This is a genomic window from Candidatus Photobacterium acropomis (assembly GCF_030685555.1).
GTDB lineage: Bacteria > Pseudomonadota > Gammaproteobacteria > Enterobacterales > Vibrionaceae > Photobacterium > Photobacterium lucens.
On sequence record NZ_CP131609.1, the window covers coordinates 2304356 to 2362026 of the forward strand.

47 protein-coding genes and 14 tRNA genes (2 of these 61 running past the window's edge) are annotated in these 57671 nt (G+C 40.4%); 26 read left to right on the top strand and 35 right to left on the bottom strand.

The genetic code is table 11. The annotated features are described in order from the left end of the window. The 8 genes from gltS to tusE form a co-directional block, all read left to right on the top strand. A protein-coding gene (gltS, locus tag Q7657_RS17510; RefSeq protein ID WP_107166562.1) for a sodium/glutamate symporter crosses the window boundary here: on the top strand, window positions 1–110 show its 3' end. 1117 nt of this gene lie to the left of the window's left edge; 110 of the gene's 1227 nt are visible here — the last part of the coding sequence; its start codon lies beyond the left edge, outside the window; the stop codon is at window positions 108–110. A 310-nt stretch (window positions 111–420) separates the two neighbouring features. Then, window positions 421–1650, top strand: a complete 1230-nt coding sequence (locus tag Q7657_RS17515; RefSeq protein ID WP_053989549.1) for an L-lactate MFS transporter — start codon at window positions 421–423, stop codon at window positions 1648–1650. A 588-nt stretch (window positions 1651–2238) separates the two neighbouring features. After that, entirely contained in the window at window positions 2239–3267 is a 1029-nt protein-coding gene (locus Q7657_RS17520; protein ID WP_107166563.1) for an amino acid ABC transporter substrate-binding protein, read from the top strand. Between the two features lie 126 nt (window positions 3268–3393). Next, window positions 3394–4593, top strand: coding sequence for an amino acid ABC transporter permease (locus Q7657_RS17525; protein ID WP_107166564.1), 1200 nt, complete (start codon window positions 3394–3396; stop codon window positions 4591–4593). Between the two features lie 4 nt (window positions 4594–4597). After that, window positions 4598–5695: an amino acid ABC transporter permease gene (locus tag Q7657_RS17530; protein WP_107166565.1), complete on the top strand. Its 1098-nt coding sequence runs from the start codon at window positions 4598–4600 to the stop codon at window positions 5693–5695. A 13-nt stretch (window positions 5696–5708) separates the two neighbouring features. Beyond that, window positions 5709–6485, top strand: a complete 777-nt coding sequence (locus tag Q7657_RS17535) for an amino acid ABC transporter ATP-binding protein (RefSeq protein WP_081001739.1) — start codon at window positions 5709–5711, stop codon at window positions 6483–6485. A gap of 246 nt (window positions 6486–6731) precedes the next feature. Then, window positions 6732–7400, top strand: a complete 669-nt coding sequence (locus tag Q7657_RS17540; protein WP_053989545.1) for a Bax inhibitor-1/YccA family protein — start codon at window positions 6732–6734, stop codon at window positions 7398–7400. A 147-nt stretch (window positions 7401–7547) separates the two neighbouring features. Next, entirely contained in the window at window positions 7548–7877 is a 330-nt protein-coding gene (tusE, locus tag Q7657_RS17545) for a sulfurtransferase TusE (protein ID WP_107166566.1), read from the top strand. Window positions 7878–7969: 92 nt separating this feature from the next. Here tusE and yccX read toward each other — a convergent pair whose 3' ends face one another. Then, window positions 7970–8242 (bottom strand): acylphosphatase, encoded by a 273-nt coding sequence (yccX, locus tag Q7657_RS17550; protein WP_107166567.1) that lies wholly within the window; start codon window positions 8240–8242, stop codon window positions 7970–7972. 97 nt (window positions 8243–8339) lie between these two features. On the opposite strand from yccX, the gene Q7657_RS17555 reads away from it, so the two are divergent. From Q7657_RS17555 to Q7657_RS17580, 6 genes are all read left to right on the top strand, one after another. Continuing rightward, window positions 8340–9749 carry a methyl-accepting chemotaxis protein gene (locus Q7657_RS17555; protein WP_107166568.1) on the top strand — a complete coding sequence of 470 codons (1410 nt, stop codon included), beginning with the start codon at window positions 8340–8342 and terminating at the stop codon, window positions 9747–9749. A gap of 140 nt (window positions 9750–9889) precedes the next feature. Further along, window positions 9890–11080, top strand: coding sequence for a class I SAM-dependent methyltransferase (locus tag Q7657_RS17560; RefSeq protein ID WP_053989542.1), 1191 nt, complete (start codon window positions 9890–9892; stop codon window positions 11078–11080). A 238-nt stretch (window positions 11081–11318) separates the two neighbouring features. Next, window positions 11319–11942 (top strand): YccT family protein, encoded by a 624-nt coding sequence (locus Q7657_RS17565; RefSeq protein WP_053989541.1) that lies wholly within the window; start codon window positions 11319–11321, stop codon window positions 11940–11942. A 345-nt stretch (window positions 11943–12287) separates the two neighbouring features. Next, window positions 12288–15464 (top strand): chitinase C-terminal domain-containing protein, encoded by a 3177-nt coding sequence (locus Q7657_RS17570; protein WP_107166569.1) that lies wholly within the window; start codon window positions 12288–12290, stop codon window positions 15462–15464. A gap of 461 nt (window positions 15465–15925) precedes the next feature. Next, window positions 15926–16561 (top strand): murein L,D-transpeptidase catalytic domain family protein, encoded by a 636-nt coding sequence (locus Q7657_RS17575; protein ID WP_392397388.1) that lies wholly within the window; start codon window positions 15926–15928, stop codon window positions 16559–16561. A gap of 166 nt (window positions 16562–16727) precedes the next feature. Continuing rightward, complete coding sequence (locus Q7657_RS17580) at window positions 16728–17297, top strand: cysteine hydrolase family protein (protein ID WP_107166571.1); 570 nt, start codon at window positions 16728–16730, stop codon at window positions 17295–17297. 81 nt (window positions 17298–17378) lie between these two features. Here the strand turns inward: Q7657_RS17580 and Q7657_RS17585 are convergent, their stop codons facing one another. The 7 genes from Q7657_RS17585 to Q7657_RS17615 all read right to left on the bottom strand — a co-directional run bounded on the left by Q7657_RS17585 (window position 17379) and on the right by Q7657_RS17615 (window position 23936). Further along, window positions 17379–17645, bottom strand: a complete 267-nt coding sequence (locus Q7657_RS17585; protein ID WP_081001744.1) for a hypothetical protein — start codon at window positions 17643–17645, stop codon at window positions 17379–17381. A 97-nt stretch (window positions 17646–17742) separates the two neighbouring features. Next, entirely contained in the window at window positions 17743–18396 is a 654-nt protein-coding gene (locus tag Q7657_RS17590; RefSeq protein ID WP_107166572.1) for an HAD family hydrolase, read from the bottom strand. 72 nt (window positions 18397–18468) lie between these two features. Then, on the bottom strand, window positions 18469–21423 hold the full coding sequence (locus tag Q7657_RS17595; protein WP_107166573.1) for a bifunctional diguanylate cyclase/phosphodiesterase: 2955 nt from the start codon (window positions 21421–21423) through the stop codon (window positions 18469–18471). A gap of 432 nt (window positions 21424–21855) precedes the next feature. Next, window positions 21856–22464, bottom strand: coding sequence for a 2OG-Fe(II) oxygenase (locus Q7657_RS17600; RefSeq protein ID WP_053989535.1), 609 nt, complete (start codon window positions 22462–22464; stop codon window positions 21856–21858). Between the two features lie 137 nt (window positions 22465–22601). After that, window positions 22602–22931: a hypothetical protein gene (locus tag Q7657_RS17605; protein WP_107166574.1), complete on the bottom strand. Its 330-nt coding sequence runs from the start codon at window positions 22929–22931 to the stop codon at window positions 22602–22604. Window positions 22932–22939: 8 nt separating this feature from the next. Continuing rightward, window positions 22940–23260 (bottom strand): hypothetical protein, encoded by a 321-nt coding sequence (locus tag Q7657_RS17610; RefSeq protein ID WP_107166575.1) that lies wholly within the window; start codon window positions 23258–23260, stop codon window positions 22940–22942. A gap of 163 nt (window positions 23261–23423) precedes the next feature. Continuing rightward, window positions 23424–23936 (bottom strand): RNA methyltransferase, encoded by a 513-nt coding sequence (locus tag Q7657_RS17615; RefSeq protein ID WP_008987298.1) that lies wholly within the window; start codon window positions 23934–23936, stop codon window positions 23424–23426. A 293-nt stretch (window positions 23937–24229) separates the two neighbouring features. On the opposite strand from Q7657_RS17615, the gene Q7657_RS17620 reads away from it, so the two are divergent. Further along, window positions 24230–27067, top strand: a complete 2838-nt coding sequence (locus tag Q7657_RS17620; RefSeq protein WP_107166576.1) for a right-handed parallel beta-helix repeat-containing protein — start codon at window positions 24230–24232, stop codon at window positions 27065–27067. Window positions 27068–27108: 41 nt separating this feature from the next. Here Q7657_RS17620 and Q7657_RS17625 read toward each other — a convergent pair. The 17 genes from Q7657_RS17625 to Q7657_RS17705 all read right to left on the bottom strand — a co-directional run bounded on the left by Q7657_RS17625 (window position 27109) and on the right by Q7657_RS17705 (window position 34268). After that, window positions 27109–27193 (bottom strand) — tRNA-Leu (locus Q7657_RS17625). A gap of 16 nt (window positions 27194–27209) precedes the next feature. After that, window positions 27210–27283: transfer RNA gene (locus tag Q7657_RS17630), tRNA-Cys, on the bottom strand. A 24-nt stretch (window positions 27284–27307) separates the two neighbouring features. Further along, a tRNA-Leu gene (locus Q7657_RS17635) sits at window positions 27308–27394 on the bottom strand. Window positions 27395–27457: 63 nt separating this feature from the next. Beyond that, window positions 27458–27533: transfer RNA gene (locus tag Q7657_RS17640), tRNA-Gly, on the bottom strand. 20 nt (window positions 27534–27553) lie between these two features. After that, window positions 27554–27627: transfer RNA gene (locus tag Q7657_RS17645), tRNA-Cys, on the bottom strand. Window positions 27628–27650: 23 nt separating this feature from the next. Next, window positions 27651–27737: transfer RNA gene (locus Q7657_RS17650), tRNA-Leu, on the bottom strand. A 63-nt stretch (window positions 27738–27800) separates the two neighbouring features. Next, window positions 27801–27876: transfer RNA gene (locus Q7657_RS17655), tRNA-Gly, on the bottom strand. Between the two features lie 19 nt (window positions 27877–27895). Then, window positions 27896–27969: transfer RNA gene (locus Q7657_RS17660), tRNA-Cys, on the bottom strand. A gap of 25 nt (window positions 27970–27994) precedes the next feature. Continuing rightward, a tRNA-Leu gene (locus Q7657_RS17665) sits at window positions 27995–28081 on the bottom strand. A 63-nt stretch (window positions 28082–28144) separates the two neighbouring features. Beyond that, a tRNA-Gly gene (locus Q7657_RS17670) sits at window positions 28145–28234 on the bottom strand. A 20-nt stretch (window positions 28235–28254) separates the two neighbouring features. Further along, window positions 28255–28328: transfer RNA gene (locus Q7657_RS17675), tRNA-Cys, on the bottom strand. Window positions 28329–28352: 24 nt separating this feature from the next. Next, a tRNA-Leu gene (locus Q7657_RS17680) sits at window positions 28353–28439 on the bottom strand. Window positions 28440–28502: 63 nt separating this feature from the next. Beyond that, window positions 28503–28578: transfer RNA gene (locus Q7657_RS17685), tRNA-Gly, on the bottom strand. 20 nt (window positions 28579–28598) lie between these two features. Continuing rightward, a tRNA-Cys gene (locus Q7657_RS17690) sits at window positions 28599–28672 on the bottom strand. A 205-nt stretch (window positions 28673–28877) separates the two neighbouring features. After that, window positions 28878–30023, bottom strand: a complete 1146-nt coding sequence (gene nspC / locus Q7657_RS17695) for a carboxynorspermidine decarboxylase (RefSeq protein WP_498827403.1) — start codon at window positions 30021–30023, stop codon at window positions 28878–28880. Between the two features lie 55 nt (window positions 30024–30078). Next, window positions 30079–31323 carry a carboxynorspermidine synthase gene (locus Q7657_RS17700; RefSeq protein ID WP_107165215.1) on the bottom strand — a complete coding sequence of 415 codons (1245 nt, stop codon included), beginning with the start codon at window positions 31321–31323 and terminating at the stop codon, window positions 30079–30081. A 38-nt stretch (window positions 31324–31361) separates the two neighbouring features. After that, window positions 31362–34268, bottom strand: coding sequence for a pyridoxal phosphate-dependent class III aminotransferase (locus tag Q7657_RS17705; RefSeq protein ID WP_107165216.1), 2907 nt, complete (start codon window positions 34266–34268; stop codon window positions 31362–31364). Between the two features lie 799 nt (window positions 34269–35067). Between Q7657_RS17705 and nirB the strand changes: the two genes are divergently transcribed. The 4 genes from nirB to cobA all read left to right on the top strand — a co-directional run bounded on the left by nirB (window position 35068) and on the right by cobA (window position 39762). Further along, the gene (nirB, locus tag Q7657_RS17710) at window positions 35068–37617 is read left to right on the top strand and encodes a nitrite reductase large subunit NirB (RefSeq protein ID WP_107165217.1); all 2550 of its coding nucleotides are present in this window, start codon (window positions 35068–35070) and stop codon (window positions 37615–37617) included. Beyond that, the gene (gene nirD / locus Q7657_RS17715; protein ID WP_107165218.1) at window positions 37614–37940 is read left to right on the top strand and encodes a nitrite reductase small subunit NirD; all 327 of its coding nucleotides are present in this window, start codon (window positions 37614–37616) and stop codon (window positions 37938–37940) included. Before nirB ends, nirD begins: the two co-directional genes overlap by 4 nt. 111 nt (window positions 37941–38051) lie before the next feature. Further along, on the top strand, window positions 38052–38864 hold the full coding sequence (gene nirC, locus Q7657_RS17720) for a nitrite transporter NirC (RefSeq protein WP_053986733.1): 813 nt from the start codon (window positions 38052–38054) through the stop codon (window positions 38862–38864). Between the two features lie 40 nt (window positions 38865–38904). Then, the gene (gene cobA, locus Q7657_RS17725) at window positions 38905–39762 is read left to right on the top strand and encodes a uroporphyrinogen-III C-methyltransferase (RefSeq protein WP_107165219.1); all 858 of its coding nucleotides are present in this window, start codon (window positions 38905–38907) and stop codon (window positions 39760–39762) included. A gap of 121 nt (window positions 39763–39883) precedes the next feature. On the opposite strand, the gene Q7657_RS17730 is transcribed toward cobA, so the two are convergent. The 8 genes from Q7657_RS17730 to uvrY all read right to left on the bottom strand — a co-directional run bounded on the left by Q7657_RS17730 (window position 39884) and on the right by uvrY (window position 46047). Further along, window positions 39884–40288 (bottom strand): MAPEG family protein, encoded by a 405-nt coding sequence (locus Q7657_RS17730; RefSeq protein WP_107165220.1) that lies wholly within the window; start codon window positions 40286–40288, stop codon window positions 39884–39886. 22 nt (window positions 40289–40310) lie between these two features. Next, window positions 40311–40598 (bottom strand): putative quinol monooxygenase, encoded by a 288-nt coding sequence (locus Q7657_RS17735; protein WP_107165221.1) that lies wholly within the window; start codon window positions 40596–40598, stop codon window positions 40311–40313. 30 nt (window positions 40599–40628) lie between these two features. Continuing rightward, on the bottom strand, window positions 40629–41081 hold the full coding sequence (locus Q7657_RS17740; protein ID WP_107165222.1) for an NUDIX hydrolase: 453 nt from the start codon (window positions 41079–41081) through the stop codon (window positions 40629–40631). A gap of 89 nt (window positions 41082–41170) precedes the next feature. Continuing rightward, window positions 41171–41674 carry a permease gene (locus tag Q7657_RS17745; protein ID WP_107165223.1) on the bottom strand — a complete coding sequence of 168 codons (504 nt, stop codon included), beginning with the start codon at window positions 41672–41674 and terminating at the stop codon, window positions 41171–41173. 59 nt (window positions 41675–41733) lie between these two features. After that, window positions 41734–42525 carry an SDR family NAD(P)-dependent oxidoreductase gene (locus tag Q7657_RS17750; protein ID WP_107165224.1) on the bottom strand — a complete coding sequence of 264 codons (792 nt, stop codon included), beginning with the start codon at window positions 42523–42525 and terminating at the stop codon, window positions 41734–41736. A gap of 360 nt (window positions 42526–42885) precedes the next feature. Further along, a complete protein-coding gene (gene pgsA, locus Q7657_RS17755) occupies window positions 42886–43443 on the bottom strand; it encodes a CDP-diacylglycerol--glycerol-3-phosphate 3-phosphatidyltransferase (RefSeq protein ID WP_053986740.1) in 558 nt (185 codons plus the stop codon). 109 nt (window positions 43444–43552) lie between these two features. Further along, window positions 43553–45403: an excinuclease ABC subunit UvrC gene (gene uvrC, locus Q7657_RS17760; protein ID WP_107165225.1), complete on the bottom strand. Its 1851-nt coding sequence runs from the start codon at window positions 45401–45403 to the stop codon at window positions 43553–43555. Then, entirely contained in the window at window positions 45403–46047 is a 645-nt protein-coding gene (gene uvrY, locus Q7657_RS17765; protein ID WP_008987315.1) for a UvrY/SirA/GacA family response regulator transcription factor, read from the bottom strand. Before uvrY ends, uvrC begins: the two co-directional genes overlap by 1 nt. Window positions 46048–46966: 919 nt before the next feature. Between uvrY and Q7657_RS17770 the strand changes: the two genes are divergently transcribed. The 3 genes from Q7657_RS17770 to Q7657_RS17780 are packed head-to-tail and all read left to right on the top strand — an operon-like array spanning window position 46967 to window position 50060. After that, the gene (locus tag Q7657_RS17770; RefSeq protein WP_107165226.1) at window positions 46967–47518 is read left to right on the top strand and encodes an ECF-type riboflavin transporter substrate-binding protein; all 552 of its coding nucleotides are present in this window, start codon (window positions 46967–46969) and stop codon (window positions 47516–47518) included. Between the two features lie 2 nt (window positions 47519–47520). Beyond that, window positions 47521–49215 carry an ABC transporter ATP-binding protein gene (locus tag Q7657_RS17775; protein ID WP_107165227.1) on the top strand — a complete coding sequence of 565 codons (1695 nt, stop codon included), beginning with the start codon at window positions 47521–47523 and terminating at the stop codon, window positions 49213–49215. A 2-nt stretch (window positions 49216–49217) separates the two neighbouring features. Then, window positions 49218–50060, top strand: a complete 843-nt coding sequence (locus tag Q7657_RS17780) for an energy-coupling factor transporter transmembrane component T family protein (protein WP_107165228.1) — start codon at window positions 49218–49220, stop codon at window positions 50058–50060. Between the two features lie 77 nt (window positions 50061–50137). On the opposite strand, the gene lgt is transcribed toward Q7657_RS17780, so the two are convergent. Beyond that, window positions 50138–50938 (bottom strand): prolipoprotein diacylglyceryl transferase, encoded by an 801-nt coding sequence (gene lgt / locus Q7657_RS17785; RefSeq protein ID WP_053986744.1) that lies wholly within the window; start codon window positions 50936–50938, stop codon window positions 50138–50140. 156 nt (window positions 50939–51094) lie between these two features. Then, window positions 51095–52687 (bottom strand): sensor domain-containing diguanylate cyclase, encoded by a 1593-nt coding sequence (locus tag Q7657_RS17790; RefSeq protein ID WP_107165229.1) that lies wholly within the window; start codon window positions 52685–52687, stop codon window positions 51095–51097. 208 nt (window positions 52688–52895) lie between these two features. Here Q7657_RS17790 and Q7657_RS17795 point away from each other — a divergent pair, with 208 nt between their 5' ends. From Q7657_RS17795 to Q7657_RS17810, 4 genes are all read left to right on the top strand, one after another. After that, window positions 52896–53279 carry a hypothetical protein gene (locus Q7657_RS17795; protein ID WP_107165230.1) on the top strand — a complete coding sequence of 128 codons (384 nt, stop codon included), beginning with the start codon at window positions 52896–52898 and terminating at the stop codon, window positions 53277–53279. Between the two features lie 156 nt (window positions 53280–53435). Beyond that, the gene (locus Q7657_RS17800; protein ID WP_107165231.1) at window positions 53436–54785 is read left to right on the top strand and encodes a TolC family protein; all 1350 of its coding nucleotides are present in this window, start codon (window positions 53436–53438) and stop codon (window positions 54783–54785) included. Between the two features lie 9 nt (window positions 54786–54794). Continuing rightward, window positions 54795–56513, top strand: coding sequence for an efflux RND transporter periplasmic adaptor subunit (locus tag Q7657_RS17805; protein ID WP_107165232.1), 1719 nt, complete (start codon window positions 54795–54797; stop codon window positions 56511–56513). Continuing rightward, on the top strand, window positions 56513–57671 hold the 5' end (the start) of the coding sequence (locus Q7657_RS17810) for an efflux RND transporter permease subunit (protein ID WP_107165233.1). The gene runs 1964 nt beyond the window's last position; the window shows 1159 of its 3123 coding nt (coding positions 1–1159); it begins with the start codon at window positions 56513–56515; the stop codon falls past the right edge of the window. The genes Q7657_RS17805 and Q7657_RS17810 overlap by 1 nt, the downstream gene beginning before the upstream one ends.

The window sequence follows — 57671 nt, forward strand, 5'->3', positions numbered from 1 at the left end:
ATGGCCCATCGCCACAAGCCTTTATGGTTGTGCCTATTGTTGGTGCATTCTTTATTGATATTACGAACCTTCTAGTGCTTCAAGGTTATATTAGTTTCCTTGGTCACTAATAATTCGTAATAAGCAAAAATATACCATTAAGGGGAAAGAGAAATCTTTCCCCTTTTTATTTTCTTTAGAAAAACAATCTTAAAAAAATAAAACAATTCATTTACAAATAGTCTTATTAAGACTCTGTTCGAAATTCAAATACATTTAAATTTTCATCATTTCCATTCATTTGTAACAAACAATTTCTATCCAATTTAAAAATTAAAAAATCTTGATAATATTCGCCCACTTTTAAAACCTAAGTTTGAATAAATAACCTAGATTTTGTTGGTGAACACCTTTGCCTACAAAGTGCTAATTGAGATAAGTATGAAAAAATTTGATAGAGCGATGCAGATCCTGCTTGCAGGTTTCTGTATCAACTTGTGTATGGGTATTCTTTACGCGTGGAGTGTTTTCAAAAAAGCACTCGTTGTTGATCTTGGCTGGTCTAATGCCGACGCATCACTACCTTACACAGTAGCGATTATTACGTTCTCATTATCATTACTGGTTGCAGGTATCCTTCAAGACCGTATGGGCCCTCGTCGCGTACTTATCCTAGGTACTGTGATGGTAGGTCTTGGCATGATCGTATCAAGCTTTGCTACATCGCCAGCAATGCTGATCGTAACATTCGGTATTATGACTGGTTGTGGTATCGGTTTTGGTTACGCGTGCTTAAGTCCATCAGCGATGAAGTGGTTCCACCCTTCTAAGAAAGGTTTAGTTAATGGTCTAATCGCAGCAGGCTTTGGTCTTGCAGCTGTTTACCTTGCACCACTAACATCTTTCCTAATCAAAGATTTTGGTATTAACAATAGCTTCATGATCCTAGGTATTGCGATCATTGTTATTGCTGTACCACTAGCATTTACTATTAACAACCCACCAGCAGATTACACGCCAGAAGTGCCTGCTGGTTACGATGCGAAAAACAAATCTGGTAACGCTGCTGATCTAAACTGGCGCGCAATGCTTAAAACGCCACAATTCTACTCACTATGGGTTATGTATGCGTTTGCTTCAGCATCAGGTCTTATGATCATCGGTAACATTACGTCTATCGCAGCAGCGCAGGCAAATATCACAGATGCAGCATACCTTGTTGTTATCCTAGCGATCTTCAACTCAGGTGGTCGTGTAGTTGCAGGTATCCTATCTGATAAGATCGGTGGTATTAAAACGCTAATGATTGCTTTCATTATGCAAGCTGTAAATATGGTGATGTTCGCAACGTTCAAGTCAGACTTTACTCTGATCATCGGTGCGGCAGTCGCGGGTGTAGGCTACGGTACGCTACTTGCGGTATTCCCATCGATCATTGCAGACTTCTACGGTCTAAAGAACTACGGTGCGAACTACGGTGTTCTATACACCGCTTGGGGTGTGAGTGGTTTCATCGGTCCAGTTGTTGCAGCATTCGCTGTTGATACAACAGGTACTTACACCCTAGCTTACACTGTGTGTTCTGTAATGCTTGCTGTTGCTGTTGTGCTTTCTTTTGTAACAAAGAAAGTGGACTCAGAAGCTTTAGCTAAGAAAATAGCTAACGCATAAAACACAAAAAAACGTTCATGAAAGGCTCAGGTTAACTGGGCCTTTCTTTTTTCTGAGACATCTTTTCTCAATTAAATAAAAATAAACAACACTCCATTACCAATCCCATATTTATTAGATACAAGCACTATCTATTTAAGAAAAAACATCTTTTTCATCCAAGATATAACGACAATATCAGTTATTTAATCCAATCCTTTGGTGTTATCTTAATGTGCATATTTAATCATTAAACTGCATATACACTTCAATAAATCCAATACCGCCCCCACGCTTCCCGTAGAAATTCTCATTCCTTTAAACAAGCGTTTAAATCGAGTAAAGACGCAAAAAACACGCCAACAGTAAAGCAATTTAAATATTTCTAAGCTTTATGTTGAGATTATTGACCACTGAATAATTAATCACAAATGGTCACTATTTTTATTTTGTTTGGTTTTTCATCTTGTTAGCGTTCCGTGATCTACATCGACCCAATCACTAGACCTTTTTTGTTCTCTTCCTATAATTAACAACTGTTAATATATTGTTAAATTATTTATTAATACACTTTTAATTTCACATCAGGACCAACAAAGGAAGGTACAAATGGCTAATAAATTATCAGTTGTATTTGCGGCGTTAGCCTCTTCAACTGCCCTTTTTGCTGCAAATGTTAATGCTGAAGCCACGCTCGATAAGGTAATGAAACAAGGTTATGTCCAATGTGGTGTCAGTGCTGGTCTACCTGGTTTTTCTAACCCCAATGCAAAGGGTCAATGGGAAGGACTTGATGTAGAATTTTGTCAAGCTATCGCTGCTGCAACCATTGGCGATAAATCAAAAGTTAAATACATCCCGCTAACAGCAAAAGAACGTTTCACAGCCCTACAGTCTGGTGAAATCGATGTGTTATCACGTAACACAACATGGACATTACATCGTGATACCGCACTGGGTTTGAACTTTACTGGCGTTAACTACTACGACGGTCAAGGCTTCATGGTGAAAAAAGACATGGGCATCAAGAGTGCAAAAGAACTTAACGGTGCTGCCGTTTGTGTACAATCAGGTACAACAACTGAACTCAACCTTGCCGATTACTTCCGTGTAAACGGTATGGAATACAAGCCCGTAGTATTTGATACTGCGCCACAAACGTCTAAAGGTTTCGACTCTGGTCGTTGTGATGTGCTAACTACCGACCAATCTGGTCTGTATGCCCTTCGCTTAAACCTAAAAGATCCAAGTTCTGCGGTTGTCCTACCTGAAATCATTTCAAAAGAGCCATTAGGTCCTGTCGTACGTCAAGGTGATGATCAATGGTTCAACATCGTTCGCTGGACACTATTTACCATGATCAACGCTGAAGAGTTTGGTGTGACATCAGCTAACGTCGACAAGCTAGCGAAAGAATCCAAAGATCCTAACATTCGCCGTCTAATTGGCCTTGATGGACCTAAAGGTAAAGGTATGGGTCTGAAGGATGATTGGGGCTACCAAATCATCAAACAAGTGGGTAACTACGGTGAAAGCTTTGAACGTACCGTCGGTGAAGGTTCACCGCTAAAAATTAAACGTGGTCTAAATGCGCTTTGGACACAAGGCGGTATCCAATACGCTCCACCAATTCGTTAACTTTTATCCCTAGTGACCTCGCGGTACTAGGATATAGCACCATTTAGATAATAAGAAACATCGCAATACATAGGGATCCGGGATCGGATCCCTACTTTACATCTCAATAGGAACTGAGGTTGTTTTATGGCTCCTACATCAAATACATCGGATGTATCAAGTCCAAAATCCAAGCAAAGCATTTTCTATAACCCCACTTTTCGCTCTGTGATTTTCCAAGTGGTGGCTGTAGTTGGACTGGTATTCTTTTTTTACTCTATTGTAAATAATGCGCTAACCAATTTAGAGTCTCGTGGTATTTCTACTGGCTTTGACTTTCTAACCCAAGAAGCAGGTTTCGGGATCGGTTTAACCCTAATCGAATATGATGAAACTTACAGCTATGGGCGAACATTTGTTGTCGGATTACTTAACACTGCATTAGTGGCGGTATTGGGTATTATCCTTGCAACGATCATCGGCTTTATCATGGGTGTTGCTCGCCTATCCTCTAACTGGTTGATCAGTCGATTAGCCGCCGTCTACATTGAAGTATTTCGTAATATCCCACTCTTATTGCAAATCTTTTTTTGGTATTTTGCGGTACTTCAAGCACTGCCTTCTCCACGACAAAGTGTGAGTTTTGGTGAAGCCATCTTTCTTAATGTTCGTGGATTATCGATCCCAAGCCCTATCTACGGTTCGGGTTCAGAAATCATCGGATGGTGTTTAGCCATTGCAGTGGTGTTATCGATTATTTTCTACCGTTACGCTAAAAAGAAACAACAACAAACAGGACAACAACTACCTGTTTTATACACTGTCGCTGGGCTTGTTTTAGGCTTACCTTTAATTGCGTTTTTCGTCACAGGTATGCCGATCACACTAGAATATCCAGAGCTCAAAGGCTTTAACTTTAAAGGTGGTATCACTATCTTGCCTGAGCTTGCAGCCTTGTTACTGGCATTAAGTATCTACACAGCCTCTTTCATCGCAGAGATTGTTCGATCAGGTATCAACGCGGTTAGCCATGGTCAAACAGAAGCAGCCGAAGCTCTTGGTTTATCCAAAGGTAAAACGTTACGTCTTGTCGTGGTGCCACAAGCACTGCGTATCATTATTCCCCCACTCACGAGTCAATATCTAAACCTCACCAAAAACTCATCACTCGCGATGGCAATTGGTTATCCCGATCTTGTCTCAGTCTTTGCTGGCACAACCCTAAATCAAACAGGACAAGCGATTGAAATCATTGCTATGACTATGGCGGTGTACTTAACACTAAGTTTATTAACTTCGTTATTGATGAATATCTATAACAAGAAAGTTGCATTGGTAGAGAGGTAACACGATGAAGAAACATGAATTTCTACCAGACTTGCCGCCACCAGCAAACACTGTAGGTCTAATTGGCTGGCTACGAACTAACTTGTTTTCGTCAGTCACTAATAGCATTGCTACTCTTCTACTGGGCTATTTTGCTGTACTTGGGATCTGGTACATCATTGATTGGGCATTTATTAATGCCGATTGGTCTGGCGACAGCCGTGATGCGTGTACCAGCAGCGGTGCTTGTTGGACATTTATCAACGTTCGCTTTGATCAGTTTATGTATGGCTTCTATCCAACTGATGAGTTATGGCGACCACAATTATTCTACGCCACATTAGCTATTTTCATTGGTTTGTTGGCCTACGAAAAAACGCCATACCGTGGTTGGATTTGGTTATTCTTCGTTAACATCTACCCTTTTATTGCAGGTTTCTTACTTTACGGTGGCGTATTTGGATTACCTGTTGTGGAGACTCACCTTTGGGGCGGATTATTAATCACCTTAATCATTGCCATTGTTGGTATTGTCGTCTCACTTCCTATCGGTGTCGTATTAGCCTTAGGTCGACGCTCTGAAATGCCAATCATCCGCAGTATTTGTACGGTATACATTGAGTTATGGCGTGGAGTGCCACTCATTACGGTACTCTTTATGGCATCAGTGATGTTACCGCTATTCCTATCATCAGAAATGGAAACCAATAAACTGATCCGCGCCTTAATGGGTGTTGTGATGTTCAGTGCCGCTTACATGGCAGAAGTCATACGTGGTGGCTTACAAGCTATTCCAAAAGGGCAATATGAAGCAGCTGACGCACTTGGGCTTACTTATTGGAAGAAGATGTACCTCATTGTTCTACCACAAGCGCTGAAAATTACTATCCCGTCGATTGTGAATACCTTTATTGGCTTGTTTAAAGATACCAGCCTTGTTCTTATCATCGGTATGTTTGATGTACTTGGTATTGGACAAGCAGCAACGACCGATCCTGAATGGCTAGGCTTTGCAACCGAGAGCTATGTATTCGTTGCACTGGTCTTCTGGATCTTCTGCTTTGGTATGTCGCGTTACAGTATTTATTTAGAAAACAAATTGCACACTGGGCACAAACGTTAGCAAGGAAAGCATTATGACGAGTAGTACTTCAAAACCTCAAACTGATAACACCAGCTCAGATCTGATGATCCAGCTAACGGATGTGAATAAATGGTATGGTCAGTTTCATGTTCTTAAGAACATCAATTTAAACGTTAAGAAAGGCGAAAAGATCGTTATCTGTGGCCCTTCTGGATCGGGGAAATCCACCATGATCCGCTGCATTAACAGTTTGGAAGAACATCAGAAAGGACAAATCATTGTTGGCGGCACTGAGCTCACTGACGATCTTAAAAACATCGAGCTAGTACGCAAAGAAGTTGGCATGTGTTTCCAACACTTTAACTTGTTTCCACACTTAACCGTGTTAGAGAACTGTACCCTCGCCCCTATTTGGGTAAAGAAAATGCCAAAGAAAGACGCTGAAGCATTGGCAATGAAATACCTTGAGCGTGTACAAATCACCGATCAAGCCAATAAATACCCTGGTCAACTCTCTGGTGGTCAACAACAACGTGTAGCGATAGCCCGCTCACTGTGTATGAACCCACAGGTCATGTTATTTGACGAACCAACTTCAGCTCTTGACCCTGAAATGGTTAGAGAGGTATTGGATGTCATGGTCGAACTGGCTAACGAAGGCATGACCATGCTTTGTGTTACTCATGAAATGGGCTTTGCACGACAAGTCGCTGATCGGGTTATTTTTATGGATCAGGGCGAAATTATCGAAGAAAACAACCCACAAGATTTCTTTGATAACCCTAAATCTGACCGTACCCAGTTGTTCTTAAGTCAAATATTGCATTAATCACACTTAATGAATGTTTCAAAGAAAACAACGTATTAGTTAAAGGCTTTGTTCCAACTTTGAAACATTCAGTTACACATTAAACTCAATTTCACCACTTCGTTTAAGTAATATACGGGTTAGCAGTGTTAACGTGCTTCAACACAAAGATTTTAATATTGATGGCGTCGTTATACTTGCTTTTATGATAATTTAGCCTCATATATAAATGAATAGTCTCAATATAACTACCCTAAGGGGATTTTTATGAACGATCGTATAGTTAATCGTGACGGCGGTTACGAAGGCTTACTATCTACCAATAAGGTTTTACGTAACACCTACTTCTTACTTTCGTTAACTTTGCTATTTTCTGCTGCTGTAGCAGGAATTGCGATGGCAATGAACGTACCGCCAGTACACTGGATTGTGTTACTCGTTGGCTTCTACGGCCTAATTTTCTTAACTGAACGTAACCGTGACAGCAGCTTAGGTCTGTTCTTTGTCTTTGCACTGACAGGTTTTATGGGCTTTACCCTTGGCCCAATCCTAAATATGTATGTTAGCGCTGGTTTAGGCGATGTGGTTGTAACGGCTCTTGGTGGCACGGCTTTCACTTTCCTTGGCTGTTCAGCTTATGCATTAACAACCAAGCGTGATCTGTCATTCTTGAACGGTATGCTAATGGCTGGCTTTATCGCTATCCTTGTTGCAGTAGTTGCAAACATCTTCTTGAAGATGCCTATGCTATCTCTAGCGATCAGCGGTATGTTTGTACTGTTCTCATCAGCTGCAATCCTATTGACTACTCAGTCAATCGTTCGCGGTGGTGAAACAAACTACATCTCAGCAACAGTGACGTTGTATGTATCTATCTACAACCTATTCTTAAGCCTGTTGCAAATTCTTGGTGTTATCAACAGCGATAATAACTAAGCATTAGCTGCTCGAATTTCAAATGCCCGCTATTTTGCGGGCATTTTTATTTCTATCTTCTTTTCACCCAACATATTAACGACTTTTACTTGCAGCAATGCTGCTCTCTCACTATCCTTTGAGCCGAAATGAATACCGAGGCTCATCATGCTTGAATTTAATAACAAAGAAATCGAAACAGACGCACAAGGTTATCTGAAAAATGTTAACGATTGGTGTGAAGAACTGGTGCCCTTACTTGCAGCAGATGAAGGTATCGAGCTATCTGAAGCGCACTGGGAAGTGATCCATTTTGTGCGTGAATTTTACTTAGAATTTAATACATCACCTGCTATTCGTATGCTAGTAAAAGCGATGGCGAAACAATACGGTGAAGAAAAAGGTAACTCGCGTTATTTATACCGCTTATTCCCTAAAGGTCCAGCAAAGCAAGCAACCAAACTTGCAGGCTTACCTAAGCCGGTAAAATGTATCTAAGAGATAGCGTCTCTATATCCTAATGACGACCACAACGGTTTAATATAAACACCAATTTGTGGTCGTTTTAGTGTTCACTTGTTTTGCCATGTTTATCTAATCGCAAAACCATCCATATGTCGCCATTCCAATCGTTCAGTATTGATCGATTGTACATCAGCAAGTTTTACTCCACTGGCAAGCCACAGTAACAATGAATCAATATCCGATTCCTCACCACAGGCCATGATTTCAACACTGCCATCCGGTAAATTCTTCGCATAGCCTTTCAAACTATACTTCAATCCTTCATGGGCGGTATGAAACCGAAAGCCCACCCCTTGGACGCGACCCGTAACGTTCGCTCTAATACAAAGTTGTGACATCCATCACCTCAAGTTTTACGTAACTTTGTCGATATATTTCAGGTACCTCCCACCGAGTTACTCACCACACTTTATATATGCTAATTAGGACTTAAGTATGAAAGAAGTCGCCTTTCGATGGATCGATAAATACCTTATACACTTAAAGTTAACTGAGAAGTTTTACTTAATTTTTCTTCTTCCGTTTATCGCTATTCTCTTTGTCAGTGCAATTTTAGTTGATGCTGCAGCAACGCAGCGCTCAGAAATAACACAACAACAACTCCAGCTAACGGCAAATATTTTCCAACAGCAAAATATCTCCTCCTCCGATGCAGCCCTTCTACTGCAAAATAGCGCTATAAAAGTATCGAATACTGGTTCTTCTGATGCCGTTTTTGTCAGCGGTCAAAACTATGCATTAGAAGCAATAGCTCAATCTGGGTTACTTAATTACCTATCAACAACACAATGGGTTGTGACGGCTATTTTACTCGTTATTATCCTTGCCGTTGTGTACTACATCATGACTTTCATCGGTGGTGCGATGTTTAATATGCACAAAGCACTTCAAAGTCTAGCTGATGGCGACTTAACACACCGTTTAAATTTTTTCCCTGTTCGTGATGAATTCAGTCGTATCGCTATCACTATTGATAAAGTCGCTGAACGTGAACAACAGTTAGTGTTAGCAACCCAACAAGCAGTCGCACTAATGCAGCAGATCAGTGTTGATTTACGCCAACGTAGTAATAACAGCGGTGATTTATCGCAATCACAACAAAGCCACTTAGACTCACTTGCCAGTGCAACCGAGGAAATGGCAACATCGATTCGTGAAGTCGCAACCCATGCTCATGAAACATCACTTCAAACCCAAGAAGCACAAGCAGTTAGCGAAAACGGTCGCGTAAAAGTTAGTGAAACAAAAAATGCGATTTCTATTCTTTCAAGTGAAATCAATGCCGCAGCACAAGCCGTATCTGCACTTGATAGTAATGCAGCCCAAATTGATGATGTGGTAACAACCATCAATGGTATTTCAGAGCAAACTAACCTGCTGGCGCTCAACGCAGCCATTGAAGCTGCACGTGCTGGTGAACAAGGTCGTGGTTTTGCCGTGGTTGCAGATGAAGTACGTACCCTTGCTGGTCGTACCCAAAGTGCAACCGTTGAAATTCAGCAGATGATTGAATCACTACAACAAAACAGCCAACAACTGATTGCTGTAATGCAAAACACCGTTGATAACGCTGTTAACAGTGAGCAATTGATGGATTCGGTTGATAATGAAATCGGTCAAATTAACGAACGTAATCAAGGGATCTCGGATCGCAGTTCTGAAATTGCAGCAGCCGCTGAGCAGCAAGGTGCAGTAGCAGAGAGTATCGCAAGTAGTGTTGAGCAAGTCCGTACTCAGTCTAATCAAATTGCGACAATGATCAGTGAAGCAAACAGTGAAATTGATCAGCTAAACCAACAAGCCCAAATATTAGAGCAACTGATGAGTGGCTTAAAAGCGTCATAACGACCCCCATCAGCAAAAGTAATCTCGCTTTTTTATGCCGTCATCTTATTTGTATCCGATAAGTTGGCGGCTTTTTCATTTGATTTTATATGGCTAGAGAAAGATAATACGCCCCTTTCAAATTCCATACTGGGCATGTCATGACAGCTTCTATTTATTTGGTAAAAGGCCGCGAAAAATCATTACGTCGTCGCCACCCTTGGGTTTTCTCTCGCGGTATTGATCGCATTGATGGTAAACCTGGCTTAGGCGAAACCGTCGATATCTACGACAACAAAGGCGAATGGTTAGCAAAAGGCGCTTATTCACCACAATCACAAATTCGCGTTCGCGTATGGAGTTTTGATAAAAACGAAAACATCGACGTTAACTTCTTCATTAAGCGCCTTAATCAAGCTCAAGGTTTACGCGATATTCTTGCTGCTCGTGATGGTCTAACTGGCTATCGTTTAATTGCAGCAGAATCTGACGGCCTACCGGGTATTACCATTGACCGTTACCAAAACTTCCTAGTCTGTCAGCTGCTAAGTGCTGGTGCTGAAGCACAACGTGATGTACTAATTGAAGCGCTACAGCATTGTTACCCAGAATGCAGCATTTACGAGCGTTCTGATGTTGCTGTTCGTAAAAAAGAAGGTCTAAAACAGCGTACTGGTGTGCTTCATGGTGATGAGCCACCACAATTTGTTACCATCGAAGAAAACGGCGTAAAAATTAACGTTGATATCGTGGGTGGTCATAAAACAGGTTTCTACCTTGACCAACGTGACAGCCGTGAAGCATCCGTAAAATACGTTAACGGCAAACGTGTACTAAACTGCTTCTGTTACACTGGTGGCTTCGGTCTTTATGCTCTTAAAGGCGGTGCTAAAGAAGTGGTTAACGTGGATGTGTCTCAACACGCACTGGATACCGCGCTGAAGAATGCACAAGACAACGGCTACCCTGTTGAGAATGCACAATTCTTAAATGCTGATGTATTTAAACTGCTACGTGACTACCGTGATCGTGGTGAGCTATTTGATGTAGTAATTATGGATCCACCTAAATTTGCTGAATCTAAATCTCAGCTTGTCGGTGCTTGTCGTGGTTACAAAGATATCAACATGCTAGCAATGCAAATTCTTAAGCCAGGCGGTACGCTACTGACTTACTCTTGCTCTGGTTTAATGGATAACAACCTGTTCCAGAAAATCATTGCTGATGCCGCTCTTGATGCACACCGTGATGTTCAGTTTATTGAACGTTTCAGCCAAGCAGCCGATCACCCACTAGACAGTGCTTACCCTGAAGGTTTCTACCTAAAAGGCTTTGCGTGTTACGTTAAGTAATCACTACTGTTCTTATACTAGATACACGATATTACGAAAGCCCGGTGATTGATCATCGGGCTTTTTTGTTTTCTACAACTCAGCACCAAGTGACACGCCATATACTTTGAAATTATTTAGGCATTGTTGTCTACACGTTAATTACATACAGACACCATTTGTCATCGGTATTAATAAAATAATACAATAAGAAAATACCAATAGCGCATTTTGCTATCGACAAATACAAGGAATTAACATGAAACTACGTACAGCACTTTTAACCCTAGCCGCTTGTGGTGTGAGCTTCTCTTCTTTTGCTAACGTCTCGCTTACCCTACCTGACTCTGCTGATCTTGTTCTTGTAAATGGCACAAAAGCGCAAGGTAATGGCCCTCTTTCATTAAAAGATGGTGATAACCAAATTGCTTTCCGCTACGAAACTAACTACCGCGAAAATGGTGATACTCACCTATTTAAATCTGAAGTTGTGATCGTGACGTTCGATGGCAACAATGCAAATTACACATTAACGCTACCTAAAATTCATAGCCAATATGAAGCAAAAGCGTTTAACAAACAGCCAAACGTAGAAATTACAGATCAACAAAATAATAACGTCGCGATTAAACAAGACGTTTTAATCAAGAATGGCGTTCAAATTGGTCGTGATTTTCAGCAAGAAATTGCAAAATACAATCTAAGTGGCGCACCAGCGGCATTAACATCAGCAATTTCTGTTTCTGTGCCACAGGTACAAAATGTTGCAGTAGAAAAAAGTGGAAAAGTTGATCAAGCCTACGTAACTAAGATGCTTAATTACTGGTACGAAAAAGCAGATAAAGCGACACAAGACCAATTCAAAGCATCAATCAACAAGTAATACATAAACCAATACTCGTTAAATATCATATGGATAGCTATAAATTTTTAGCTATCCATACTTTTTAGTCCTACCTAATACCAAATTTATACCACTTCTCACGTCATCATTTTGACTCTCACTAACTTCCTTTTTGTGTTGAACAGTTGCTTTTAATTCAACTTTGCAATGAATATTTACATTTCTTTTACATACTTCCGAGAGCAGCCTTAAATATCAGAACATCTTGCCGTGCAATATTAGGTATCAGCTTTATAGTTTTTTTACGGCGCTCAAAAAGATTTAAAAAAGAATAATTGCCAGGCTGGGTGCTGATATTTATTAACTGAAACTAAAGGATACCTAATGGATAATGGTAAACATGGAACGATGAGGAAAGGGATTTTCACTCTTAGTACTCTAACTATGTCATGCTTCTTTGCACTCAATGCACAAGCTGCAGTTGATTGTACAGACCTTGCAGAATGGGAAAGTAATAAAGTTTATACTGGCGGCGACCAAGTTCAGCAAAATGGTGTTGCGTATAAAGCGAATTACTGGACTCAGAACAACTCACCAGCAGATTTTAGTGGTGACTACGCTCAATGGATTGAGTTAGGTTTATGTTCTGATTCATCAATTCCTGTTGAAAACGTCGCACCTACAGCAAGCATTACTTCACCTACAGCGACAACCTCGATTACAACCGGTGAAACAGTTCTTATCAAAGCGAATGCAGCAGACACCGATGGCACCATTGCTAAAGTCGACTTCCTTGTTGACGGCACTGTTGTAGGTAGTTCAACAACAGCCCCTTACGAGTTTGCTTGGGTTGCCACTGAAGGCGCACATAGCCTTGCAGCTGTAGCTTACGATGATAAGAACGCTGCAAGTAGCCAAGCTAGTGTGACTGTTGATGTTGCACCTGAAGGCCCTGTTAACCAAGCACCAACGGTATCTGTTGCCGTTTCAGCAGCAACTGTAGAACTTGGTGAAGTTGTAACAATTACTGCTGACGCAGCTGACGCTGATGGCACAGTAGAGAAAGTAGATTTCTACGTAAACGGTGCTCTTGTTGGCACTAAAGCAACCGCGCCTTACGTACTTGAATACACAACGGTACAAGCAGGCTCTGCGAAGATCTTTGCTCGTGCAACAGATGATAAGAACAAAACTTCAGATTCAGCAGTAACAGCTGTCACCGTCAATGGCGCTGTGGTTTCTAATGGTTGTCGTCCTGATGGTTTATACCAAACTGAAGGTGTAAACGTTCCTTACTGTTCTATTTACGACGAAGAAGGTCGTGAGAAGATGGGCGCAGATCACCCTCGCCGTGTGATCGGTTACTTTACTAGCTGGCGTGCAGGCAACGATCCACAAAGCAGCTACCTAGTTAACGATATTCCATGGGAGCAGTTAACACACATTAACTACGCATTCGTAAGTATCGGCTCTGACGGTAAAGTAAACATCGGTGATACAACGGATCCAACCAATGCCGCAGTTGGTATGGAATGGGATGGCGTTGAAATTGATCCAGCACTTGGCTTTAAAGGTCACTTCGGTGCTCTTGCAACAGCGAAAGCAAAACACGATGTGAAGACATTGATCTCTATTGGTGGTTGGGCTGAAACAGGTGGTCACTTCGGTACAGATGGTGATCGTGTTGCTGATGGTGGCTTCTACACCATGACAACGAACTCAGATGGTTCAATTAACCATGCTGGCATCGAGAAATTCGCAGCATCTGCGGTAGAAATGATGCGTAAGTACAAGTTCGATGGTCTAGATATCGACTACGAATACCCAACTTCAATGGCAGGTGCAGGTAACCCATACGATAAGGAATTCATGGAACCACGTCGTCCATACCTATGGGCTTCGTACCAAGAATTAATGAAAGTTCTACGTGAAAAACTAGATGTTGCTTCTGCACAAGATGGCATTCACTACATGCTAACAATTGCAGCACCATCATCAGGTTACCTACTACGTGGTATGGAAACCTTTGATGTAACGAAATACCTCGATTACGTTAATATCATGTCATACGACTTACACGGTGCATGGAATGATCACGTAGGCCACAATGCTGCCCTATTCGACACAGGTAAAGACTCTGAGCTTGCACAGTGGAATGTATACGGTACAGCTGCTTACGGTGGTATTGGTTACCTAAATACTGACTGGGCTTACCACTACTTCCGTGGTTCTATGCCAGCAGGTCGTATCAACATTGGTGTTCCTTACTACACCCGTGGTTGGCAAGGCGTAACAGGTGGTGAAAACGGTCTATGGGGTCGTGCAGCGCTGCCTAACCAGTCTGAGTGTCAAGCAGGTACAGGTGAAGGTGAGAAGAACAACTGTGGTTACGGTGCAACGGGCATCGACAACATGTGGCACGATCTTGACCCACAAGGTAAAGAGATGGGTGCAGGTTCTAACCCAATGTGGCACGCTAAGAACCTTGAGAAAGGTATCTTCGGCTCGTACGCATCAGCTTACGGTCTAGATCCAGCTAATGATCCGGAAGATAAATTAGTCGGTACTTATACTCGTAACTACGATGATGTTGCTGTAGCTCCATGGTTATGGAACGCAGAGAAGAGCGTATTTATCTCAACGGAAGATAAAGCCTCTGTTAGTGTGAAAGCTGACTACGTAATCGATAAAGAAATCGGTGGTATCATGTTCTGGGAGCTTGCGGGCGACTACAACTGTTACCTACTAGATGCAAACGGTAAACGTACTAACACGATTGATGCTACTGAAAAAGCCTGTGCGTCAGGTAATGGTGAGTACCACATGGGTAACTCGATGACTAAAGCTATCTACGATAAGTTTAAGTCAGCAACACCATACGGTAATACCATTGCTACAGGTGCGATTCCAACACAAGCTGTTGACATTGCAGTGAAGATTGATGGATTTAAAGTAGGCGATCAAAACTACCCTATCAATCCAAAAGTCACGTTCACTAACAACACAGGCGTTGACCTACCAGGCGGTACAGAGTTCCAGTTTGATATTCCAGTATCTGCTCCAGATAATGCGAAAGATCAGTCTGGTGGTGGCCTAAAAGTGATTGCTTCTGGTCACACGCGTAGCGATAACATTGGTGGTCTAGACGGTACAATGCACCGTGTAGCCTTCTCACTACCTAAGTGGAAGACACTACCAGCAGGTGATAGTTATGAACTAGACTTCATCTACTACCTACCAATCTCAGGTCCAGCTAACTATACAGTTAACGTTAACGGCAATGAGTATGCATTCAAGTTTGAGCAACCAAACCTACCATTAGGTGACTTAAATGCAGGCGGTGGTAATGGCGGTGGCGACAATGGCGGTAACAACGGCGATTGTGATACTACAGGTCTAAACACTTATCCGAACTGGCCACAAACAGATTGGCAAGGTACACCAACACATGCAGGTAGCGGTGACCAAATCATCCATGATGGTGCGGTATATAAAGCAAACTGGTGGACATCATCAGTACCAGGTAGTGACGGTAGCTGGACTAAAGTGTGTAACATCTAAAGCTAACGTATAAATAACGTCTAAAAGCAGGTAGTTCGCTACCTGCTTTTTTATTCAATAAAGCATAGAAAAGCAGACATTTATACAGATTTAAACGATTACATGATTACTTTATACGCAAAAATGCAATTTTTTTGAAAAAAAATAATATTTTTAGAGTATCGATTTTCTTCTATTTTTTAATATTCGAAAACAAATGCTTAGTTACTCTAGCATCATTAAACATACAAATAGCCAACTCATAATAAAACTCACAATCTAAAATATAATTAAATGCTGTTCACCTATTTAACCATTTGTTATGTATAACTTTATTTATTAATTTTTCTTAAAAATCATTTTCTCAAAAGACGCAGTCTGACAGTACTTTACATTCTGACGTTATTTTATTTATCATTTTTTATGCTAAAGTTCCTGCTTCAAATTCCCCCTAAGCATTGTTAGATGGTAGTACTGACTTAATGAAAAAAGCGATATATCTAATAATCCTGATGATGTGCTATCTGCCGTTTCAGGCTTCAGCACATGTTCTGAATACCGAACGAAAAAATGCTGATATTGTTGTAAACTACGTTTACCAAAAAGCACATTTAAAAAATCAAATTAGCTACAATGTTTTTAAGCAAGCTTTCATTGCTTACAACAAAACTAAAGGCAAGAAAAAATCACTATTAACAATCATTGATTACAGTAAACCATCGACACAAAAAAGATTTTATGTAATTGATTTAAAATCAAATAAATTACTCTACAAAACCTATGTTTCTCATGGTATGAACAGTGGAAAACTCAAGGCAAATGAGTTCTCCAATAAAGTGGATTCGCATAAAACCTCATTAGGTACTTTCCTGACAGAAAATACATATAACGGCGGTAACGGTTATTCACTGAAACTTAACGGTTTAACTCGTGGTAAAAATGATAACGCATTAAAACGTTACATTGTTATTCACGGAGCAAAATACGTTTCCGAATCATTTATCAAACGTAACGGTTATTTAGGTCGTAGCTGGGGTTGCCCTGCACTACCAGAAGCATTAGCAACAAAGATCATCAACACCATTAAAGGTGGCAGTGTTATTTTTGCTTACGCTTAATCAAGAGAATTAAAAAGCTGTTAGTATTTAATTTCAAAAAGTTAAATACTCGCAGCTTTTTTTATGCTTAAGATTAACAACCTTTAATATATTCCCCGCTAAGCAAACAATTATTAAGCTTCAATTCATTTACACTCGTTATAATCATTTATTTAGCGAGGTGATTATGAAAAGAGCATTAGTTGTTATTGATTTCATTAATGATATTGTTGATTTAAAAGGGAAAATCCCTAGCTGCGCACAACAAGTTATTGCCTGTAATACAATTGAACATGCCAATAGTGCGATTGAATGGGCTCGTAAGAAGCATATCCCTTGTATTTTTATCAAAGTTGGCTTCAACAATGATTACCTCGATCTACCCCGTCACTCCCCTATGTTTGGTAAAACAGAGAGTATAGGCGCATTAAATCTCAAGAGTTGGGGAACACAATTTCATCAAGATTTAGCAGTAACAGTAGACGATCTCGTGATCTGCAAACCTCGAGTCAATCCATTTCATAACACACAACTAGATAGTGTATTACGTGCAAATGCGATCACTGATGTGTATTTTTGTGGAGTGAGTACAACGTGGGCAATTCAATCAGCAGTCAGAGATGCTCATGACCGTGATTATCAGGTTCATATCATTACCGATGCATGTGCAGCAGCAACAGAAGAAGAGCATCAAAGCTCGTTAACTATGTTATCTCGCATAGCCACGTTACACAGTTCAAAGCAGCTAAAAGAATAAATACTGAAGCACAATAAAAACCGCATTACTGGTGAGGTTCACTAAAAGTAAAACAAAGTAATGCGGTTAATTGAGTAAAGACTAGATATCGTCTTCCCAAGGCATATCAGGTAATGCGGCAAGGTTTTCACTGTAACGTTTTAAATCGAATTTACCTTCGTTTTTCATTACATCAAACACTTCAATTGACAGTGCACATGCCATCATTTGGATCGCTTCTTCACGTGGTGTCCCCGTCATGACTAAGCGCATGAGTGTTTCTTTAACCACTAACGGTTCACCATCAGATAGCTGATTCTCAACCGTTTCAACAAGCATATCGCCTGTCATGATCTCTTCGTTTTCCATCATATCCGCCTCTAAATAAATTTGGCGTATTCTATCGTATTTACCGTAATAACAGCTAGTTTTGCACTACCACTCAACAAATATAACCAACAGATAGCTAATTATTCAGATTAAATAAAGAGAGTAACAATGGCGTTGCTTCTATCATAGATGCAAATGAATGGTTCGCGTGTGCTGGTAGCTTAGCGCTATGTTCATTTACAAATACGGCATGAATATTGGCGCTAAATGCCGACATTAATCCTGTTCGACTATCTTCTACAGCTACTGCATTTTCTGGCAAAACCTGCATTGCTTTACAGGCTTGTAAATACACATCAGGGGCTGGTTTATTATTTGTGACTTCATAACCGCTAAAAACATTATCAAACAGTGACAGCCAACCATGCTGAGCTAACACTCCCGTCACGTAATCTCTCGGCGCTCCCGTGACCACCGCCATCGGCACTTTGCCTGATAAGGTTTTAAGCAAATCATCCACACCGGGCATTGCTGGAATGCCCTTTTCAATGATCATCGCTTCAGTCAATGTTTCCATCTCATTGATCATGGTAGAAACTGTTGTAGGAATCTTATAGTGAGAAATAAAATGCTTAGCGATGTGGGGCCAAGTAACACCAGCGTACTGAGACATAAATGTATCAATACTTAACTCAACCCCATGACCTGCTAAATACTGGCTCCAATTCGCAGCATGAAAGCGTTCCGAATCAACTAATGTTCCATCAAAATCAAAAAATAACGTTTGCATGTATTACCTGATAACTACTGTCCACCGTTACCTTATAGCACGACTCTTGATAATCATGTATCTAACAAGTGATTAGCATGAGGTAATTGCACACACATTACTCTTCTTAAGCAGTACCATCGCCGCATCAATATTCACTGCAGGACTAAAATAAAAACCTTGAATGTAGTGGCATCCCATTTTAGATAACAGTTGAAGTTGTGCTTTTGTTTCAACACCTTCAGCCACAACATCTAAATGAAGTTTACGACTCATATCCATAACAAGTGAGACTAAAATCTGACTTTCAACACTCTGCTCAATATCAACAATAAAATTGCGGTCAATTTTTATCACATTCGGCTTATTGGCAATAATTGCCGACATTGACGAATAACCTGTTCCAAAATCATCAATCGCAATACAGATACCCTTCTGAGCAAATTCAGATAATAATTCTAAAATATTATTACCTTCATCAAGAGCAGCAGACTCGGTGATTTCAATCATGATCTTGTCATACGCCAGTCCATGTTCATCAATAATGTCGTAAATATACTTTTGATCAAAAACAGCAAATTCACGCACTGAGCGATTGATAGACATACAAATATCGGTATATCCCTTCTGATGCATGTAAGCCAAATCTCGACACGCTTGTTCGAAAACAACTCGTCCTAATTGCCCTATTAACCCGTAGGTTTCAGCCATTTCGATAAAGACCATAGGTGATATATAGCCTTCTTCTTCATCGAACCAACGCGTTAATGCTTCAAATTTACAGATTTTCCCCGTTTCAATATCAACAATTGGTTGATAGTAAACTTGGATTTTTTTCTCTGCGATGGCTTTAATTAAACGATCTTTTAAGCGTAATTTTCGAATGTATTCAGACTGCAACTGTGCATCATAAATTGAAATACCATTGCGCCCATTACGTTTTTGCTCATACATTGCATAATCAGCATTTTTTAACAACGCTTGATGTGTCTCACCACTTTCAGGATAAGTCGATATCCCAATACTGATAGTGATATTAAACTGTAACTCATCAATAAAAATCGGCTGAGATAACGCTTGCATTAATTTTTGCGCGTACCGTTTCGCATATGAGGACGATTTATCTTTTAATAAAATCGCAAATTCATCACCACCATAACGGCACACTGAAGTCTCTTTAGAACAAAAGTCCAATAAGATTTCAGCAAGATGCTTTAATAACTTATCACCAACATCATGACCATAAAGATCGTTGATTGACTTAAAATCGTCTAAATCAATAAACAACACTGAGAACTCTTGGTTACAACCGCCTTTCTTTACTTGCTCACATGCCGAATTGATCTCCTGCTCTACTCTTTCAGTAAAACAGCGGCGATTCATTAGTGTGGTTAAAGCATCATTATTTGCATAGAACAACAACTCTTTTTCTGTTTGTTGACGTACACTGATATCGTGAAACACACCAACATAGTTCACCACCTCGTGGTTATCATCTTCAACTTTGTTGATAGTCATTTCTTCAGGATACACATTGCCATTCTTACGACGATTGTATAGCTGACCTTTCCATTGTCCTGTGTGTTCAACGCAATCCCACATTTCATCGTAGAACGCTTTGTCATGAAACCCTGAGGCCAAAATTCGCGGATCTTTGCCAATCACTTCTTCACAGCTATAGCCTGTTACCGTTTCAAATGACTCATTCACAGTAACGATATGGTTATTACTATCGGTGATCACTATACATTCTGAGGTATTATCAAATACGGTTTTCGCCAGATTTAATTGCTGAACCGTGGAAACGGTCTCAGTAATGTCCGTTAAAATACCTGCAACTTTCTCAGTATCACCAAATGAGTTTACAGCGACTACTTTACCCTGACATTGAAACCAATGGTCAATATAAAAAATGTTTGTCACAAATTTAGGGTTCAAACGAAAATCAAAATTAAGAGAGTGAGATTCATTATTTCTTAATTTTCTAATTGCATCTAAAACAACGTTTCTTTCGTCTCTATGGATCAAACGTATTAGCTCATATAACGAATGAATAACACGCTCATCGATATTGAGGATTTCCCATACTTTTGGCGAGGTGACTTTTTCACGGGTATTAAAATGATATTCCCATACCCCTTCGGCAACCGCATTATAGGTAATATGTAATTGATTGGAGGTTTTAGATAACTCTGTAGAAATATGATAAAACTCACTGATATCTTGAATAATGCCACGAATAAGTGTTGTTTTACCTTTTTCATCTTTAACAATGACTGAATCCTTACGAACGTATTTAACTTTCCCACTAGGCAGTAATAATCGATAAATAATATTATATCCGGTATGTTCGGAAGTAATAATATCATCCATAAATTGGATCACACGCTCTCTATCTTCAGGATGAATTGAGCTTTGCACAAATTTAAGATCAGGATGCAAGCAGTTCTCTAACTCGTAAATACGGCAGGCTTCTTTACTCCATGTATAAGTATTGGTTAATACATCCCACTGCCAATTTCCTAATTTAGCAACACGTTGGGACGCCTCCATTTCACTGAGTAGCAATTTTTGCTCTGACAGTAATGCCAAGTATTGAAGCTCTGAACCTAGCAATAACCCCATAGCTTCGGCCCAATCGGTTTGCTCTTGCGATAAATAAAACGGTTGCTGAAATAGGCATACAACAATACCAATCACATCGTCATGAGGCGAAATAATAGGAATACCAAGATAGGATTCAAACTGCTGTTCAACCATCAATTTATCTTTTGGATAAGCAGAATATGCGTGATCTTCGATAAGGTAAATAGCTCCACTTTCCAAAACTTTTCGGCACGGAACATCATCTAAAAGGTAACTTATCGTGCTATCAGTAATAACACCATCAATGTAATAAGCTAGCGATGTTGCCTTACTACAACTTTTATTAAAATAGGCGATATAGTAATGATCTGGCTGTAATTCATTAAATATTGACTGCATAGTGTGGGATATAAAATCTTTACCATATTGATTTCGCTTTAACGCTTTTAATGCAGTAACCATTAAATTTTCTAACCTAAGATAATTGTAGTATGTCAAAAAAGTATAGAATGCATAATGTACAATACCACTTTATTTAAAAGAAGCTTATCATCAAGCAACTTTCGCTTTATTACTTTAGTTTTGATTTATATCAGTTTACTTATTACATTATCGCAAGTAACTAATATCTTGTTATTACTCTTTTTTAATTAAATATGAAACCACTTGATTATTGTGGGATGTGTCTATTTCATTGCGCAATCTTATCAAGCTTATAAATAATTAACACAACAACCATAAATTAAAACAATTTAAAAACACATTATAAATTTATTTCCATTATCAATAATAAAACTTCTTTTATAATAAAGATCATCTTTCTTGATTAACGATAGCTTTAGTAAACTGAAACTAATAAAAAAGAGAGCCAAATGACTCTCTTCCTTTTAATTATTAGCGTGCAATATCGAGCTGATTACCTGTTACACCATTAGTACGGAACCAACCTGCAATACTAAAACGTCGTTGCGTTGCAGGTAAGACTTCATGAGGAAACAGTTCAGATAAGAAGACAACTAAGCGCCCTGCTTTTGGATCTAAAGTAGCGAGTTCGTTATCGTCCAAATCATACATTTTCAGACGACCACCATGCTCTGGCTTCCAATCATCATTAAGGTAAAACACAGTAGTAAGTTTACGATTCTCTTGACCTCGGAAACAATCTAAGTGCTTTTGATAAAAATCACCTTGCTCATATTTTGCAAAATGGGCTTCGTATTCAAATAAGCCGAGATAAAAATGACGATTCACTTCTAATCGGATCTCATTCATGCGTTGGAGAAAATCAGCAACAGGCTTACCCATGTCATCCGATAACCACTGAATTTTATCACTTCGAATAGACTTTTGAGTCATGTATTCATCATTACGACCGATACCAGCTTGGCTCCAGTCTTGTGGAATACAATCTTTCAATGCTTTAACCTCATCCTGAGCTAAAAAGTCATCCCAGACAAACCAACCCTGAGTAAATAAGGCATCAATAAGTTTGTCGTAATTCATATTCGTTCCAATCGAAATAAAAAAGGCTTTATAACGCTAGAAACTTCATACAACAAATCAGAAAATTTATACTTATCTTAAATTTTTTTATTCCTGAAACAGATTATTACACCATTAATATTGAGTAATATAATAAGTTAAAACAAATGATATTGCGCTTGTCCATTACGTTTTAAATCATCAATAGAATCAACCTGTTGAAAATGTTCAACCCAAGCAATATTACTTCTTGGAAACTCAACTTTAACCGCCTTTTTAATATATTTCTTTAACGCACTTAATTCTAATGTCACCCTTTGATCAATATAACCAAATTGTTTAAAGCAAAACTCTGCTTTTGATGATTTTAAAATACAGAAGCCACGATCTTTTTTGAACGTTAGCACTTCAAACGCATCACCTATATTCATTGATTTAAGAAAACGTTCACAACTCACTTCAACATGAGAAATATGAATCTTTGACATATCGCCTCCTAATCAAGTAGATCAGTCTTTGCTAACAACTTACAGAAATGCGCCTTTATTAATACATCACTGATAAAGAACACCGTGATTATGTTATCGGCAACTGTAAATGCCACTCGAAAAGCAGTATCCGGTGCGACAACTATCTTGTATTCCAATACACGATGCTTTTGATACATGCCATGAGGGACAGATTTAATTTTGCCATTATGTAGCGTAAGTAAGGTAGGAAGACGCTCATGAAGATCATTCATAATGGTAACTTCATGCTCTGCATATTGATGGAAGAACTTACGTAAGTGACGGTTATGATCTAAACAGATATTCATATTATTTTCTTTTTATCTATGCTTTTCATTAAAATACGCCCAATAGATAGCATCGAAAATATAAATATTTTTAAAGGAGGGTTAAGTGAATATGAACCTTTAATACTCAATAATAAGTTAAATATAACACTTATTATTGAGTACTTTTCTAAAAATAGATGCGCTATTTACCCTTCACTCTTAACTTATTCTTATTATCACGATTCTGACGAATATGCTCATCACTTTGGATCATGTCGGGTTGTTTCGCTAGGCGATCATAAAGTACAACGTTAACTGAAGCCGCTAAGTTCATACAACCAACAGTTGGTACATAGACAACATGATCAGCTTTATCAGCAACATCTTGAGCAATAGAGCCATCCTCAGGGCCAAAGATATAAATCGCTTTTTCTGGATGTTCAAAATGAGGTAATAACGTTGCCCCTTCTGCAAAATCCACACACACAATTTTCATATCTTGTGGTAAATCGTCAAGGAAAGATTCAACACCTAACAACGGAATTGTCTGAGCCATCTTCTTGGTATCTGTCTGAAATTTCGCAGCCAAATCATAGCGAGTGCCCGTATATGTCACCGCGTCTGCTTTATAACAACCTGCCGCTCGCAATACTGCGCCCACATTGGTTGGACTCTTCGGATTAGTCAATCCAATAATCACTGACGCATTTTTCATGGCTCGAATTACCTTAAATATTACATGTAAACAAAGTCGGCATTGTACTAAGTGGTAATACACTCAACAATCAACTTTGCCATAATTATTTCAAATCACTAATAACACTATTTCTTGAACGAATATCAGTAAACCTCATGCAAGCCTGTATATCTAAGATACTTATTCTTCAAGCTATCACATTAATAGCAATATATTGCCACCCTTATCTATTAGTAACGATTCAACACGCTAAGCTGAAATAAAAAATTAACAAATCAACTGTTTTTATGCCTATTAATCAAGGAATAGATATGAATAGAAGCCTTAGTTACCTTACACTTTCACTATTTAGCGTCGGGGCCATTGCAGTACCAATCGAGTGGATTAATGGTAAAACCAAGGTCGTTAATGGCGATATCGTTACATATAATGAACAATGTTATATCGCGCAAAATAACCCTGGCTCATGGGAGACACCTTCACCATCTTCTAATTGGTTTTGGCAACAAACTGAATGCAACGGTACTCCTCTTCCAACATGCAATGATAATCAAGAGTTAATCGATGGCATTTGTGTCGATATTGTTGAGCCTGTGGTTTGTCCAAATGGTCAAATATTAGTTGATAATATCTGTGTCGATGAAACAGCACCTCCGGTATCTGATATCACGTTATGGATAGCAGGAGAAACGAGAGTTAATAACGGCGATATTGTTAGCTATAAATCTCAATGCTTTGAAGCTAAAAATAGTCCAGGAGTATGGGAAACGCCTAAGTCATCATCGTGGTTTTGGAATGAAACGAATTGTCCAGATACGCCCCTAGAACCTATTGAATGTCCTGATGGCTCTACCGCACCAACCATTGAAGAATGTCCTACTGAACCACCAAAAGAAGTTACTTGCCCTGACGGTACTATCACCGAAAGCTACGATAGTTGCCCTACAACACAAGCTATTTTTGTTAGCCCTGATGGCAACGATAACAATAACGGCTCATTCACTAAGCCTTACAAAACCCTAAAGAAAGCTTTATCTCAAGCTAAAGCAGGTAGCATTATTGAGCTGGCAGAAGGTCGTTATAAAACAGCAGAAGTCATTGATAAGGTTAATGGGATCAACGAAGCACCCATCGTGATCAGAGGCAACAATAGCATTTTTGATGGCACCATAGATATCACGACACCATGGCAGCGACACGACGGTAATATTTACAAAACGCAAATCAATCAAGATATTTGGCAACTGTTTATTGAAGATAAAATGGTAATGTCAGCGCGTTGGCCTAATGCTCAATTAAGCGATGGTTCACTGTGGGATATGAAATCGACATGGCGTCATCAAGCCCCTGAAAGTCATTTCGGTGAAATGATTGATGAACGACCTTATGAAAAGATCACCGTAAAAAGCAATGGTAATGAATATCAACCCCTTCCTACTGGTGTAAACACACAATCGCTAGCCGATTCAGGTATTGATGCAACAGGTGCTATCGCCATTATGAACATTGGCTCTTGGCTTAACTGGGCACAAGTGATTGATAGTCATACTGTTGGTAGTAATCGCTTTACCTATAGTACCGATTTTTCTAAATCAGGCACTGCGATGAAAAAAGCGGCTACCAATATGCTTTCTAAAGGTAACTTTTGGGCAAATAAAAACGGCAAATATGAGGAAGGTCACTACTACCTTGAAGGTAAACTTGAGCTATTAGATAGTCCCAATGAGTGGTTCTTTGATAAGCAGACGAAAACCGTTTACTTATGGGCTCCCAATGATGCCGATCCTAACCAGCTTCATATACGTGGTAAGCACCAGACCTATAGCTTAACCATCCGAAATTCTAGCCACCTTATTTTCGATAATGTCGACTTTTTTGCGACAGCGTTTACGGTGGTAAGCTCACAATCTATTACCTTTAATGATCTAGACGCGAAATATTACGCGTATTCAAAGCGCATGTTAGGTGACTTAACTCGCCCTCAAACCATTAAGTTTATTAATAACAATAAAGCTATCACTGAAACACAGAACAAGATCACCAATAGCTACCTTGCTTACACTGATGGGCCTGCTTTTGAGATGATCAAAGAAAACAGTAATGTAGTTGATAATAACCTGATACATGATATTGATTATTCAAATCTTGGAACTGGTGGTGAAGGCTCTATTAATATGGCCTCACAAAGCCAAAGTATCACTTTTAGCAATAACACTTTCCATACCGCAGGTAATTCTGAAGGTGTACGCGTTGGTGCTCGCTCTAAAGTAATCGGTAACCATGTGTACAACACCAGCCTATTACAACACGATGGCGCAGCAATCAATGTGGGGATTGATGAACAAGCAGGCACAGAGATCGCTTATAACTGGGTACACGATACACCAAAGGCAGGTATTCGTTTTGATGGTGTCGAAGGTGCGGCTAAAACAGGTAAAGATGGCTTAGTCCATCACAACGTTGTGTGGAATAGCGCTTTCAATATTATTAAGGGTGATACGCAAGGTACCTACAATAACTTGATGTTTAATAACATCATAACGGATTTAATCATCTTCAATAAAGCGTCCGCCGGTGGATTAAATTATAGTTCTGAAACGCTAAACAACTTAGTCGGAACACTGCAAGGGCGTAAATCGGGTACTAGCGAGCAATTAGCTGTTCCAGGAATCGTGGCAAATAATATAACGGGCAATACATCTGAGATCTTAAGTCACTTAAAGGGCGCTTATTGGGGTGACTTTAGACCAAAAGATAACGCCGTGATCATTGATATGGGAACTAGCAATAGTAGCTTGATGACAATTGAGCATCTTGGCTCTTCCCCTGATATTGGCGCTTATGAATATGGAGATCCTAACACTTGGATTCCAGGTCATAGCCATTCAATCGCCTCTAACCCTGTCCCTTTTGATAAGGCAACCAATGTTGATCTGAATATTGAATTAATGTTCTCACAGGATCTCAACCGATTTAATTATGATGTCTACTTAGGAAAGAATGTCGACGCCTTATTACCCATCGATAAAATAGATAATAAGTATAGCTTGAATGGTCTCTTGCCAAATACCCAATATTACTGGCGTGTCGATGTTATCGAAGATAGTAAAGTAACGACTGGAGATATTTGGTCATTTAGTACCAAGTAATAACAAAAAAGCCTCAATCTTTCGATTGAGGCTTTTATATATGGTGCCCGAGGACGGACTTGAACCGTCACTCCCGAAGGAAACGGATTTTGAATCCGTCGTGTATACCAATTTCACCACTCGGGCTTATATTCTTAGAGAATGGAGGCGCGTCCCGGAGTCGAACCGAGGTCCACGGATTTGCAATCCGCTGCATAGCCACTCTGCCAACGCGCCATTTTGTTTTCTCTATTAAATAGATGGTGCCCCGGGCCGGACTTGAACCGGCACAGCGCGAACGCCGAGGGATTTTAAATCCCTTGTGTCTACCAATTCCACCACCAGGGCACGCAATTTCTTGCGATGGTTAGACACCATCTGTGATTACCGCTTTCGCCATAATCTTTAATTTGGAGCGACACATCGGGTTCGAACCGATGACCTCAACCTTGGCAAGGTTGCGCTCTACCAGCTGAGCTAGTGTCGCAATAGATTCTCATAAGAGAATGGAGGCGCGTCCCGGAGTCGAACCGAGGTCCACGGATTTGCAATCCGCTGCATAGCCACTCTGCCAACGCGCCATTTTGTTTTCTCTATAAATAGATGGTGCCCCGGGCCGGACTTGAACCGGCACAGCGCGAACGCCGAGGGATTTTAAATCCCTTGTGTCTACCAATTCCACCACCAGGGCACGCAATTTATTGCGATGGTTAGACACCATCTGTGATCACCGCTTTCGCCATGATCTTTACTTTGGAGCGACACACGAGGTTCGAACTCGTGACCTCAACCTTGGCAAGGTTGCGCTCTACCAGCTGAGCTAGTGTCGCATAGATTCTCATAAGAGAATGGAGGCGCGTCCCGGAGTCGAACCGAGGTCCACGGATTTGCAATCCGCTGCATAGCCACTCTGCCAACGCGCCATTTTGTATTTCTCTATTAATTAGATGGTGCCCCGGGCCGGACTTGAACCGGCACAGCGCGAACGCCGAGGGATTTTAAATCCCTTGTGTCTACCAATTCCACCACCAGGGCACGCAATTTATTGCGATGGTTAGACACCATCTGTGATCACCGCTTTTGCCATGATCTTTAATTTGGAGCGACACACGAGGTTCCCTATCTTTTATAGGTACTCGTGACCTCAACCTTGGCAAGGTTGCGCTCTACCAGCTGAGCTAGTGTCGCAATAGATTCTCATAAGAGAATGGAGGCGCGTCCCGGAGTCGAACCGAGGTCCACGGATTTGCAATCCGCTGCATAGCCACTCTGCCAACGCGCCATTTTGTTTTCTCTATTAATTAGATGGTGCCCCGGGCCGGACTTGAACCGGCACAGCGCGAACGCCGAGGGATTTTAAATCCCTTGTGTCTACCAATTCCACCACCAGGGCACGCAATTTATTGCGATGGTTAGACACCATCTGTGATCACCGCTTTCGCCATGATCTTTAATTTGGAGCGACACATCGGGTTCGAACCGATGACCTCAACCTTGGCAAGGTTGCGCTCTACCAGCTGAGCTAGTGTCGCAATAGATTCTCATAAGAGAATGGAGGCGCGTCCCGGAGTCGAACCGAGGTCCACGGATTTGCAATCCGCTGCATAGCCACTCTGCCAACGCGCCTCAATATTTCTAAAGAAGTTACCATCTTTAGAATTTTTTGCCCTTAGCGAGTCCCCCCGCTGCGGTACGTGGTGTAATTTACTGATTTTACAGAATCAGTCAACGAAAAATTATGACTTTTTATTTAACTGGTTAAATTCCATAACATCGAACCATAAATCAGCCCATAAATGATCAAAAACCAGACAATCTCACCTTTTGAACTTTAACTTGCTGGTGAGATTACAGGACGTGATAACGATGCAGCAAAATCGTCATAACTAAATTCATTGAGTTTTTCGACACAACCATTACTACGACGGCAATAAATACTTGGCATACGCAGACCATTAAACCAATTTAGCTTCACCATGGTGTAACCTGCACTGTCTGCAATATGTAATTTCTGCCCAATAGAGAGTGGTTGTTCAAAGCTTGCAACACAGAACTGATCGCCCGCTAAGCAAGAACAACTACCAATTACGTACTCATAACTCCCCTCTTTTGACGATTCCGTTACCGTTGCTGGCTCATTATAAATTAAGGTATCAAGTCGATGTGCTTCTGTCGCACTATCTACAATGGCTGTTTTCATACCGTTCTCGACAATATCAACCACGGTAACCACTAAGTCAGTCGTTTGGGTAATAATCGCTTCACCCGGCTCAAGATATAATTGAACACTAAAACGCTCTGAAAATGCCTTTAAAGCCGTTGCCAATTTTTCTAACTCGTAACCAGGCCATGTAAAGAAAACGCCACCACCTAAGCTAACCCAATCAAGCTTTAATAAGTAACGTCCAAAGCGCTCTGATATTGAATCGAGCAATGCAATAAATGCATCAGCACTTTTGTTTTCACAGTTCATGTGAAACATTGCGCCTTCTAAATCATCGAATAAGTCATCAGTTAAAAGGTTCTCTTGAACCCCTAGGCGTGAATACTGACGAGCAGGATCTGCTAAATCTTGTCCTGCACAGCTGATCCCCGGATTTAAACGTAGACCAACAGAGGCTTTACCGTCGGCTAAATGGCGATGAGCTTGTAATTGAGAGACTGAGTTAAAAATGATTTTATTACAGTACTGCAGCACATCTTCTACGTCTTCTTGGCTATATCCCACACTATAAGCATGAGTTTCACCACCGAATTTTTCAGCACCTAACCTAACTTCAAATGGCCCACTACTGGTTGTGCCATCAAGATAAGGCTTCATAACATCAAACACGCCCCACGTGGAAAAGCACTTCAATGCAAGAACGAGTTTTACTCCAGATAATTGTTTTAACTTTTTAGCTTGTTCTAAATTGTTGATCAGCTTCTGCTCATCAATCATGAAATATGGCGTTTTCAATGCGGCTTTCTCTTTTATATAAATAAGAAAGCGAGCTTGCTTGTTTATACAAGCTCGCTTCAATAGATGTGTCTTATTTCAAGATGTGAATATCAGGCTGACCAACAGGCAATTCTTGAACATGCCAATCTAAACCAATTGTTGGCATTGTTGCTAAGAATGGATCTGGATCTAACTGCTCCATATTGAACACACCTTTATCTACCCATTTGCCATTAAAGAACTGTAAAGCTGCTGTAATAGCAGGAACACCCGTAGTGTATGATATTGCTTGATGCTCTACATCTTCATACGCCACTTCATGATCTGCGTTATTGTAGATAAACACACTGCGCTCTTTGTCGTCTTTTTTACCTTGGACCCAAGTACCGATGCAGGTTTTTCCTGTATAGCCAGGAGCAAGCGATGTTGGATCCGGTAATAAGGCTTTCAGAACATGTAGTGGTTGTACAACAGTACCATCATGCAGCGTTAGTGGATCTGGGCTTAATAAGCCAATATCACGCATACAATTAAAATAATTTAGGTATTTGTCACCAAAGCCCATCCAAAATTCAATACGTTTTGCTGGAATAAATTCCTGCATTGAACGTACTTCATCATGTGCCATAGAATAAACTTTATGCTTACCGACTAACGGGAAATCAAACTCAAGCATACGACTATGACAACCGACTTGTTTCCATTCTCCGTCTTCCCAATAGAATGAATCACCTTGGATTTCTAACATATTGGTTTCAGGATCAAAGTTAGTGGCAAACTTCTTACCGTGATCGCCAGCATTCACGTCCATCACATCAATGGTGTCAATTTCATCGAACAGGTGTTTCACCGCATAAGCAGCAAATACACTAACAACACCCGGATCAAAACCTGCACCTAGAATGCCAGTGATCCCTGCTTCTTTGAATTTCTCACGGTAGCCCCATTGCCAATCATAAGCTTGTGGAACTTGCTGACCTTCAGAGCACAAATCAACCGCTACGGATGTATCTAAATACGAAACTTTCGTTTGATAACACGCTTCCATGATAGTCATGTTTACCCACGGGGGCCCTGCATTAATAACCAAATCAGGTTTTACTTCTTTAATTAAAGCGACTAATGCATCGACATCATCCGCATTAACAGCACGAGCTTGCAGCTTCTTACTTGGATCTTTTAAGTTATTTTTCTTATCAATTGAGCTAATAATCTTTTCGCACTTAGTGATAGTACGTGAAGCGATCGTGATATCACCCAATACATCATTATTTTGCGCCGCTTTATGTGCAACAACCCAGCCAACACCACCAGCACCAATTTGTAAAATAGCCATTATTTCTTTCCTTTTAAATTCATATATAGATGGTTGTTTTATTGAGTTGAAGACGATAACGATTGGCCCAATTGAGCGATTTTATTCAATAAGGTTTTAAAATCATTTATTGTTAGGCACGGATTTAAAATCGTGAATTTCAGTGCCACTTTGCCATCGACAAGGGTTTCCCCTAATACCGCTTCGCCTTTAACTAAAGCATCAATGCGAAGCTGCTTATTTAATTGATTGAGTTTCGGTTCTGTTATATCTGCATTGTCGCCCACATAGCGGAATAACACAGTCGAAAGCACAGGATCAGCAAGCAGCTCAAATTTCGGCTGTTGATTGACTAAATCAGCAACATTCTGAGTTCGGCTCAACAGATGATCATACATTTCACCAAGCGCATCAGCGCCTACGCTTTGCATCGTCATTAACACTTTAAGTGCATCAAAACGTTTAGTGGTTGCAATCGACTTATCGACCAAATTCGGCAATAAATCATCTTCACGATTGAGGTAATCAGCATGATGAAGCAGGTATTTAAAGTGAGATTTATCTTTCACTAATACAGCACCACAGCTGATCGGTTGGAAGAAAAGCTTGTGAAAATCAACACTTAGGGAATCAGCTTTTTCAATGCCATGTAAGCGACTTTGATGACGACTTAAAATCAGCGCACCGCCATAAGCACCATCGACATGAAACCAAAGGTTATAACGAGCTGAAATATCTGCTAGGCCAGTCAAATCATCAATTGCACCGTGATCTGTTGTTCCTGCTGTTCCAACAACAGCAAACGGAATAAGATCGTCTGCTTTTAATGATTCAATCGTGGTAATTAATGATGCTAATTGAATAGTGCCATCAGGATTAGTATCAACACATACGATAGACTGCTCACCAAGTCCCATTAATGATGCTGATTTTTGCACGGTGAAATGCGATTTTTTTGAACATAAAATACGCATTTTTTCTGCATAGGTAGGTAAACCTTGCTGCTGAATATTATGGCCAGAAATCGTATCTGCCGCCCAATCACGAGCCAGCAATAACCCCATCAAATTACTTTGTGTGCCGCCACTGGTGAACACACCATCAGCTTGATGACCGAGTTGATAGATCTCACATAACCAATCTACAATTTTTTGCTCAACAAATGTCGCAGCACTAGCTTGATCCCAAGAGTCCATTGACTGATTTAAAGCCGCAATAAAGGCTTCTGCGGCAATAGCAGGTACAAGTGGCGGTGTATGCAAATGGGCAATACAGTGCGGGTGTTGCACCATGATTGAGTGCTTCGCGATAAGATCGCCCGTTTGCTCAATCACTGTATCTAACGATTGTTGGGGCTGATTTAAATCAATACCATTAATTAAGGTCTTGAGTACTTGAGGATCTAAACCAGAATACGGCTGATTAGTTTGCTCAAACACTTTCTTCAGCACTTGCGTAGTGTGATTGAGCGCCACTTCAAACGTTTCAGAACCCCCTTTCCCCGTTTGAATAAAGTGTTGTTGCCAATTAGATATGGGAGTATCAACAACTTGCGTTTGAGCAATGGGCGTTACATGCGCTTCAATTGCTGCTTTCATTGTTGCTAATACAAAATCCAACTGCTCAAAACTGATGATCAATGGCGGTAAGAAGCGTAATACTGAACCTTGTCGGCCACCTTTTTCAATGATCAAACCACGCTCTAATGCTGAGCGTTGAATAGCAGCAGTTAAATCAGGATCTGCCACAGGCTCACCAAATTTATTCTTACTACCATCTGCTTTAACAATCTCAACACCTAGCATTAAGCCTTTGCCACGCACTTCTGCAATACAGCTCGTTTCTGCTGCGATTTTTTCTAAACCACGACGTAGATACATCCCTGCTTTTTGCGCATGCTCTACCAAACCATCACGTTCAATAATTTCTAATGCTTTGGCACCTGTCGCCATTGCCAGCTGATTACCACGAAATGTGCCCGTATGCTCACCCGGGTTCCAGCTATCAATCTCTTTATTGAAAACCAGTACAGACATGGGTAAACCGCCACCAACCGCTTTTGATAAACATAGAATATCTGGCATGATGCCTGATTCTTCAAAAGCAAAGTTAAATCCGGTTTTACCTATACCACATTGAATTTCATCGAAAATCAGTAAAATACCGTGCTCTTGGGTAATACGACGTAATTCTCGCAACCAAAATGCAGGCGCAGGGATAACACCGCCCTCACCTTGTACTGGCTCAACAATGATTGCTGCTGGTTTTTGAATACCACTTTCATCATCACAAAGCATACGCTCAATATATCGAAGGCTTTGTTTAGCACCTTCATCACCGGACAAACCATACGGACAACGCAGTGAATAAGGAAATGGTAAGAAATGCACATCAGCCATTAACCCTTGGCGGCGAGATTTAGTGTTTAAATTTCCCATCATCGCCATGGTGCCATTTGTCATACCGTGATAGGCACCGTGGAAGGCTGCCATGGTATTTCGACCCGTGGTTTGCTTGGCTAATTTAATCGCAGCTTCAACGGCATCGGCACCTGAAGGACCACAAAACTGTACACAAGCATTGTTTGCAAATGACTCAGGTAGGAAATTAATCAGTTGTTTGATGAAGTTATCTTTCGCTGCCGTTGTAATATCAAGGGTTTGATATGGCAAGCCAGATTCTAATTGTTCAACAATCGCTTTATTGATTTCGGGATGGTTATAACCCAGTGCTAATGTACCTGCCCCTGCTAAGCAATCGACAAACAACTGCCCACGGGTATCTTCGACTAACACACCCGCCGCTTTAGCAATAGCAAGTGGTAGTCGTCGCGGATATGAGCGAACTTCTGACTCATAATGCTCTTGGCTTAGTAATAACTCATCAAGTGTTAAATCATATAAGTCATTAACAACAGGTACAGTTACAGAGAGATCTGTTTCTTGAAAATTAAAAAGTGTAGACATGTCTCGTTCCAATCATTACCGCTCCATTTCCACCTAACAGATGTGACAAAAGAGAAGTACATAGTTGTACAACTAACAATGTAAGCACCTGATTTGGGTGCTAATGAGATGGAATTACGTATTTAAAGTGTGTCAAAAACGCCTTTTACTTACGTAAAAAGCTAAAAACGCACGACAGACGTAATATTCGTTCAGGAACGATCAAGGCTCCGTGATAACACGGTATTTCGGTAAGTGAAAACCAAAATGAAGTGATAGCGATACAAGATTCACTGTTGGGTTCCTTCAATATGTGTTCGCTTTCTTGTCAGCAAAACAGCGTATTAATTCCCTTCTATTCATGCATCAATTGCATAAATACCTACGGCGTAATTACAGTTCAATTACTTATCGTCCTGCTTATCAGCAAGGATTGCGCAGAAAAATAGCACAAGGATGAATAGAAAAACAACATCCATTAATAAAAAAACATAATCTTTTACATTGATTTTAAATTACTCGGTAAACACCAAAATACATTCTAGAAAACATAGTATTTATTACTAACTTCTCACATTTAAACGATACAAAACAAATAAGTGTATTTAAAAACAATAAGATAAACTTACCTCGTAGTTAAGCAAAACTTAAAGCTGCAATATAGCATCTTGCAAATTCACCTTAAAAAACCACATAAACAATTGATTTTACAGAACTACCCCTAAAGAGGTATTTAGAATACCTCTTGATTTAAATCATATTTCTTCACAATTTGTCTTAATACACTGAATGCAATTTAAAGCATGGTTAAGTAGGTGTTATGAGTAAAGTCAAATTGGCGATTATCGGCAACGGTATGGTCGGCCACCGTTACATCGAAGAGTTAATTGATCGCACAGAGATCAATAACTACGAGATCACTGTCTTCTGTGAAGAGCCTCGCGTCGCTTATGACCGTGTGCATTTATCATCTTATTTTTCTCACCACACAGCCGATGAGCTCTCTCTTGTAAAACAAGGGCTTTACGAAAAACACGGTATTAATGTGCTGTTAGGCGAACGTGCTATTAACGTAAACCGTGAGCAAAAACTCATCCTATCTAACACTGGTCGTGAAATTCGTTACGACAAACTGATCATGGCAACAGGCTCCTACCCTTGGGTTCCACCTATCAAAGGTAGTGAAAATAAAGACTGTTTTGTTTACCGCACGATCGAAGATCTCAAAGCTATTGAAGCAACCGCAAAACGCAGCAAAAGTGGTGTTGTTATCGGCGGTGGTCTTTTAGGACTCGAAGCTGCTGGCGCATTAAAAGCATTAGGTGTTGAAACCCATGTGATCGAATTTGCCCCAGTACTCATGGCTGAGCAATTAGATCCACAAGGTGGTCAGCAATTACGCAAAAAGATCGAACAATTAGGCGTTAACGTTCACACCAGCAAAAATACAAAAGAAATTATTGCTTCTGGTGAAAATGCCCGTAATACCCTGCAATTTGCAGATGGCACATCACTTGAAGTGGACTTTATTGTTTTCTCAACCGGTATTCGCCCGCAAGATAAACTGGCATCTCAATGTGGTTTAGAAACAGGTGTGCGTGGCGGTATTGCGATCAACAACTTCTGCCAAACCTCAGATAACGATGTTTACGCAATTGGCGAATGTGCTTCTTGGAACAACATGTTCTTTGGTCTTGTTGCACCGGGTTACAAAATGGCACAAATCGCTATTGGTCACTTATTAGGTGAAGAGCAGCAGTTTGAAGGTGCTGACATGAGTGCCAAGCTAAAACTACTTGGTGTGAAAGTCGGTAGTATTGGTGATGCGAATGGTCGTACCGAAAATTGTAAGAGCTATGTTTACTTAAACGAACAAGAAGAAGTTTACAAACGCATTATTGTGTCTGAAGACGGTAAAACACTGCTAGGTGCGGTACTCGTTGGTGATACTGCTGACTACGGTAACCTACTTCAGTTAGCACTTAACAACGTCGAACTGCCAGAAAACCCTGATAGCTTGATCCTTCCTGCTCATGCCGGAACAGAGAAACCCGCGATGGGCGTAGAATCGCTACCTGACAGCGCTGTGATGTGTTCATGTTTTGATGTGACTAAAGGCAAAATTGCCGCCGCTGTTGCCGAAGGACACACCACATTAGGTGAAATCAAAGCCGTTACTAAAGCCGGTACTGGCTGTGGTGGTTGTTTACCATTGATCACCCAAGTGCTTAATAGCGAACTTGCCAAAGCCGGTATTGAAGTAAATAACCACCTTTGTGAGCACTTTGCTTATTCTCGCCAAGAACTATTCCACTTGATCCGTATTGAAGAGATCAAATCGTTCGATGAGCTATTAGCGAAATACGGGCAAGGCTATGGCTGTGAAGTCTGTAAGCCAACGGTTGGCTCTATTCTGGCTTCTTGCTGGAATGACTATGTCCTAACTCCACAAAATACCCCACTGCAAGACACCAATGATATTTTCCTTGGCAACATGCAAAAAGATGGCACTTACTCTGTGATCCCACGTATGGCTGGCGGTGAAGTGACACCTGCAGGTTTATTAGCGGTAGCGCAAGTCGCTAACGACTACAACCTTTACACCAAGATCACAGGTGCGCAGCGTATTGGTTTATTCGGCGCTCAAAAAGATGATTTGCCAGCAATTTGGAAACGCTTAATTGAAGCGGGTTTCGAAACAGGTCAAGCCTATGCCAAAGCGCTACGTATGGCGAAAACTTGTGTTGGTAGCACTTGGTGTCGCTTCGGTGTGCAAGACAGCGTTGGCTTGGGTGTAGAGCTTGAAAATCGCTACAAAGGTATCCGTACTCCTCACAAGATGAAGTTTGGTGTTTCTGGCTGTACCCGTGAGTGTGCTGAGGCTCAAGGTAAAGATCTTGGCATCATCGCAACAGACGCTGGTTGGAACATGTACGTTGGTGGTAATGGTGGTATGAAACCTCGCCACGGTGATTTACTAGCAGCCGATCTCGACCATGACACACTCATCAAATACGTCGATCGCTACTTGATGTTCTATGTCCGTACTGCCGACAAACTACAGCGAACCTCTACTTGGTTAGAAAGCCTTGATGGTGGTGTTGAATACCTACGTGAAGTGATCATTAACGACAAACTAGGTATCAACGAGCAACTTGAAGCAGATATCGAGAAGCTTATTAACTCTTACCAGTGTGAATGGTCAAACACGCTAGATAACGAACAACAGCTAAAACGCTTTAGCCATTTCATTAACAGCGACAAGCGTGATGACAATGTGGTGTTTGTGCCTAGCCGTGATCAGCACCGCCCTGCAACAAACGAAGAAAAAGCGCACACCTATGCTATTTCATTGGAGGAAAACGTATGAGTTCTTGGATCACAGCCTGCCAATTAGTTGATTTGATTCCGGGTACAGGTGTCTGCGCTCTGATTGAAAATACCCAAGTGGCTATCTTCCGTCCCGATCAAAGTGAGCAACTGTTTGCGATTAACAACATGGATCCTTTTTCAAAATCCAATGTGTTATCTCGCGGCATCATTTGCGAGCACCAAGGCGAATTATGGGTAGCTAGCCCTCTGAAAAAACAGCGCTTTGCGCTAGCTGATGGACGTTGTTTAGAAAACCCAGAGATGAATATCGAAAGCTATCAAGTTCAAGTCAAAGACGGCAACGTACTCATTCAGCTGTAACACGCTATTGGGAAATAGCCTCAGTGCTATTTCCCACTTTTTGGCATAGGTATAGAGCCTAGCGGTTAGGTTATCTATCCCAAAGAGTTTAATTTTATACAGGGAAATACTATGTACGCAGACACAATAAAGAAATGTTCAGCCAATGCCGCACGTATTGTTGAATTTGCAGATAAGGAAAAATTTGGTTTTTGGCTAAGCTCCGCAATGGCTGGCGCTTATGTCGGTTTAGGGATCATTCTTATTTTCACCCTAGGAAATATGGTTGATCCTTCTATTCGCCCACTAGTAATGGGCGCGACATTCGGTATCGCACTTACCCTTGTTATCGTGGCTGGCTCTGAGTTATTTACAGGTCACACGATGTTTTTAACCTTTGGTGTGAAAACCGGTCAAATCACCGTTGCAGATACTCTTCGTGTATTACCACAAACATGGATGGGTAACTTACTTGGCTCTATTGGTGTTGCGTTACTCTTCTTCTACGCTGGCGGCGGAAAACTGCTTCCAGATTCAAGCAGCTTAGTGAATAACGTTGCTCTTGCTAAAACAGAAGCATCAGCCACTGTACTGCTCTTTAAAGGCATTTTATGTAACTGGTTAGTCTGTTTAGCAATCTGGATGTGCCAACGTGTTGAAGGCTCAGCGAAATTCATTGCTATTTGGTGGTGTTTACTTGCCTTTATCGCATCAGGTTACGAGCACTCAATCGCAAACATGACGATCTTTGCCCTATCTTGGTTTGGTCAGCACACTGAAGCCTTTACTCTTGCTGGTATCGCTCACAACCTATTTTGGGTAACGCTAGGTAACACAATTTCAGGTGTTGTATTTATGGGATTAGGTTACTGGTTTGCAACGCCACGCGTACAACGTCCGTACTTAGGATCTGCTCAAGCAAGCGCTCAAAAGCAAACCGCTTAATTTACGACATAAGATAAAGACTCAGCCTGGAGCAAATAGAATGACAACAAACGAAACTGTGTATTCACTACCACAATCAGAAGTAAAGGCTTGTGCCAATATCGGTAAAGTCATACTTGTTGGTGCAGGTCCCGGTGATCCTGAACTGCTAACGGTGAAAGCATTACGTTGTATTCAACAGGCTGATGTCATTGTCTATGATCGCCTTGTGTCTAACGAAATTGTTGAGCTATTCCCTCACCACTGCGAACGTATTTTTGTGGGTAAAGAAGCAGGCAATCATTGTGTGCCGCAAGGTGATATCAACCAAATTCTAGTATCACAAGCACTTAACGGTAAATTAGTCGTAAGGCTTAAAGGAGGCGATCCTTTCATCTTTGGTCGTGGTGGTGAAGAGTTAGAAGCACTACTTCCTTTTAAGATCCCGTTTGAAGTTGTACCCGGCATTACAGCCGCATCTGGCTGTGCCGCTTATTCAGGTATTCCTTTAACACACAGAGATCATGCTCAAAGTGTTCAGTTTATTACAGGGCATCTAAAAGAAGGCAAAGATCAAATCGATTGGTCGTCATTAGCACGAGCAAATCACACTTTAGTCTTCTACATGGGTTTAAACCAAAGCCATGTTATTCGTCATAAGCTCAGTGCTTATGGCATGTCATTGGCAACCCCTGTTGCTATTATTGAGCGTGGTACAAGTTCGCAACAACGAATCCATACAGGCGATTTAGCTCAGTTAGAATCATTAGCAGAAAACGCAGAAAGTCCTGCTCTTATTGTGATCGGCAGCGTGACTACACTGACCCATAGCTTAAATTGGTTTCAACCAGATCTAGCTATAGATACTTCTAGCTATCCCAAGATTTATCAGTATCAAACAACACGTAAGGTAAGCTAACGCAATCAAATAAAAAGGCACTTAGCATTTTCTATTTCTAGTAATAACTTAACCCAAGTGCCTTTTTAAATACGTTTTATGACCATATTTTTAATAATCAAAACAATAAGAACAACTCAACTTACAGCCAAGCCATTATTGCGGTGATAAATAATCCAATAAGTCCCAATAAACTCACCACGAAAAAGATGCTGCGTAATATTTTTAAATTAAAGTAATAGCACAACATATGCCCTACTCGTCCAAATAAATAAACCACAGCGAAACCATTAACCCAGTGAGCAATGGGCTGAGAAAATAGCGCAAACAGGACGAATACAATAAAGATCCCAAGGCTTTCATTACTATTAGCTAATGCTCTATTCGCTCGGAATAAAAAGTGTTCATGGTTAGCTTCAATGGCAAAACCGGGAATGTGCTTTTTACTAAGAATCGCCACATCTAAAACGATTAACTGTAGTAACAACAACAGCCCCACCAAGCCAATAACCCAAATTGTGATTTTATAGGGAAGCAAAAATTCCATTGAACTGTCCTTTTATCAATTTTTAATCGTTCTCGCTATGCCACACCTCATAATGGCGTTCTACATTGACGGTAATTCTTCCCCATTCAGATGCTGTAACACGCCTTTGATGATGCTCAAAAGCATTATTGTTAGAAAACTCTTCATAAACATCAAAATAACAGGGAGAGTGTGAGCGTTGGTTAACATTAAACACTAAACAGCCGGGCTCTTGCTTTGTTAGTGCGACGTGTTTCTCAAGCGCTTTACTGACGATGTTCAATTCATCTTCAGGAACAACAATAAATCCTTGTAATATCACTTTTCCCATATCTTCAACTTCTTCGTTAGAGTGAAAATTCTATTTAATCTCAACTTTAAAAAGAGGTTCGATAGGCTTATCAACAAAGTAAGCCCAGACATGCTCAAACACACGATGCTGATTAGGAAATGGCGTTAACGCTTTCGCTTCTTCTAATGTGCACCATTGATAATCCGTATGTTCATGATTAAGTACTATGGCTTGATTGGGAGGACATATAACAACGAAAACAGGAATGATTTGCAGCACATTCACATTGGCTTCAAAAAATTGTTGGAGGTATTGAGCGTTGTAAAGATCGACAACATTGATTTGAGTTTCTTCATAAAACTCACGAACAATGGCTTGCCAAGCGGTTTCTTCACCTTCGATAGAGCCGCCAACATGGCACCAATATCCGCCTTTTACTCGTTTCATCAGTAGCATTTTCATCACGCCATCTATTTCAGATAACGCAACCCCTGCCACAATGGAAGAATCTATCGGGATCATAATGTCACCTCAACATACTAAGTCTCATCAAACCTTAGCAGGTTATAAAATTGAATGCTGTATGATCCCGATATGCTTTCGATAAACTTCTAATTATTTGTATTCAGAGTACTTTCCCAGCGTTGAACTAAATTCATTTTAGTTCTTTGTTCCACAATCATTGTGACAACAAAAGCCATGATCGCCACAATTGCTGATGCTGCAACCACAGGAACTAAAACAACACCAAAATAACGCGTCCAAAGAATAGCCAATGCCACGAACCAGCCAAATAGGAACATGGTGTTATTTAAAGAAATAGAAACAAGACTTAACAATTTCACTGATGATACTTGCGGTTTTAAATGCGGTGATTGTTTTAAGGTATGTGAGCTAAATATTTTCGCAGTAATAAATGAAAGTATTGCACCTAAACCAAAGGATAATGATACCGCTTGCCCCCAAACAGACACTTCAGTTGTTGAAATCATGTCAAGTGACATAGGCACATGTAATTTATCCGCAAAGGCATGTGATGCAACAAAGTAGTTGATAACCGCATTAATCACTGCGCCAATGACGGAATCTTTTAGAGATATTTTAACTGTATTCATCGTTTATAAATAACCATAAAAAAGGCCGTAAATACGGCCTCATATTAATATTCGACTAATTAGAAGCTAACTTTGTCGGCATCAAAGTAGTAACGTGCAGGTGCGATATTCATACCACCAGTAACAGGTAAGCAAACACCTGTAATAAAGCCCGCTAGATCACTTGCAAGGAAGCTAACAGCATTCGCGATATCTTCAGGCTCACCCATGCGCTTAATCGGCTGCGTTGCTAAGAAGTTATCAATGAACTCTTGGTTCAAGTTGTTCTTCACCGCATCCGTTGCAATCATGCCCGGTAGAACCGCATTACAACGAATACCGAAACCCGCATATTGAATCGCGATTTGGCGAGTCATATGGTTAATGGCATTTTTCGCTGTACCGTATGAGATACTCGACATCTCAGCACTTAAAGAAGACAGTGATGAGATGTTAACAATGCTACCACCACCATTTTTCACCATTGTTGGGATCACGGCTTTTGACGGAATAAACACGCTATTGATGTTAGCAAGCATGTTCTTTTCCCAATCAGCAACATCAGTATGTGCTAAATCACGATCTTTACGTAAATCAACACCGCCAAAGTTATTCACTAGCACATCAATCTTGCCTTCTTTTTCAAGAATAGAATCAATCAGTGGGGCGTAAGAATCATTATCAAAGGCATTAAAGAACATGCCTGTCGCTTTACCATTGTTTTTCTTAATTTCTTCTGCTGTTGCTGCTGCTTCATCAACATTCCAATCAGCCACATATACATTGGCACCTTGAGCAGCTAATAACAGGCTACATGCTTTACCAATGCCTTGTGCGCCCGCAAGTACTAATACTGTTTTATTCTGGAACATAACCCATCCATTATTGAACAATGTTTTTTATTGAATTCAAAAAAAAGCGTTACCATGTTGATATAAAAACATAACCCTGCTTTTTGTTATCTACAAATATAAGACAAAGGTAAAATCAAATCTTCAACATAAGAAACGGTTTTCGTCGTTATACTGCTTAATTGAACCATGTTCAATAAATATATTGTAAATAATATTAATAACCGTTTTTTTCGTCACGTAGTACCCTGTTTCTTACTCATTATATCTAACAAGCTAACGCCGCTTTGTTACTTTATGGATTAGAGAAATAGCGAAAAACCGCAAACAACAGATACAAAAAAGGCCTGATAATCAGGCCTTTATAAACAATATATTCGATTAATGGTTATCAGCGTTTAACAAGTCATCTTTCGCTGCTTTAAGGTATTGCACCATTGACCAGTAGGTTAATACCATTGCCACGTAAAGTGATGCGTAACCTAACCACACAACATATTCATGTGGGTGCCATAGTAATAATAGCAATGCGAACATCTGCGATGCTGTTTTTACTTTACCGACCCAAGACACAGCAACACTTGCACGTTTACCAATTTCAGCCATCCACTCACGCAGCGCTGAAATGATAATTTCACGACCAATCATAGTCACAGCAGGAATCGTTACCCATACTGAATGGTAATGTTCTACAACTAACACTAACGCTGTTGCTACCATTAATTTGTCAGCAACCGGATCAATGAAGGCACCAAAACGGGTGGTTTGATTTAACTTACGAGCTAAGTAGCCATCAAACCAGTCAGTAACACCAGCAATCCAGAAAATCAATGCTGTAGCAAATGCAGACCACTCGTACGGCACATAAAAGGCAATAACAAAAAATGGGATGAGTAGGAGCCGAACGAAACTTAAGATGTTAGGTATTGATAAACGCATAATATTATTCTTATGTTCAAAATCAGAGTTTAATCTACTCGACAAGCCTACTCCAAAGTATGCTTATGTGCGAATTTATCAGTAAATTAAACCAAAAAAGTGCAGCAAACTAACTATGTTGCAATGCATCGACTATTTTTTCTGCTAAAGCAGGGCTAATACCAGGTACTTTTGCGATTTCTTCCTTACTTGCTTTTTTCAGCTCTTGCATACCACCCATATATTTGAGCAACGCTTGGCGTCGTTTTGGTCCAATACCTTCTACATCTTCAAGACTACTGCGCTTACGTACCTTGGCACGTTGAGCACGGTGACCACTAATCGCATGGTTATGACTTTCATCACGAATATGCTGAATTAAATGCAGTGCAGGAGAATCACTTGGCATCGATATTTCTTCACCAGTGACAAAAATTAATGTTTCTAAGCCTGGCTTACGTGTTGTTCCTTTGGCAACACCCACCAACATAGGACGCTTAGGCCAATCAGCAATATAAGGTTTTACTACATCATACGCTCTTGATAATTGACCTCTACCCCCATCGATGAAAATTATGTCTGGAATTTTATCTAATTCCATTTCTTTACTATAACGACGCTCTAAAACCTGTGCCATTGCTGCATAATCATCACCACCCGTGATGCCAGTGATATTATAACGACGGTACTCTTGCTTATAAGGACCATCTTGGTTAAATACCACACAAGAAGCGACCGTTTTCTCACCCATGGTATGACTGATATCAAAACATTCCATACGTGAAATGGGCTTTAAGTTTAATGCTTGTTGCAGAGCAAAGAAACGCTCTTGTATCGTTAAACGATGATTTATTTTGCTCGTCAGTGCCGTCTCAGCGTTTGTTTTCGCCAATTTTAAATACTGAACACGATTTCCCCGTGGATTGTATTTAAAACTGATGTTACGCCCCGCCATCTCAGTTAACGCTTTAGCAATGGTTTCTCCCTCATCACCCAGTGTTTCACTTAATAAAATAGCGCTTGGGATCACACGCCCTTCAACCTGATTAAAGTAATACTGAGTAACAAACCCCGTTAAGACTTCGGTTAAGGTGGCATCGGCTGGCACTTTAGGGAAATAACTGCGGCTACCTAAGATCTTACCTTGGCGAATATATAAACCATGAATACAGGCTAAACCGTTGCTGTGTGCAATACCTATAACATCAATATCATCTTCATTATCTTGGCTAACGAATTGCTGCTCTTGAATACGTCTTAATGCCTGAATTTGATCGCGGTAAGTCGCAGCTCGCTCAAACTCTAATGCTTGGCTAGCTTGCTCCATTTTTTCAACCATAATGCTGATCACTTGGCGATCTTTGCCCTGTAAAAATAGCCGTACTAATTGCACCTGCTGCTGATATTCGTCATCGCTGATCAAACCTTCAACACAAGGCCCTGAACAGCGACCAATTTGATACATCAAACAAGGGCGACTGCGATTAGCATAAACAGAATCTTCGCATTGACGCACAGGAAAGATTTTCTGCATTAAATGCAAACTTTCTCGCACAGCGCCAGCATCAGGGTAAGGACCAAAATACTCTCCTTTACGACGTTTAACGCCACGATGGATCGACAAACGAGGATGTTTGCTCGCACTCAGAAGAATATACGGATAAGACTTATCATCACGCAGCAATACATTATACTTTGGTAAATACTGCTTGATGTAATTGTGTTCAAGGATAAGGGCTTCAGTTTCAGTATGGGTAACCGTCACATCCACATTGCTGATATTTTTCACCAATGCGCGAGTTTTTTCACCCGCGACATTAGTACGAAAATAGCTAGATAGGCGTTTCTTTAAATCTTTCGCTTTACCTACATAAATAACAACACCAGCGGCATCGTACATACGATAGACGCCTGGCTGATGTGTTACTGTTTTCAGAAAAGCTTGAGGATCAAAACTTTTTTCGTTTGGAACATCTGACACTATAACGTCTCTGTATCAAGCATTCCGTGGCGAATAGCAAGGTGAGTTAACTCAACATCACCGCTAATATCTAATTTGTTGAACAAACGATAGCGGTAACTATTCACGGTTTTAGGGCTTAAATTTAACTGCTCTGAAATGTCAGTGACTTTTTGCCCTTTGGTGATCATCATCATGATCTGAAGTTCACGCTCAGAAAGCTCTTTGAAAGGGTTTTCAGAGTTTGAAGCAAACTGACTTAAAGCCATCTGCTGCGCAATTTCAGGTGAAATATAACGCTGACCACTGTTTACCATTCGAATCGCATTAACCATTTCATCAGGACCTGCTCCCTTAGTTAAGTAACCAGCAGCACCTGCTTGCATTACTTTCGTTGGGAACGGGTTTTCTGTATGAATTGTTAAAACAATAATCTTTACATCGGGATTGAATCGTAAAATCTTACGGGTTGCTTCAAGTCCACCGATACCTGGCATATTCATATCCATAAGAATGATATCGGCATGATTGCTACGACACCATTTTACGGCTTCCTCACCACTGACGGCTTCCCCTACCACTTTAATACCACGGACATCTTCAAGAAGACGTCTAATCCCTGTGCGAACCAGTTCGTGATCATCTACAAGGAATACATTAATCAAGCTGTATCTCCAATGATTTGGCTCTGCACCCAGCCGGAATGGCAGGATAGCTACTACTAATACTATATAATTCTACCTTAACTTAACACTTCACCTTATGCTGATTCTGTGTATCAGTGCAAAGTTTCGTACCAAGTTAAAGCTTGACATTAGACTTTCTTATTATTCTTTTTTACACGCTTCAAAATAAAAAACGCCAGCCGATTATTGACTATTTCAGAAAAAAAATAAAGATAAAAATATAACCTTTCCAATTAGTTATAATTATCAAACGGATAACGTACCCTAATCGAAGGATAATTTATAAATTACCAAATCCACTCTAAATTAAAATAAATTTAAATCTATCTATCCCTTTGAGTGTAATTGATTACGTGATTTTTTTTACTTTAATCGCAATAAAAGTGCAAAAAAATTCAAGTTACCAAATGTGTCAAACACATAGACACAGCGTCAACTCTCTCATGAGGTTGTGCGGAGTTTAAAAGATTCTTGTCTAGTAATAACAGGGTATATAACTCAATAACAACTGAAAATAACGCTTAAGAACAGTATCTTATTACCAATTTTTCATTGATTTAATTTATTTTAATCAAAGTCGATTATTCTTTAGACGTCTAGATGTAAAGCGTTCCTTTCTTCTATTTATTACTGTATTATGTGCGCCGCTTTGGGTTCTATTCTTTTTACGTTCTTTACGAGCTCAGAATTTAGACCTACACCGCTCTTGTTTAATAATGGATTATTCGCGTTGAGTGGCAACAGCTAGCATCTCTAGCGATGACTTGCCCCAACCTTTGGCATGGCTGCCAAATCGGTGACATCACTTTACCCAAAAGCGCGCGAATCGAATCCAGTTTTTATCTGTGTTGTTCAATTTATACGATGAACAACCACCAAGAGTTTACAAGGTTTAGTTATGAGTCTTTCAGCCAAAACGGTTGTTTTGATTGCTATCGGTGCTGCGTTGTACGGCATTGGCGGTTTACCAATGTTCGGTATTCCTGTATTTGCAAACACAACCTTAAAGCCAGCAATGGCAGTACTGGCACTGTTCGCTGTTCTATTTGGTCCGTTGGTTGGCTTCCTGGTCGGTTTTATTGGTCACTGGGTAACAGACTTATTTGCTGGTTGGGGCGTTTGGTTCACTTGGGTTCTAGGCTCTGGCATCGTTGGTATGATCGTTGGCTTATATCCAAAGCTAACTCGTGAGCGTCTTGAAAAAGGCTTATTCTCTAAACTTGATTTCACCCTTTTCGTTATTCTTGCATTCTTAGGCAACGTGATTGGCTATGGCACATCTGCATTTCTTGACTCCGTACTGTATGCAGAACCGTTCACTAAAGTATTAGCACAGTTAGTAATTATCGCAGCAGGTAATACCATCCTGATCGCGGTTGTTGGACACTTTATTTTGACATCAGTTGCGAAGCGTAAGCAGCAAAGCTACAACCTCAAAGAGGCATACTAAGCATGGCAATTCAATTTACCGATTTCTCTTTTAAATATTGGGCACTTGAAAAGCCAACGCTTAAGCACATCGATCTAACAATTAACGACGGTGAAAAAGTCGTGATTGTTGGGCCAAGTGGCAGTGGTAAATCAACATTAGGTCAGTGCCTAAATGGCTTGATCCCACATGCGATTAAAGGTGATTGCACTGGCTCTTTGACCATTAATGGCAAAGATACTCAGGCAATGAAGCTAGACCATTGCACCAGCATGGTCGGTACCGTACTGCAAGATACCGATGGTCAGTTTGTTGGTTTGAGTGTAGGTGAAGACATTGCTTTTGCGCTTGAAAACCAAATGATCCCACAAAAAGAAATGCGTGAGATCGTACAAGCCACTGCTGATATGGTTGATTTAAATTCAATCATCGATCACTCACCTTTTGATTTAAGTGGTGGTCAAAAGCAACGTGTATCACTGGCTGGTGTTATGGTTGATGACGTCAATATCCTGTTATTTGATGAACCTTTAGCAAGTCTTGACCCGAAAACAGGTAAAGCGGCTATCGAAATCATTGACAATCTGCATAAAGACACAGGTAAAACGGTCATTATCATTGAGCACCGTTTAGAAGATGTGCTTCATCGCCCTGTTGATCGCATCATCATGATGAATCGTGGTGAAATCGTTGCAGATATGACACCTGACGAGTTATTAGCAAGCACTGTACTTGAGCAACACGGTATTCGTGAACCTCTTTATATCTCAGCTATTAAAGCTGCGGGTTGTACTGTTTCACCTGAAGATCATCCTGCATATTTCTCAACCATTAACTTAGAGAAATTCAAGCCACAATTAGAAAATTGGTTCCAGCAAGTTGCACCTGCTCAACCAGCCGAGCAGCAAGATGTACTGCTAAGTGTGAAGAATCTTTCTTACTCATATGATGGCGCTAAAAACACCCTTGATGATGTCAGCTTTGATGTTCATAAAGGCGAATTTGTTTCTATCATGGGTAAAAACGGCTCAGGTAAATCAACCATCACTCGTTTGATCATGGGCGTACTAGAGCAAGACAAAGGTACCATGTCACTCAATGGTGAAGATCTTGCTGGTTGTTCTATCTTTGAACGTAGCCAAAAGATCGGTGTGGTACTTCAAAATCCTAACCATATGATTTCACATCATATGATTTTTGACGAAGTCGCATCAGGTTTACGTAACCGTGGTGTAGATGAAGCAACAATTAAAGAAAAAGTAAATCACATGCTGGAATTATGTGGTTTAGGTCGTTACCGCGAATGGCCAATTGATGCATTAAGCTATGGTCAGAAAAAACGCGTTACTATCGCTACCATGCTAGTGCTAGAGCCTGAATTACTGATCTTAGATGAACCAACAGCAGGACAAGATTACTATCACTACACTGCAATGATGACCTTCATTAAAGAGCTGAACGAAAAGCTTGGTATCACCATCATCATCATTTCACATGACATGCACCTTGTATTGGAATATACCCAGCGTGCGATTGTGATTGCAGATAGCAAATTATTAGCAGATGACAGTGTATATCGTATTTTCAGCCAACCAGCCCTACTTGATAAAGCTAACTTAACGGTGACGAGCCTGTACACCCTCGCTGAATCTCTGGGTATTACACGCATTGACGACTTTATCCGCTGTTTTATTGAGCACGAAGCAAAAACGAAATAATAATGAAAACCAACAAATTCAAGTTTGGTATTAGCTACATTAATACCCAATCATGGCTACATTCACTCAATGGTATCACCAAGTTCGTTCTCTTTATGGCTTGGGTCACCATGGTACTACTGACGTTTGATCTACGTGTAATTTGCGGATTAATTATTTTAGGTTTGTACCTATTAAAAGAAACAAAAGTACCATTTAGCGTCTACAAACCTTTGCTGATGGGTACAACGGTTGTGCTATTAATGAACGCCCTATTTATGTTCTTAATTGCGCCACAACAAGGTACCGATTACATGGGTACTAAAACAGTGTTACTACATGTGTTCGGTCATTACGACATAACATTAGAAACGCTGTTTTACTTGCTAACAGTAACGCTGAAATATTTCAGTATGTTCCCTATTGCATTGGTATTTGTATTTACCACTCACCCAACAGAGTTTTCTGCCAGCTTAAACAAATTGGGGGTGCCATACCGTGTTTCGTATGCAGTTAGCTTAACATTGCGTTACTTACCGGAAGTGATGAAAGACTTCACCAATATCATGCATGCACAACAAGCACGCGGTGTTGATATTTCAAAGAATGCGCCTGTGATGACACGTATTCGTAACGTAGCTAAGATCTTGGGCCCGTTGATTTTCTCAAGCCTAGATCGCGCTGACGTGATTTCAAATGCAATGACACTACGTGGTTTTGGTCGAAATAAAAAGCGTACTTGGTACAGCTTAAAACCAATGACTAAACAGGACTATGTTGCATTAGCTGTCATTGCTGCAGTATTAGCATTTGGTATCTTCCACCGTGTAGAATCCACCAGCCTGTTCTGGTATCCATTCCATTAATAACACGAAGATACAACGCCAAATAAAAGAAAAGCCGATCACATGTGATCGGCTTTTTCATATCTCTTTTATTACGCTTATTCGCTTTTCGCGTGTTGTAAACGGCGCTCTTTTTGACCTTTAATTACAAGTAAAATACCCACTAGAATAAACGGAATACTTAGTAACTGACCGGTATTAATCATCATTCCTGTTGAGTAATCTGCTTGGTGAACTTTAATAAATTCAAGCAAGAAGCGTACAGTCATCACTAGCACTAAGAACCAACCAAGTAATAGACCTTTGTACTTACCAATGTCTGTTTTACGATAAAGCGTGAACAATAAAACAAAGATTGCTAAGTAAGAGAAACCTTCATAAAGCATTACTGGGTGACGAGGGATCATATCAACACGTTCAAAAATCACAGCCCATGGTAAATCACTTGGCTTACCTAGAATTTCTGAATTAAAGAAGTTACCGGTACGAACGAAGAAACCAAATAACGCAGTTGCAATCGCTAGTCGGTCTAATAACCATCTGAAATTAATGTTGTAACGTTTAGTGTAGAAATAAACAGCCAGAATAACGCCTAGACCGCCACCATGACTCGCTAAACCACCATTCCAAACAGCAATGATCTGACCTGGATTTGCCCAGTAGTAATCAGGATCGTAAAACACAACATGAAATAAACGCGCACCAACAATAATGCCGACAACCGCATACATTAATAGTGAATCCAAACTTTCAACTGGCTTGTCTTCACGAATATAAATTGACTTCATGACTTGGAAACCAGCGGTAATAGCTAATGCAAATAGCACACCGTACCAGTGAATTTTCAAGCCTAAGAATGACACCATCACGGGGTCGATATTCCAAACAAAATGATCCAAACGAGATTACCTTCTCAGTAACACATAGCCCAAACAATATGAGCTACCTAGAATGAACACAGGTTATCAAGAAAAGTCATTATGGTGAATAAACAGCAGCTTAATTTACCAAAAATTAATCGTTTAAATACTGTCTATTTAGAGCAAACATTGTCGTTAATGAAGAATTGAAAAGCAATTTCGCCCTTTTTTCTTACTTTCATACAAAGCATTATCGGAGCGAGTCATAATGGTTTCCACATCATCTTCTTCTCGCCAAATAGCCGCACCGATACTCAGTGAGCAATACGTTTCATGACCTTTATACTGCAAGATCGTTTGATTTACTTTGAAGCACATTGCCGCCAGCATTTGTTCTAAATGTGCGGTTTCAATGTTCTTAGTAATAATACAAAACTCATCCCCGCCTAATCGATAGAACTTATCATCCGATTGAAGTAATGTCGGAATAATTTGCGCAACATGGATTAACGCTTGATCGCCAAACACATGACCAAATTCATCGTTAATCGTTTTAAATTTATCAACATCAATACCAATTAAGGTAAAAGCGTGTTTTGTTGTAATTAGCTTATCGATATATTGATTAAATGAGCGACGATTACGTAATTTCGTTAATACGTCACGCTCAACTAAAAACTGTAATTCTTTAGTTTTGATCTTTAATTGCGCTTCAATTCTTTCTTTTTCACCACGTTGAAAAGAAACTATGTAGTACACCAAAATCGCAATGATAAAGCCGGCCAAGGCAATACCAACAAGTACCCACATATCTTGCTCTTTTTTAGCATTCGATTGCTTAAATTCGACTAACCATACACGGTTAGGCAAGGTCACTTTTCTTATTAAAGTGATACCTTTAGCACTATCCCAACCTTTGCTTTTATACATGACCGGTGAATCTGTAGAGCCTAGACCTGTATCAATAATTTTAATTTGACTATAAACCCCATTTAAGGAACGGTGAATAATCGAATTCATATAAACAGTTAAATCAACCACACCAACCACAATACCTTTCATGTTTTTTGTATCATGGGTAAACACTGGGTAATAAATCAATAAGCCACGTTTTTCTTTATCGCTATGAGCAAGATACGTCACTTTTTTCATCTCGCCATTCACTTTAATCGATTCTAATGTATCAGCAAGGATCGTTACAGAATCAGAGACATTTGGCTTTCTGGTCGTATTAATATTGTGAATATATAACTGAGTACGCGTACTCAAAGAATAAAACCCGAGAATATCTAAGTTATGATGTGAAAGAGGATAAATATCACTTACCACATAAAGCACATTTGTCGCACCAAAATGGCCATTAAAACTCTGCTCTTTCTTATTTGAAATGGTATAGATATGAAAGTCAGGATAACTGTATTTTTGTTTTTCTAAGTATTGTTCTACGTTATCAGGCGTCACTCGCTCGAGCCACTGTAAACTTATTAAGCTGTCTGAGTTTTTTATCACTTCCTTCGCAAAACGGTCAAAATTCACCCAGTTAGCAGGTGTGCTAGATTGAAAGAAATTAGCCGCAGAGCCGATAAAATTAATATCACTATTGATTTGATCTCTAAGGAGATCAGCTTGGCGGGATGCTGCTGATTCAAGAACTGCATTTTGGTTAGTATCTTGAATTTTGTTAATTACAACGACAAGAGAAACTGTTATGCATAAAACAATACTCGACGCTAACAATGGCACCATCTTTGTTCTTATTGTTTTCCGCTGACGACTACTAAATAACATTTACATTCTCTAAGGGTATTAACCATCCCATATTACATTATTTTCCTAATACGCAAACAATGGAGCTTAAAAAAGATGATTTAGCAATCACAAAATCCAACATTTGACTTAATATCTAAACATATGACTTTATTAATAATAACTTGACTTATTTTAGGAACAGTAACATATAATATAGGTAGTCATGTCAAAAAAAAGTAGGGACAAGATGTCATTCAAACATCTTCGTACAATCTGGATTGCAACATTCACACTTATAGCACTGACGCTATCAAGTGTTGCTTCTAGTGCCCCGCTTATGAGCTTGAAAATGCTCAGCATGACACATAATGCAACAATGAGTATGGATGGTCACTGTGCCGAAATGTCGAACCATGGCATGCATGACACAGCAGTGAAAGATAAGCAATGTGATCAAAAGATGGCAGATGTTGATACCTGCTGTTCTATGGCTTGCGTGAGTTTTTCAGCATACATTCCAAATAACAACACCCATTTATCTCGTTTGTCCCAGTTAGTAAAAATCCCTCAAGATACAAATAGCCATAAATCGAGCTACCCTCGATCCCTTTATCGTCCTCCGATAGCTTAATTCTGAACTAATATTCCCGCACTACCCGATCTATACATCGGCTGTAGTTAAGATTCTTTGTATCTCTAGATCCCGCTAGGCTTTGCTTTGTTGTATCTGGAATACACATAGCCACGTTGATACCTATCAGCCGCTATGACTGTTCGGATAAAAAATATGAACATGAAACCTCTTTTACAAACGTTAATCGTTGTAACTGCTGGCTTAACATCTATTGCTTCTCAAGCAACGGCATCAATCACCACTACTGATGTACCTATGCTTATTCAGCTTATTGAAAATGCTGTTATTAACGATAAAAAGCGCAGTGAAATTACCGCTCAAACTCAAGCAACATTAGAAAACAGTGTTGCAGCTTCCAGCTTGCCCGATCCAAAACTGAAAATGGGATTTGGTGGCTTGCCAATTGATAGTTTTTCATTTGATAGCGATCCCATGACCATGCTTTCTGTTGGTTTAATGCAACAGTTTGGTCGTGGTGCAACACTCGATTTGCAACAACAAAAAGGTGAAATTCAAGCCAAAGGTATTGAGTTACAACTTGGTGTACGTGAATTAGACATTGCTAATAACATCACACAACGTTGGTTAGAGCTTGGTTATTTACAGCATGTTGAAACCATCATAAAGAAAAATAAACGTTTATTTACCGAATCAGCGCACGTAACAAAAACCAATTACGCCAACGGTACCAATGAAGCACAGGATATTCTGCAAGCTGAGCTACAAGTTATCAAAATCAATGAAAAACTAGATCTTAACCAGCAGCAACAACAGCGCCTAATTAACCAACTCTCTGAATGGCTTGGTCCACAATGGCTAGCGAACACCAATAACATCAACGCTAAACAACCTTTAAAGTGGACCAAACTCAACCAGCTTCTTCCACAATTAGAAAAGCGAACTGAACACTACCAACTATTGCGCCAGCACCCAATGGTAAAGATTTCTGATACGGCAATTTCAGCCAGTGAAACCCAAGTAGATATTGCCTCAGAAGCCTATAAGCCCCAGTTTGGTGTTGAAGTCATGTACGGCGCCCGTTTTGCTAATGGCATGAATAGAAAACCGGCATCAGACATGCTGTCAGCTTATCTCACCATGGATGTCCCACTGTTCACAGAGAACAAGCAAGACCGTACCTATAATGCCGCTCAGCAACAGGTCATCGCAGCGAAATCTCAGCGTGATCTATTGCTACAACAGATGAATGCCAAGGTAAATATGCTATTGATTGAACGTCACAACCTATTAAATCGAATTGAGCGTTACAAAAAAAGCCTACAACCCCAAGCCAAAGCCAGAACTCAAGCAGTAGAACGTGGCTATCAAAACAATACTGCCTCATTTAAAGATGTGATCACCGCAGCCAATGATGAGTTAAACCTTGATATCGAACGTGTACGTATCGAAACCGATCTGCAATTAGCTAACAGTCAATTGGCTGCATTAATCAATGGTTTTGATATTCAATCTCCAGCATTAACCAACAATAATAATCAGTAAGGGTTAACCATGAAAACGCATTCTACTTTTGCCATCGCTGCACTCGCTCTTGTTATTGGTGGTGTTATCGGGGGGATAGCTGCACCGTATTTTTCAAGCCACTCTGAGCATCAAAATCAATCAGCAACAACCTCAAATGATGAGCCGCTTTACTGGGTTGCACCAATGGATCCTAACTATCAACGTGATAAACCGGGTAAATCGCCAATGGGGATGGATCTGATCCCCGTTTATGCTGATGACTTAAACGGCAACAATGATAAGCCCGGTACGGTAAAAATCGATCCAGCCGTTGAAAACAATCTTGGGGTTAAAACCGCACTGGTGACGAAACAAGTGTTATCACCGCAAATTGCCACGATCGGTTATATCGCTTTTGATGAAAGTCAGTTATGGCAAACTAACTTACGTGTCAGTGGATGGGTGAAAAAGCTGTATATCAATGCGGTGGGTGAAAAAGTTAAGAAAGACGATGTACTTTTTACCCTTTACTCTCCTGAATTGGTGAAAGCCCAAGAAGAATTGCTAAATGCATACCGTAGCGGTCGTTCAGGATTAGTGTCTGGCGCAAAACAGCGTCTGCTTTCAATGGGTGTCGATCAAGCTCAAATCAACCAAGTACTACAAACAAAAAAAGCCAAACAAACCATTGATATTAAAGCATTAGGCAATGGGATCATCGCTAGCTTAAATGTGCGAGAAGGTGGTTACTTATCACCAAGCCAAACCGCAATTAGTGCAGGTACTATTAATGAAGTATGGGTAAACGCTGAGATTTTTGAGCGCCAAGCCCACTGGGTAAAGCAAGGCACGCCAGCAACCATGACACTAGAAGCAATTCCAAACCAACAATGGCAAGGTAAGGTGGATTATATCTACCCTATTTTAGATCCCAAAACACGCACGCTGCGAGTACGCCTAAAATTTGCCAATGATAATGGTGATTTAAAACCAAACATGTTTGCCAATATCACCTTACAACCTCACTCAGAAGACACAGTACTGACAATCCCTTCTCAAGCAATTATTCGCTCAGGAGGCATGAGCCGTGTGGTGCTCTCTGAAGGTGATGGTAAATATCGCTCAGCCAAAATCATGGTAGGTCGTGAAGCCGACAATATCACTGAAGTCGTTGAAGGCTTAAAAGAAAACGATCGTATTGTTACTTCTGCACAATTTATGCTCGATTCTGAATCTAGCCAATCTGCCGATCTATCACGCATTAATGGTCAAGATGAAAAACAAGCATCTGTATGGGTAACTGGTACCATCACAGACATCATGCTTGATCATAATATGCTCACCATCAACCACCAGCCAGTACCAGAGTGGAGCTGGCCGGGTATGGTGATGAATTTTGATCTCACGAAAGATATCGACACCTCAACACTGGCTAAAAACCAAAATATTGAGTTTGAAATTCAAAAAACGCCACAGGGCAAATATGAAATTCTGGCATTAAAAATCTCAGACAAACAAGCTGCGAATGAGCACTGGATCAAAGGCAGAATCACTATGCTCATGGCCGATTTTAATATGATCACCGTTCGTCATGAAGCCGTCGATGATTGGCAATGGTCAGCAGGCGAAATGAACTTCACCACGGATGGTAGCGTTAATTTAAACGACTTTAAAGAAGGTGAACCCGTTTCATTCTTAGTGGTAAAAGAGAACGCAGATTACGTCTTAAAAGCGCTTGAACCTGCCAATAATGAGGGAGATAAATAATGATTCCTGCCATTATTCGCTGGTCGATCAACAACCGCTTATTGGTGTTGATTGCAACGCTATTTCTCACCCTTGGTGGCTTATACAGCGTTAAGAATACGCCTGTTGATGCCATTCCTGATCTTTCTGATGTACAGGTGATCATCAAAACCAGTTACCCTGGTCAAGCGCCACAAGTGGTAGAGGATCAGGTGACCTATCCACTAACAACAGCCATGTTAGCCGTACCGGGAGCTGAAACCGTTCGTGGTTATTCTTTCTTTGGTGATTCCTATGTCTACATTATCTTCAATGATAAAACCGACATGTATTGGGCTCGCTCACGGGTACTGGAATATTTAAGCCAAGTTGCGCCTAAATTACCGGCTAATGCCAAGCCAACGCTGGGTCCTGATGCGACAGGTGTGGGCTGGATTTACAGCTATGTATTGCAAGATAAAACCGGTAAGCACGATCTGGCAGAGCTTCGTAGCCTGCAAGACTGGTTCTTAAAATACGAACTGCAAACCGTTGAAGGAGTATCCGAAGTAGCCACCGTAGGCGGTATGGTGAAGCAATACCAAGTGGAAATCGATCCCGCTAAGTTACGTGCTTATGATTTAACGTTGCAGCAAGTCAACATGGCGATCCAAAACGGCAACCAAGAAACAGGCGCATCAGTGATTGAAGTTGCAGAAGCCGAACATATGGTTCGCACCACAGGCTACTTAACCAATATTGATGATATTAAATCACTACCATTGAAAGTCACTGCGACGGGAACGCCGTTACTGCTAGGCGATGTAGCAACCATTAATATGGGTCCACAAATGCGTCGTGGTATCTCAGAATTTAACGGTGAAGGTGAAGCGGTTGGTGGTGTTATCGTGATGCGATTTGGCGAAAATGCCAGTGCCGTGATTGATAAAGTCAAAGCAAAACTCAATACGTTACAACGTAGCTTACCTGACGGTGTTGAAATAGTCGCCACTTATGATCGCTCGACCCTTATCGATCAAGCGGTAGAAAATCTATGGCAAAAACTGGCGGAAGAATTCATTGTTGTAGCCATAGTTTGTGCACTCTTTTTATTCCATCTACGCTCATCGCTGGTGATCGCCATTAGCTTACCGATCGGTATTTTATCTGCGTTCATCATCATGCATTGGCAAGGTATTA

What these genes read in the sequence shown, in the direction of transcription:
- Q7657_RS17515 (WP_053989549.1), top strand. Translation starts at nt 421, where the DNA reads ATGAAAAAATTTGATAGAGCGATGCAGATCCTGCTTGCAGGTTTCTGT.
- Q7657_RS17520 (WP_107166563.1), top strand. Translation starts at nt 2,239, where the DNA reads ATGGCTAATAAATTATCAGTTGTATTTGCGGCGTTAGCCTCTTCAACT.
- Q7657_RS17525 (WP_107166564.1), top strand. Translation starts at nt 3,394, where the DNA reads ATGGCTCCTACATCAAATACATCGGATGTATCAAGTCCAAAATCCAAG.
- Q7657_RS17530 (WP_107166565.1), top strand. Translation starts at nt 4,598, where the DNA reads ATGAAGAAACATGAATTTCTACCAGACTTGCCGCCACCAGCAAACACT.
- Q7657_RS17535 (WP_081001739.1), top strand. Translation starts at nt 5,709, where the DNA reads ATGACGAGTAGTACTTCAAAACCTCAAACTGATAACACCAGCTCAGAT.
- Q7657_RS17540 (WP_053989545.1), top strand. Translation starts at nt 6,732, where the DNA reads ATGAACGATCGTATAGTTAATCGTGACGGCGGTTACGAAGGCTTACTA.
- tusE (WP_107166566.1), top strand. Translation starts at nt 7,548, where the DNA reads ATGCTTGAATTTAATAACAAAGAAATCGAAACAGACGCACAAGGTTAT.
- yccX (WP_107166567.1), bottom strand. Translation starts at nt 8,242, where the DNA reads ATGTCACAACTTTGTATTAGAGCGAACGTTACGGGTCGCGTCCAAGGG.
- Q7657_RS17555 (WP_107166568.1), top strand. Translation starts at nt 8,340, where the DNA reads ATGAAAGAAGTCGCCTTTCGATGGATCGATAAATACCTTATACACTTA.
- Q7657_RS17560 (WP_053989542.1), top strand. Translation starts at nt 9,890, where the DNA reads ATGACAGCTTCTATTTATTTGGTAAAAGGCCGCGAAAAATCATTACGT.
- Q7657_RS17565 (WP_053989541.1), top strand. Translation starts at nt 11,319, where the DNA reads ATGAAACTACGTACAGCACTTTTAACCCTAGCCGCTTGTGGTGTGAGC.
- Q7657_RS17570 (WP_107166569.1), top strand. Translation starts at nt 12,288, where the DNA reads ATGGATAATGGTAAACATGGAACGATGAGGAAAGGGATTTTCACTCTT.
- Q7657_RS17575 (WP_392397388.1), top strand. Translation starts at nt 15,926, where the DNA reads ATGAAAAAAGCGATATATCTAATAATCCTGATGATGTGCTATCTGCCG.
- Q7657_RS17580 (WP_107166571.1), top strand. Translation starts at nt 16,728, where the DNA reads ATGAAAAGAGCATTAGTTGTTATTGATTTCATTAATGATATTGTTGAT.
- Q7657_RS17585 (WP_081001744.1), bottom strand. Translation starts at nt 17,645, where the DNA reads ATGGAAAACGAAGAGATCATGACAGGCGATATGCTTGTTGAAACGGTT.
- Q7657_RS17590 (WP_107166572.1), bottom strand. Translation starts at nt 18,396, where the DNA reads ATGCAAACGTTATTTTTTGATTTTGATGGAACATTAGTTGATTCGGAA.
- Q7657_RS17595 (WP_107166573.1), bottom strand. Translation starts at nt 21,423, where the DNA reads ATGGTTACTGCATTAAAAGCGTTAAAGCGAAATCAATATGGTAAAGAT.
- Q7657_RS17600 (WP_053989535.1), bottom strand. Translation starts at nt 22,464, where the DNA reads ATGAATTACGACAAACTTATTGATGCCTTATTTACTCAGGGTTGGTTT.
- Q7657_RS17605 (WP_107166574.1), bottom strand. Translation starts at nt 22,931, where the DNA reads ATGTCAAAGATTCATATTTCTCATGTTGAAGTGAGTTGTGAACGTTTT.
- Q7657_RS17610 (WP_107166575.1), bottom strand. Translation starts at nt 23,260, where the DNA reads ATGAATATCTGTTTAGATCATAACCGTCACTTACGTAAGTTCTTCCAT.
- Q7657_RS17615 (WP_008987298.1), bottom strand. Translation starts at nt 23,936, where the DNA reads ATGAAAAATGCGTCAGTGATTATTGGATTGACTAATCCGAAGAGTCCA.
- Q7657_RS17620 (WP_107166576.1), top strand. Translation starts at nt 24,230, where the DNA reads ATGAATAGAAGCCTTAGTTACCTTACACTTTCACTATTTAGCGTCGGG.
- Q7657_RS17700 (WP_107165215.1), bottom strand. Translation starts at nt 31,323, where the DNA reads ATGGCTATTTTACAAATTGGTGCTGGTGGTGTTGGCTGGGTTGTTGCA.
- Q7657_RS17705 (WP_107165216.1), bottom strand. Translation starts at nt 34,268, where the DNA reads ATGTCTACACTTTTTAATTTTCAAGAAACAGATCTCTCTGTAACTGTA.
- nirB (WP_107165217.1), top strand. Translation starts at nt 35,068, where the DNA reads ATGAGTAAAGTCAAATTGGCGATTATCGGCAACGGTATGGTCGGCCAC.
- nirD (WP_107165218.1), top strand. Translation starts at nt 37,614, where the DNA reads ATGAGTTCTTGGATCACAGCCTGCCAATTAGTTGATTTGATTCCGGGT.
- nirC (WP_053986733.1), top strand. Translation starts at nt 38,052, where the DNA reads ATGTACGCAGACACAATAAAGAAATGTTCAGCCAATGCCGCACGTATT.
- cobA (WP_107165219.1), top strand. Translation starts at nt 38,905, where the DNA reads ATGACAACAAACGAAACTGTGTATTCACTACCACAATCAGAAGTAAAG.
- Q7657_RS17730 (WP_107165220.1), bottom strand. Translation starts at nt 40,288, where the DNA reads ATGGAATTTTTGCTTCCCTATAAAATCACAATTTGGGTTATTGGCTTG.
- Q7657_RS17735 (WP_107165221.1), bottom strand. Translation starts at nt 40,598, where the DNA reads ATGGGAAAAGTGATATTACAAGGATTTATTGTTGTTCCTGAAGATGAA.
- Q7657_RS17740 (WP_107165222.1), bottom strand. Translation starts at nt 41,081, where the DNA reads ATGATCCCGATAGATTCTTCCATTGTGGCAGGGGTTGCGTTATCTGAA.
- Q7657_RS17745 (WP_107165223.1), bottom strand. Translation starts at nt 41,674, where the DNA reads ATGAATACAGTTAAAATATCTCTAAAAGATTCCGTCATTGGCGCAGTG.
- Q7657_RS17750 (WP_107165224.1), bottom strand. Translation starts at nt 42,525, where the DNA reads ATGTTCCAGAATAAAACAGTATTAGTACTTGCGGGCGCACAAGGCATT.
- pgsA (WP_053986740.1), bottom strand. Translation starts at nt 43,443, where the DNA reads ATGCGTTTATCAATACCTAACATCTTAAGTTTCGTTCGGCTCCTACTC.
- Q7657_RS17770 (WP_107165226.1), top strand. Translation starts at nt 46,967, where the DNA reads ATGAGTCTTTCAGCCAAAACGGTTGTTTTGATTGCTATCGGTGCTGCG.
- Q7657_RS17775 (WP_107165227.1), top strand. Translation starts at nt 47,521, where the DNA reads ATGGCAATTCAATTTACCGATTTCTCTTTTAAATATTGGGCACTTGAA.
- Q7657_RS17780 (WP_107165228.1), top strand. Translation starts at nt 49,218, where the DNA reads ATGAAAACCAACAAATTCAAGTTTGGTATTAGCTACATTAATACCCAA.
- Q7657_RS17790 (WP_107165229.1), bottom strand. Translation starts at nt 52,687, where the DNA reads ATGTTATTTAGTAGTCGTCAGCGGAAAACAATAAGAACAAAGATGGTG.
- Q7657_RS17795 (WP_107165230.1), top strand. Translation starts at nt 52,896, where the DNA reads ATGTCATTCAAACATCTTCGTACAATCTGGATTGCAACATTCACACTT.
- Q7657_RS17800 (WP_107165231.1), top strand. Translation starts at nt 53,436, where the DNA reads ATGAACATGAAACCTCTTTTACAAACGTTAATCGTTGTAACTGCTGGC.
- Q7657_RS17805 (WP_107165232.1), top strand. Translation starts at nt 54,795, where the DNA reads ATGAAAACGCATTCTACTTTTGCCATCGCTGCACTCGCTCTTGTTATT.